Origin of the sequence: Psychrobacter sp. PL15 (genome assembly GCF_035984995.1) — a bacterium.
Taxonomy (GTDB): Bacteria; Pseudomonadota; Gammaproteobacteria; order Pseudomonadales; family Moraxellaceae; genus Psychrobacter.
The window spans coordinates 346,028-387,659 of the sequence record NZ_JAXCIB010000001.1 but is presented as its reverse complement, the minus strand read 5'-3'; the positions used below and the strand labels follow the sequence as shown (position 1 = coordinate 387,659).

General features: G+C 43.3%; 35 protein-coding genes and 1 tRNA gene (1 of these 36 only partly in view). 11 read left to right on the top strand and 25 right to left on the bottom strand.

Annotation, left to right across the window (positions count from 1 at the left end):
- Positions 1–121: 121 nt before the first annotated feature.
- Complete coding sequence (locus tag RCH20_RS01540) at positions 122–2,311, bottom strand: ATP-dependent helicase (protein WP_327192338.1); 2,190 nt, start codon at positions 2,309–2,311, stop codon at positions 122–124.
- A 508-nt stretch (positions 2,312–2,819) separates the two neighbouring features.
- Here RCH20_RS01540 and ychF point away from each other — a divergent pair.
- The 3 genes from ychF to RCH20_RS01525 all read left to right on the top strand — a co-directional run bounded on the left by ychF (position 2,820) and on the right by RCH20_RS01525 (position 6,494).
- Complete coding sequence (gene ychF, locus RCH20_RS01535) at positions 2,820–3,911, top strand: redox-regulated ATPase YchF (RefSeq protein ID WP_209956930.1); 1,092 nt, start codon at positions 2,820–2,822, stop codon at positions 3,909–3,911.
- 300 nt (positions 3,912–4,211) lie between these two features.
- Complete coding sequence (locus tag RCH20_RS01530) at positions 4,212–5,684, top strand: deoxyguanosinetriphosphate triphosphohydrolase (protein WP_327192337.1); 1,473 nt, start codon at positions 4,212–4,214, stop codon at positions 5,682–5,684.
- Positions 5,685–5,810: 126 nt separating this feature from the next.
- The gene (locus tag RCH20_RS01525) at positions 5,811–6,494 is read left to right on the top strand and encodes a TetR family transcriptional regulator (protein WP_209956928.1); all 684 of its coding nucleotides are present in this window, start codon (positions 5,811–5,813) and stop codon (positions 6,492–6,494) included.
- Positions 6,495–6,624: 130 nt separating this feature from the next.
- On the opposite strand, the gene gspK is transcribed toward RCH20_RS01525, so the two are convergent.
- The 7 genes from gspK to RCH20_RS01490 form a co-directional block, all read right to left on the bottom strand.
- Entirely contained in the window at positions 6,625–7,737 is a 1,113-nt protein-coding gene (gspK, locus tag RCH20_RS01520; protein WP_327192336.1) for a type II secretion system minor pseudopilin GspK, read from the bottom strand.
- A 72-nt stretch (positions 7,738–7,809) separates the two neighbouring features.
- Positions 7,810–8,562 (bottom strand): type II secretion system protein GspJ, encoded by a 753-nt coding sequence (locus tag RCH20_RS01515; RefSeq protein ID WP_327192335.1) that lies wholly within the window; start codon positions 8,560–8,562, stop codon positions 7,810–7,812.
- Entirely contained in the window at positions 8,559–9,137 is a 579-nt protein-coding gene (gene gspI / locus RCH20_RS01510; RefSeq protein WP_327192334.1) for a type II secretion system minor pseudopilin GspI, read from the bottom strand. The genes RCH20_RS01515 and gspI overlap by 4 nt, the downstream gene beginning before the upstream one ends.
- The gene (locus RCH20_RS01505) at positions 9,134–9,811 is read right to left on the bottom strand and encodes a prepilin-type N-terminal cleavage/methylation domain-containing protein (protein ID WP_327192348.1); all 678 of its coding nucleotides are present in this window, start codon (positions 9,809–9,811) and stop codon (positions 9,134–9,136) included. Before RCH20_RS01505 ends, gspI begins: the two co-directional genes overlap by 4 nt.
- 407 nt (positions 9,812–10,218) lie before the next feature.
- Positions 10,219–10,902, bottom strand: a complete 684-nt coding sequence (locus RCH20_RS01500; protein ID WP_327192333.1) for a TetR/AcrR family transcriptional regulator — start codon at positions 10,900–10,902, stop codon at positions 10,219–10,221.
- Positions 10,903–11,100: 198 nt separating this feature from the next.
- A complete protein-coding gene (locus tag RCH20_RS01495) occupies positions 11,101–11,889 on the bottom strand; it encodes a TatD family hydrolase (protein ID WP_209956924.1) in 789 nt (262 codons plus the stop codon).
- 178 nt (positions 11,890–12,067) lie between these two features.
- On the bottom strand, positions 12,068–12,931 hold the full coding sequence (locus RCH20_RS01490) for an SAM-dependent methyltransferase (protein ID WP_209956923.1): 864 nt from the start codon (positions 12,929–12,931) through the stop codon (positions 12,068–12,070).
- A 533-nt stretch (positions 12,932–13,464) separates the two neighbouring features.
- Here RCH20_RS01490 and RCH20_RS01485 point away from each other — a divergent pair.
- Positions 13,465–14,238 carry a ferredoxin--NADP reductase gene (locus RCH20_RS01485; protein WP_209956922.1) on the top strand — a complete coding sequence of 258 codons (774 nt, stop codon included), beginning with the start codon at positions 13,465–13,467 and terminating at the stop codon, positions 14,236–14,238.
- 160 nt (positions 14,239–14,398) lie between these two features.
- Positions 14,399–14,485, top strand: a tRNA-Leu gene (locus RCH20_RS01480).
- A gap of 247 nt (positions 14,486–14,732) precedes the next feature.
- Here RCH20_RS01480 and RCH20_RS01475 read toward each other — a convergent pair.
- The 3 genes from RCH20_RS01475 to RCH20_RS01465 form a co-directional block, all read right to left on the bottom strand.
- Positions 14,733–15,419 carry a hypothetical protein gene (locus RCH20_RS01475; protein WP_327192331.1) on the bottom strand — a complete coding sequence of 229 codons (687 nt, stop codon included), beginning with the start codon at positions 15,417–15,419 and terminating at the stop codon, positions 14,733–14,735.
- A 369-nt stretch (positions 15,420–15,788) separates the two neighbouring features.
- Positions 15,789–16,403 (bottom strand): YceI family protein, encoded by a 615-nt coding sequence (locus RCH20_RS01470; protein WP_327192330.1) that lies wholly within the window; start codon positions 16,401–16,403, stop codon positions 15,789–15,791.
- A gap of 430 nt (positions 16,404–16,833) precedes the next feature.
- A complete protein-coding gene (locus RCH20_RS01465) occupies positions 16,834–17,964 on the bottom strand; it encodes an S-(hydroxymethyl)glutathione dehydrogenase/class III alcohol dehydrogenase (RefSeq protein WP_327192329.1) in 1,131 nt (376 codons plus the stop codon).
- Between the two features lie 456 nt (positions 17,965–18,420).
- Here RCH20_RS01465 and RCH20_RS01460 point away from each other — a divergent pair, with 456 nt between their 5' ends.
- Together RCH20_RS01460 and RCH20_RS01455 are read left to right on the top strand one after the other, a co-directional pair.
- The gene (locus RCH20_RS01460; protein WP_327192328.1) at positions 18,421–19,293 is read left to right on the top strand and encodes a LysR family transcriptional regulator; all 873 of its coding nucleotides are present in this window, start codon (positions 18,421–18,423) and stop codon (positions 19,291–19,293) included.
- Between the two features lie 295 nt (positions 19,294–19,588).
- Positions 19,589–19,972 carry a VOC family protein gene (locus tag RCH20_RS01455; RefSeq protein ID WP_327192327.1) on the top strand — a complete coding sequence of 128 codons (384 nt, stop codon included), beginning with the start codon at positions 19,589–19,591 and terminating at the stop codon, positions 19,970–19,972.
- Positions 19,973–20,507: 535 nt separating this feature from the next.
- On the opposite strand, the gene RCH20_RS01450 is transcribed toward RCH20_RS01455, so the two are convergent.
- The 6 genes from RCH20_RS01450 to RCH20_RS01425 all read right to left on the bottom strand — a co-directional run bounded on the left by RCH20_RS01450 (position 20,508) and on the right by RCH20_RS01425 (position 30,295).
- Positions 20,508–22,196 (bottom strand): AMP-binding protein, encoded by a 1,689-nt coding sequence (locus RCH20_RS01450; protein WP_327192326.1) that lies wholly within the window; start codon positions 22,194–22,196, stop codon positions 20,508–20,510.
- A 146-nt stretch (positions 22,197–22,342) separates the two neighbouring features.
- Entirely contained in the window at positions 22,343–24,037 is a 1,695-nt protein-coding gene (locus RCH20_RS01445) for an AMP-binding protein (RefSeq protein ID WP_327192325.1), read from the bottom strand.
- A 238-nt stretch (positions 24,038–24,275) separates the two neighbouring features.
- Positions 24,276–25,379, bottom strand: coding sequence for a CaiB/BaiF CoA transferase family protein (locus tag RCH20_RS01440; protein ID WP_327192324.1), 1,104 nt, complete (start codon positions 25,377–25,379; stop codon positions 24,276–24,278).
- Entirely contained in the window at positions 25,372–27,573 is a 2,202-nt protein-coding gene (locus tag RCH20_RS01435) for a 3-hydroxyacyl-CoA dehydrogenase NAD-binding domain-containing protein (protein ID WP_442793076.1), read from the bottom strand. The genes RCH20_RS01440 and RCH20_RS01435 overlap by 8 nt, the downstream gene beginning before the upstream one ends.
- Before the next feature lie 225 nt (positions 27,574–27,798).
- Positions 27,799–29,007: an acetyl-CoA C-acetyltransferase gene (locus RCH20_RS01430; RefSeq protein ID WP_327192323.1), complete on the bottom strand. Its 1,209-nt coding sequence runs from the start codon at positions 29,005–29,007 to the stop codon at positions 27,799–27,801.
- A gap of 136 nt (positions 29,008–29,143) precedes the next feature.
- Positions 29,144–30,295: an acyl-CoA dehydrogenase family protein gene (locus RCH20_RS01425; protein WP_209956872.1), complete on the bottom strand. Its 1,152-nt coding sequence runs from the start codon at positions 30,293–30,295 to the stop codon at positions 29,144–29,146.
- Positions 30,296–30,602: 307 nt separating this feature from the next.
- Here RCH20_RS01425 and RCH20_RS01420 point away from each other — a divergent pair, with 307 nt between their 5' ends.
- Positions 30,603–31,337 (top strand): TetR/AcrR family transcriptional regulator, encoded by a 735-nt coding sequence (locus RCH20_RS01420; protein ID WP_327192322.1) that lies wholly within the window; start codon positions 30,603–30,605, stop codon positions 31,335–31,337.
- Between the two features lie 296 nt (positions 31,338–31,633).
- Here RCH20_RS01420 and betT read toward each other — a convergent pair whose 3' ends face one another.
- The 6 genes from betT to RCH20_RS12470 form a co-directional block, all read right to left on the bottom strand.
- Entirely contained in the window at positions 31,634–33,679 is a 2,046-nt protein-coding gene (gene betT, locus RCH20_RS01415) for a choline BCCT transporter BetT (RefSeq protein ID WP_327192321.1), read from the bottom strand.
- 175 nt (positions 33,680–33,854) lie between these two features.
- Positions 33,855–35,555: a choline dehydrogenase gene (gene betA, locus RCH20_RS01410; protein WP_327192320.1), complete on the bottom strand. Its 1,701-nt coding sequence runs from the start codon at positions 35,553–35,555 to the stop codon at positions 33,855–33,857.
- 77 nt (positions 35,556–35,632) lie between these two features.
- The gene (gene betB, locus RCH20_RS01405) at positions 35,633–37,117 is read right to left on the bottom strand and encodes a betaine-aldehyde dehydrogenase (protein WP_442793081.1); all 1,485 of its coding nucleotides are present in this window, start codon (positions 37,115–37,117) and stop codon (positions 35,633–35,635) included.
- Between the two features lie 153 nt (positions 37,118–37,270).
- The gene (locus RCH20_RS01400; protein ID WP_209956870.1) at positions 37,271–37,837 is read right to left on the bottom strand and encodes a TetR/AcrR family transcriptional regulator; all 567 of its coding nucleotides are present in this window, start codon (positions 37,835–37,837) and stop codon (positions 37,271–37,273) included.
- Between the two features lie 3 nt (positions 37,838–37,840).
- Complete coding sequence (locus RCH20_RS01395; protein ID WP_209956869.1) at positions 37,841–38,185, bottom strand: DMT family transporter; 345 nt, start codon at positions 38,183–38,185, stop codon at positions 37,841–37,843.
- A gap of 494 nt (positions 38,186–38,679) precedes the next feature.
- The gene (locus RCH20_RS12470) at positions 38,680–38,850 is read right to left on the bottom strand and encodes an IS1/IS1595 family N-terminal zinc-binding domain-containing protein (protein WP_442793080.1); all 171 of its coding nucleotides are present in this window, start codon (positions 38,848–38,850) and stop codon (positions 38,680–38,682) included.
- A gap of 115 nt (positions 38,851–38,965) precedes the next feature.
- Here RCH20_RS12470 and RCH20_RS01385 point away from each other — a divergent pair, with 115 nt between their 5' ends.
- The 3 genes from RCH20_RS01385 to idi all read left to right on the top strand — a co-directional run bounded on the left by RCH20_RS01385 (position 38,966) and on the right by idi (position 40,138).
- Complete coding sequence (locus RCH20_RS01385; protein WP_327192318.1) at positions 38,966–39,124, top strand: hypothetical protein; 159 nt, start codon at positions 38,966–38,968, stop codon at positions 39,122–39,124.
- Between the two features lie 92 nt (positions 39,125–39,216).
- Positions 39,217–39,393: a hypothetical protein gene (locus tag RCH20_RS01380; RefSeq protein ID WP_209956868.1), complete on the top strand. Its 177-nt coding sequence runs from the start codon at positions 39,217–39,219 to the stop codon at positions 39,391–39,393.
- A gap of 181 nt (positions 39,394–39,574) precedes the next feature.
- A complete protein-coding gene (idi, locus tag RCH20_RS01375; protein ID WP_327192317.1) occupies positions 39,575–40,138 on the top strand; it encodes an isopentenyl-diphosphate Delta-isomerase in 564 nt (187 codons plus the stop codon).
- On the opposite strand, the gene RCH20_RS01370 is transcribed toward idi, so the two are convergent.
- Positions 40,127–41,026 (bottom strand): Brp/Blh family beta-carotene 15,15'-dioxygenase, encoded by a 900-nt coding sequence (locus tag RCH20_RS01370; protein ID WP_209956866.1) that lies wholly within the window; start codon positions 41,024–41,026, stop codon positions 40,127–40,129. The two genes, idi and RCH20_RS01370, sit on opposite strands and share 12 nt — an antisense overlap.
- 2 nt (positions 41,027–41,028) lie before the next feature.
- A protein-coding gene (locus RCH20_RS01365) for a lycopene cyclase family protein (RefSeq protein WP_327192316.1) crosses the window boundary here: on the bottom strand, positions 41,029–41,632 show its 3' portion. The gene runs 599 nt beyond the window's last position; only the last 604 of its 1,203 coding nucleotides appear in the window; its start codon lies beyond the right edge, outside the window; its stop codon occupies positions 41,029–41,031.

The following is a 41,632-nucleotide window of genomic DNA, read 5'->3' as shown; positions in this document are numbered from 1 at the left end:
TGTTTGCGAAAATCTAGTGAATAAGTCATGAGTATTTATAATAGTAATAGGTTAGTTGGTTTAGTTTATAACATTTTTAAAGGAAATTGACTATACTAGCGATCACGCACAGACTAGTTACTCACCACCACACTGGATCATCACTTTCTTCCATGGAGTTTTTTGCTTTTTCGATCATCACTTTATCAGCAGGCAACTCAGCGATAAATCTAGATACTTTATCAAAATAACCTGAGTAGCTAGAAAAGTAATCAGGCGCGGTCAAATATAATCTAGTCTTAGCGCGGCTGCAAGCGACGTAAAACAACTTACGCTCCTCTTCTAACTCTTCAAAATTAGCTAAAGATCGGTAGTGCGGCGTCATGCCATCCACTAACGAGTTTACAAATACTATCGGCCACTCCAGTCCTTTGGCACTATGAATGGTCGAGATGGTTACTTTGTCCCTATCTTCACTACTGCCATCATCAGGCTGACCCATGGCACTGACCGAGTCATTAGGCGGATCAAGTGCCAGATTCTCTAAAAATTTATCCAGACTGTTATGTTCTTGTGCTAGATTTTTAAGTACCCGAAAGTCTTCTGTGCGCTCACGCCAATTGTCTTCAATAAGCTTCAAAATGGGGATATAAAACTCAAGAATCAGCTCGATGATTTCTTCAACAGATTCTACTTGATCAGCTTTACTGAGCAGGGTATATAGCGGCTCAAGTTGCGGACTCTTTTTGGTAAATGATGAGATAAGTAGCGGCTCAAACGAATTATTATCCGCATTGATTGCTTGGGTAAGTCTGGTCGCAGTTACCGCCCCCACCCCTTTAAACAAGGTTAAAATACGATGCCACGAAATCGTATCATTAGGGTTATACAGCACTTTGACAAATGCTAAGACATCCTTGATATGCCGTCTTTCAATAAATCTAATACCGCCAACCACGATAAAAGGAATATTACGTTCCATAAATTCTAGCTGTACATAGTTGGACTGAAACGAGGTACGGCACAGTACGGCAAAATCGTCATAATCGTACTCTGATTTGAGTTTGATAATGTTATCAGCAATATACTTAGCCTCTTTACTCTCGTCACTTAGACGGCAAAAGGTAGGTTTTTGTCCTTCAAACCCTCCTTTAGTAGCCGCTGCAGAATAGAGCTGCTTTTGATACCCCAAAGTAATTTGTTCTGACAAAGCATTGATATAGTCTAGGACTGCTGGGGTGCTACGGTAGTTTTGCTCCAACTTAATCAGCTTGGCTTCTGGATAGGTTTCGCCAAACAATAAAATATTCTCATAATTGGCCCCGCGAAAAGCATAGATACTTTGGTTGTCATCACCGACCACCATTAGCGATACCGTTGCAGGCGCGCAGATCAGATCAATCAGCTGCTTTTGTGGAATGTTGGTATCCTGATACTCATCGACCATGATGTAGCGATAGGTCTTTTGTAGCAGCTGACGAAATTTATCGTTGGTCTTTAGGTGACGCACTACTTGGCTGATAATATCGTCAAAATCATACAGATGATTGGCACGCTTATAGTCATGAAAGTCGATTGCCAATTGCTCAATAATAGGGATATGAATCGCGATATCAAGATAGTTGCTTTCAATTAGATCACGAATGGAAATACGTCTGTTTCTGGAAGTTGAGATAATATTTTGTAAGGTTTTTTTACGCGGAAAAGCCTGCTTATTGGTTTGAGTGGGATACTTCTTTTCTTTATTAATAAGATCGATGGCGTCTTCTGCATCCGCGGTATCTAAGATAGTAAACCGTGGATTAATACCGAGTAGGCCTGAATATTGGCGCAGCAGCATGTTACAGAACGAATGAAAAGTACCACTAGCAATATCATTTAGCGCTTTGCTATTGTTTGAACTGTCATCCGGTCGATTGTCATTAGGGAGGCTGCCTGCCAGCAAGGTTTTGGCACGACTTTTAATCTCATTGGCTGCCTTTCGGGTGAAGGTTAATAGTAAGATTTGACTGGGCGGCACACCATTTTCTACCAAATAACTGGTGCGGTAGGTTAAAGTTTTAGTCTTCCCTGACCCCGCTCCCGCTATAACCAGTACCTTGCCAGCAATCGTGGTAGCAGCTAATAGCTGATTGGGATTTAGCTCGCGGGCATAATCTACTGTCAAGCCTAGATCAGCACTGAGCCTTTGACTCAATAACTCAGAATCAGCATCAATCAAGTTTGCTTCTAACTTTTTAATCGCCTGCGATAAGCGCTCAAGCTTGGGTTTCATATCAACGAAGTTTTGTGGATAGCTATAATCGCGAGTATCAAAAATTGTGGTATTCATTGTTAAATATTGCCTTTCATATTATTTTTAGCGCGACTTATTATTATCACTGGTTTAAAAAAGTAACTAATTTAAAAGAGTAACTGGCGGTTCGTCATGATTTTGGATAATGCTGACTTTAATGTAGCTACCATCCGCAAGCACGCTCGATAATGACCTATAGATAGCTTACCACAATAATGTAAACACCTAGCTTGACTACTAAAATGTACAAGAACTTAATCACACAAAAACTATTAATTGTTGGTGTTAGTAAGTTCAAAATAGGACTGTTAAACAACATTACTGTTAAACCGCAGCGTTATAAAAAAACTAAGCACAAGCACGACATCAGGACGATTAACAAGGTTGATGGTTAATACCATGCTGATTTTATTGTTAGCAGGCTATTGTAGCAATCTATAACAACCTTCCCCATATTAGAGTAAAGTTTGCTACAATAGCGCCAATTTTTATTCCCTATTATATTAATTTATTTCACACTATACTAATTGATTGAGAGACTGTTATGGGTTTTAACTGCGGTATCGTCGGCCTACCAAATGTGGGTAAATCCACCTTATTTAATGCCTTGACCAAAGCGGGAATCGCCGCTGAAAACTTTCCGTTTTGTACCAAAGATCCCAATACCGGTATCGTGCCAGTACCCGATCTACGCCTAAAAAAGCTGGCGGATATCGTCAAGCCTGAGCGCGTATTGCCGACCACCATGGAGTTCGTTGATATTGCAGGCCTAGTCGCCGGTGCCTCAAAAGGTGAAGGCATGGGCAACCAGTTTCTAGCCAATATCCGTGAAACTGATGCTATTGCGCATGTCGTACGCTGCTTTGATGATGATAATGTCGTACACGTCGATGGCCGCATCAGCCCGATTGATGATATCGAAACTATCAATACCGAATTAGCCCTGGCTGATTTAGACGCCGTTGAGCGTGCTGTTTTTAACTTAACCAAAAAAGCCAAAGGCGGCGATAAAGACGCGGCAGCAATGCTTGATGTATTCAAAAAAATCGAACCATTACTTGCTGAAGGTCAGCCAGCGCGCGCCGCAAACCTTGATGCCGATGAGAAAAAGCTCATAAGAAGCTATGGTTTGATTACCCTAAAACCAACCATGTATATTGCCAACGTTAGTGAAGATGGTTTTGAGAATAACCCGTATCTTGACGCGGTACGTAACTATGCGACTGGCGACGAATCTATTGTCATTGCGCTATGCAATCAAATCGAATCTGAGATTTCCCTGCTTGATGAAGCCGATAAGCAAGACTTCTTAGAAGCTATGGATATGGAAGAAGCGGGTCTTGATCAAGTCATTCGTGGCGGTTATGACTTACTCGATATGCAGACTTACTTTACCGCTGGGGTTAAAGAAGTACGTGCTTGGACCGTTGCTATTGGCGCGACTGCTCCGCAAGCGGCTGGCGTGATTCATACTGACTTTGAGCGCGGTTTTATTCGTGCCGACGTTATCGCCTATGACGACTTTATTGAACATAACGGTGAAAAAGGCGCAGCTACTGCCGGTAAGTCACGTCTAGAAGGCAAGACTTATATCGTACAAGATGGCGATGTGATGCATTTCCGCTTTAACGTCTAAGCTCCCTGCTGATTTGACGACGCGTTTATTATTGCTTTTATTGACAGTACTTTTATTGACAGTCTTTTTATTTAAATAGCCTTAGAATCCAATTACTAACCAGCCAGCCTCGTTGCTGGCTTTTTTGTGCGCCTGATTTTAGTATAGCGTTAAGGCTAGATAAAAATCACTTCTAGCCACACGGTATCCATTTCAAAGTAAACCGCCTATAGTAGGTATGACAGCTGTATAAAAAACTCAGAAGAAAGAGTCAAAACCAGCGTGGCACTTTAACAAAACCACAATAATGGAATATGAATTATGGGCGCTCATTTTGATAAGCCGCATAACACTAGTGACCATTGGGCGCGATTATTTAGTGCCCAGCGCTTGGGTAGTAATAAAAAAATGCCCGCACAAGACACTGCTCGGAGCGCTTTTCATAAAGACTATGACCGCTTGGTATTTTCACACTCATTTCGCCAGCTCAATCAAAAAACTCAAGTTCATCCCCTAACCAATCAATTGGGCATTCATACGCGCTTGACTCATTCACTAGAAGTATCCTGTATTGGGCGCTCATTAGGGATGATGGCCGCAGAAAAGCTGCATGACAAATTACCCAATGGCTTGCCGGCGGGCGTCACGCCCGCTGATGTTGGCGTGATCGTGCAAGCGGCTTGCTTGGCGCATGATATCGGCAATCCTCCTTTTGGCCATGCTGGAGAATATGCGATTCGCGACTGGTTTATGCACCCTGAGCGCAAATCGGTATTACAGCACCTTAGTACCAATGAGCAGCTGGATCTCTTGGCGTATGAAGGCAATGCTCAAGGGTTTAGATTGTTAGTACGCAATGAGCATCATCCCGACGTGGGTGGTATGCGCCTAACCTGTGCGACCTTGGGCGCATTTATGAAGTACCCGTGGCTGGCCATTCATAGTAATGAGCTTGCTGTTGATACTAATATTAAAGACCCTATTGATACGTCCAATGGTAATAGTAATCACCAACAACCAGCGCCTAACGTACAAGAAAACCTACAAAAATTCGGCTGTTTTTATAGTGAAGCGGCGCAGTTAGAAAAGTTAGCCGCTTGTTTGCACTTGCCTCGTTCAGAGCAGCATGATGGCTTTGCGCGTCATCCGCTGGCTTATTTGCTGGAGGCGGCAGACGATATTTGCTATGCATTAATAGATTTAGAAGATGGTATTCACCTTAATATGCTCAGTTATACGGATGTGGCCAGTATCCTTTATGAGCTGATTGGTGAACGCCCTGCTACTATCACTCTGTCGCCACAGATGTCTGTTAGACAAAGTTTGGCATCGCTACGGGCGCGGGCAATGATGCGCCTAGTCAATACTGTCACCGATGCTTTTGTTGCTAATGCCGATGCCATGCTGGCAGGGACACTCGCCGGTAGCTTATTTACGCATTGTGAGCCTACTGTGCGACGCGGTATCAGCCAGGCCAAGCAACTGGCACGTGAGAAAATTTTCAATCATCCAAGTAAAGTACGGGTGGAGCTGATGGCCAATCAATGCTTGCATCGGCTGCTCGACGCCTTTATGCCACTGGCATGGACCGCCCTTACTACTACGCCAAAATCGTTTGAGCAACAACGTCTGCTAATCTTGCTACAGCCACATCTTGACGAACACCAGCGTGTGCTATCAGACAATATTTATCATAATATTTTAAATATTCTAGATTTTATTACAGGTATGAACGACCACGAGGCTTATAGATTGGCGCAAGAGTTGCAGGGCCATTGGGGTACAATGGTTTAGATGATGGGCGAAGCAAGGCTTAAGTCAGTTATAAAAACTATTCTACTTGCTACAGCTACGTATTTCATTCGTATTTTGGCAGCGAAATGAGTATGATAAACATCTACCGGGTAATGTTGAACTATTATGAGCAGTCGCGAACAAAAAAAACTTCAAACTCGGCATGCATTTTTTAATGCGGTGCTCGATTTGTGTATGACAGGCCAGTCTTTTAGCTCTATTAGTCTTCGACAAGTAACGCGCGAGGTTGGCGTTGTGCCGACCGCATTTTATCGTCATTTTGATGATATGGAGTCGCTTGGCAAGGCATTAGTGGTTGAAGAGTTGGGCAATACCCTAGCTATATTACGTGATAGCCTACAAATTGGCCGCAAACGTAGCTTTGATCGGCAAATTGCTAAGAGTATTCAGCTATTTTTGTACACAGTTAGCGAACAGCCATACTATTGGCAATTTTTGGTCAGCGAACGTTTTGGTGGTTCAGAAGCAGTGCGCAAAGCTATTAACGATCTGGTAAAGATGCATGGTCAGATTTTGGGGGAAGACCTAGCACTACAGCCAGCCTTTGCTCACATCAATACCTACGACCGTCGCCTACTCTCTGAGGCTGGGGTAAATATGTTCTTTTCTTGGATTATTGATTGGTTGGAGCTGACTTATTCTGAGGATCATGATGACGAAATCGACTTGGCAGAAATTGAAGACAAAAAACATGTGATGCTACACAACTGTACTCGCCAAGCGCAAATGCTATTTTATGGTGCTTATAACTGGAAATCGAGCGAAGAAACCCTACTGACTGATGAATAGCATTTATTTTTAGTCTTGTTGGCGTATGCAGTTGGTACATTGAAAAGGGGTTTCTAACAGCTGTAGCCTAAAAAATTAAGCCAGTACCACTCAAGCCAGTACCACTCAAGATAGTCACTGGGTAGGTCATTCAGAAGCTAGGTCGGAATGCCCATAAGCGCTGTGCGACCACTTTAACAACCTTAGGACTGTCACTTTGCTGACTGCTATCGTTAGCGCCGCTATTTGCATTACTATTATCGTTATTGCTACTGTTGTTAATATCGTTATTACTGTTGATAGCACCATTACCAACGTTATTTATGTTGTTGTCTGCACTGATCTTGCTAATCAATACAGTTGCGAAGCGCTGCCTCGCCTCGTCAATATTTGAGCCATCTGTAGCAGTAATAAGTGCCATGAATGCTTGGCTATCAACGGCTAGTAACGGCTTAAGCGCTTGACGCTGCTCATCCTCCAAACCGCTCAAGGGTGCCAGTTGCCATAAATCATCAATAGACCCTATGGCCTGCTTGACGCGCAAATCAGTAAGCGCTTGCATCTGATTCGCAGTAGTGCCATCCATTAATGCTGCCAGTAGCGTAGGACTTGCAGTATTGACATTAATAGGTAAATAATAGGGCACAGCGGTAATATAAGGGCGCAAGGTTGCTAACCCCTCAGCGCTGACCCCGCGAATCTCTTGTAGCTGCTCTACACTGACTAAGGGTTGGTTAGGTAGCGTTTCATTTGCAACACTACTTGTCTGCTGAGCATAAACCATACCCTCATCCCCACCATCTTTATAGATCTCGCTATCCGCGTCTTGCCAATCAAGCACAGCAATCGCAATATCAGCATCGAGGTTTAACTGGGTTAATAAGCGCTGAAATACGGCTAGAGCCGCAATATCAACTGCCCCATCATGATATAAATTATTGATATTAAAACGGCTGGCTTCATCACGCAGTTCAGTAGCAATAGTATGGTTACCTAAAGTGTAAGGCGGTAGCGGCTGCGCCCAAATATCTTGGGCGCTATCGGTATCATTGAGTTTATTATCAGCACGAATCACCGTTACCGCCAGCTGCTGTCCTGCATTAATGTCTTGTAGCAGTTGGTCTTGGTTAAATAATAAGCCACTACGACGGATAGCAATCTGTTGACTGGCCAGCATCGCCCCTGCGACCACTGTAATACTGACGACCAATAATAAAATAGTCAATAGCGCCACACCTCGTTGAGAGTTCGGTGTCATAGGCATAAGCGGCTCTTTTTATTAATCGGCTGGCGCATTTTAAACGCTACCTTTGGTGTTGTTGCTCATAATATTATTCTACGGTAACGATTGCGGAGCAAGTGCCCATCGCCACGTTATAGGCATATCCTGATAGGTAAAATTGAGCGCAATACCTTTAGGTAAAAGGATGGTCTCAGGTTTATCATTGGCTATTTGTCCTAGTGCTATACTAAAATTATTATTACCGCTGTCTATGCTAGGAAATTCGCTACTTATTTCTGGTAAGTAAGCTTGCCAGCGCCCTACAGTTACTCCGTCAAGCAATACGCTGTCGAGGCTGACACCATCACGACCACCTTGAATACTAGTGTATTGCCGGCGAATTAAACGCTGATCAGCAAAGATATATTCAACACGCTGAACACTGATGCTACTTTGATACCGCGGATCAGGATCAGCAAATCTTACAAAACTAACGTGCTCGCCATCAAGAGTCATCAGTGGCTTAGCCGCGATGGCCGCGCTTTGATTACTGCTAGCGTTGTTGTTGTTAGTATTATTAGAACTGTTATTACTGCTGTTATTACCGCTGTTATTACCACTATTATTAATAGTGTTATTACTCGCGTTTTGAGCATCAGGTGCTTGATAGGCAACAATCTGTCCCATATCTTGCTGTAGCTGTAGATAGGCGTATTGCAATACTGCCAAATTGTCAGCATGATATTGTGCGCGCTCACGGGCCCGATTAACGCTGTCAAATACCTGCCAACCAGCGACCGCTAGCATCGCAAATATCGACATTGCTACCATTAATTCAAGTAGAGTAAAGCCACGCTGCAATCTCACAGCTTGCCGCCATTTGCATTTGAGCGACCCAGATCCAAACTACCCACATCTTGTTCAGCGTTACTGAGCATCACATCAAGATCAGTAACAGTCGTGCGCGTCTGACCGTCCATCACAGGGGCGACCCTAATGTTTACTTTTTTTAGCGCTGGCGTCTGTGTATCCACAACGGTCATGGCCACCTGCCAGTCACGACCTTGAGCATTGACGGTTTGTGTGCTATCAGCAGTGAGCCAGGTTTCTTGAATGCGTAAATCAGCCGCAGCATTTTGCGCTACAAAGTGCGCCAGCGTTCGCGTTCTTAATACATCAACTGAATTTAAGTAAGCACTACTAGCACGGCTAGCAGCGACTGCGACCACGGCTAAGATAGCCAGCGCTACCATTACCTCAATCAGAGTAAACCCGCTCTCGCGCTTTGATGTCAATAAAGAAGGGGCTGCCAAATGATTGCTTGTTGGCTGAGTGATTAGATTAGCTTTCGGCCTAGTTTTAAAGTTAGTTTCGAGCTTAATATCACACTCAGATTCGTGCTTAGTTTCACGTTTAATTTTACATTTAAATAATAGCGTCATAACCCTTGCCCTATCACAGTACTGCCGTCAGGCATGATAGTAATCACCTCACCAACCAAGCGCGACTGATGCCGTACCTCTATAGTCACTGGCGCGGCTTGTCCCGTACCGAACCATAATACTTGTGGTACTGTTTGAGCGGTAAACCAAGGCTGCAATGCTCTAGTCTCTACTGCGCCATTTGTACTATTCATATTACTGCTGTTATTAACCGCTTCTAAGCTTTGAATGCTCAAGCTAACGCCAGCAGGCATTTCTGGTAAAGTGACTGCAGGCTCAAGATCCCAGCTGGGGGTTGGTGATTGCCTTTCATTGGCACCAGACATATCTGCCGATAGCTCCATCGCATTTTTGGGCGTATTGTCAGCGTTATTGGGATTACCAGTCGTTTGGTAAGCCATATAAGGGTTTGATAAGGTGACAATGACGGGGGTCACTTGACCTTGCTTATCTACCTGCAAACTGAGTCCCATCGGCTGCATACGTTCAGCAGATAATAGCCGGACATAGCTGAGCGAGTCAGTGAGGTGTTCATAAAACGCGCGATTTTTACGGGACTCGCTACTACCAACTGATAAGCTAATCATACCCGCGAATATAGATATAATAACCACTACCACCACAATTTCAACCAGTGTGAAACCAGCCTGCGAATGGCTGACTGTTGATCGTATTAGCCTTAAAGATGATGTCTGAGAAGATAATTTTTGAGAAGATGATGTTGAAGAGGGTAATGTTGGAGAAGGTAGTATTCGAGAAGGCGGTCGCTGAAAAAACAGTATTTGAGGAGGTAGTACGTAATAATGATTTACTGGAGAGTTATGGGGAAAATAAAAACGAAACTGAGATAAGCTAAGACTTATAGGCTTATTCTTATTGAGGTGAGACACCTCGCTGCTCACTAGACACGAAGGGCAAGCAGCCACTGAGCTGGACTGAGTCTTGGCAGTGACTGGCATGCTCCCCCTATTATTATATCGTAGTATGTAGAGCGATGAGTAGATACGGTCAGCCTTTAAACCTTTTGGGTGCTTAAACACTGCCGTTTTGCAACAGGCCTAAAGCACTCTAATGCATGCTATTAATAGCTAGCATTACGATGTTCTTCTGACTCCGTTTCGATCTGCTCTACCAACTCTTGCATGTCTTCATCCATGACCTCTTCATCAGCAGCAGGATAATGGCTAGGCAACGCTAGCATCTGTTGGACAAAAGCGTAACGCAGGGTGTCACGGCGACCTAAATAACGCTGATAAAAGCTAGAGTTCAATAGACCTGCACCGCCCTGACCCATAGCCCAAATAGAAGATAAATAATCTCGGGTACTCAGACTACTGCGCTCATCTTTTAAATAAACGCTAATGATTTCAATCAAGCGCTTCATGCGATGGCGACGAATATCATACAGCTCGCCGAACAAGCGATTAAGACCAGTTACCGATGCCGCGAGGCGCTCTTCGATTTGATTCAGGAGCATGGCTTTTTGCGGATTCAATAGCTGCTGAAAAATCACCCTTACGATTCCTGCCGATGGACTGTCATCAATACGATTGATCTCAAACAGTTGCTCTTCGTAACGAAGAATAATACGCAGATATAACTCATCTTTGCTGGAGAAATGCTTATATAATGTCCCTTTGGCCAAATCAAGCTGGTCTGCTAGACTGTCCAAAGTGATATCACCATCGCCCGATTCAAGTAATAGTTGCTCAGCCATCGCTAAGATATTCTCTTCTCGTGCTTTGAACTGGTGTTGACGACTCATGCTTTCTCCTAGAATCTGACAAAATTAAGCGTATGGCCATAGTACGATAGACAGTACAATAAATAGCGTTCTGGCGATGACTATGAAGCAATCATAAAATAACTATAACAAGTTACTGCACTCGCTTGTATCTTATGGATACTTAACAGCTTAATGAGTAATTTAAATAAATGACTGATTGGTCATAGCATAACGATTTTAGTGGTACTGTGCTAGTAAATTCTCGAAGTTTTTTGCAGTCAATGCCGCAACTTCTTCTACATTATAGCCGTACAAATCTGCTAGACAACTTGCGACGTACGGCACATAAGCAGGCTCATTAGATCTACCGCGTTTGGGAACGGGTGCTAAATAAGGGCTGTCTGTTTCAATCAGCAGTCTATCTCTAGGGACTTTTTGCGCCGCGTCGCGTATGGTTTGCGCGCTTTTAAAGCTGACAATCCCTGAGAATGAAATATAAAACCCCAAATCAAGTGCTTTTTTAGCGGTCTCCCAGTCCTCGGTAAAGCAGTGAATGATGCCATGCTCAGCGCCTTCCGCTTTTAGGATATCGATGGTGTCATGTTTGGCCTCACGAGTATGGACGATAATTGGCTTCTTTAGCTGTTGGCTGGCATGAATATGACGTGCAAGACTGGCCTGTTGCTCGTTCTTATTGTCAGTCGACCAATAATAATCCAACCCTGTTTCCCCTATTGCCCATACGTGATCGGCATTGGCGGTCGCCACCAAACGCTCTACAGTCGCTGATTGCAATACCGCGATATCTTCGCACGGATGAATGCCGACACTCATACCCAAATTTAAAGTTTCATCACCATAAGTGCTGACAATAGTAGCAATCTCATCATATTCAGCAAAATCACACATAATCGCCATCGCACGTGTGACATTAGCGTCTTTCATGGCGGCGATTGCCCCAGCTAAATCACCATCGTGACGAGTCAAATCTAAACGGTTAAGATGGCAATGGCTATCAGTAAACATAAATCATCTCTTCAATAGAAAATATATTAATAAAAAATATTCTTAGTTAATAGTTATTGCCTTAGTCGTAAGGTTTTTCAAGACCATTATGGCAATGAAGGCGCAAGCAAGGTTTTTAGACCACGTTTCTACTGCGTCCATTTAGGATCAATAGTCATTAATATGAAATAAGTACGATTCAATCCAACTCTTTAACCGCTATTATCTGTAGCTGTCCTTCTGCTATCTGTTGAAAACTCACATCAATAGATTTATAGCGCATGACAAACAGACTGTTTGGCTCATTGCGACGATAAGCGGGACGTGGGTCTTGCGCGATTAACGCTTTAATGTGTTCAAGATCAGAGTCTATCAGCTGCTGTTGTATTTGATTTATAACGGCAGCCACAGTCGTGCGTTTATCATTACTACTGTCATTAGCCTGCCCTGTGTTGATTAGTTGTCTACACTGCTGTTGGGCCAGCTCAGTCATTGTCACGGTTAATGGCGCTGGTGCTAGCGCTGCAAAGCCACTGTCTGCAGCAATATGAGCATCGCTGTAGGCGACATAAGGCTTGATATCAATAATCGGGGTGCCATCAATCATGTCAGCGCCACTAATCATTAATAGCACTCGCCTTTCTACTACCTCAATACGTTCCAACTTGACTACCGACAATCCTAAAGCGGATGGGCGATACATACTGCGACTGGCAAACACCCCTATCTTTTGATTACCACCCAACCTCGGCGGTCTCACTTGTGGGCGAAAGTTAGTCTCGCTTGGTGTGCTTACTTCAGCTATGGGGCTTGCTTTATCTAAATCGCTTGGTTTATTTATATGTTTGGTTGTTTGTTTGGTCATATGGTTTTGATGAAATTGCCAGCTGATCCAAATATGGCTAAAGGCTTCTAATCCTACAAATGCCACTGGCATATCATAAGGCGCAATCATTTCAATCACACTATTCAGGGCTACTAGATTCGGTTGCCTTGGTGCACCAAATTTCTGTGATAGTGGCGCACGATGATAGCCAATGATCGGTGCAACATGACAAGACATAAACCAACTCCTAGAACCGTAAACTGTCTATAAGAGACAGGCCAATCAAACCATACACAATTATCCGCTAACGATATTCCATATTATCATGCTACGAGAGCCTTGCTTGGCGGATTTTTATTTTAAAGTTTGTTATTATGAACGAAGATGTTTATTGAGAATAGCTTGCATCCATACTTTTAGTTAGCAACATGTAGTTAGCAGCATGATTGTAATTAGAGTCATAATGATTAGAACGGTACTTTGACTTTACAGACATCATTGCGACCTTATAAAGCCCCGTAGTCATGTTAAAATAGCTGGATTAAAATAATCAATTATAAAATACTGACTTAGCTCAATGCACTATTACTGTTGTTAGCGCCTTGTAAAATTTGAATACTGCCTTATAACCTTGCTCAAAGTCTTAGACCTAGCATGATAGGCCTTTAACTTAGTCTATTTAATTTAATATCTTTAACTCAATACAGATGCTCAATTTAATATTAACCCCAATTTATTGCCGCAGATAGCGACTAATCAACGAGGACTTTATGTCAAAACTTCGCACCGAAACGGTCACAGAGGTTCAACACTGGAACGACGCTCTATTTAGCATCAAAACCACACGTGACGATGGCTTACGCTTTCGCAACGGCGAGTTTGCGATGATTGGTATGGTTATTGATGGCAAACCTCTATTACGCGCTTACTCGATTGCCAGTCCTAACTATGAGGAACATTTAGAGTTCTTTTCTATCAAGGTTCCTGATGGCCCTTTGACCTCTCGTCTACAACATATCAAAGTTGGTGACGAGTTATTAGTCAGTAAAAAACCAACGGGCACTTTAGTATTAGATGATTTATTACCAGGTAAGAACCTATATATGCTGTCAACCGGCACCGGACTGGCACCGTTTTTGGCGCTAGCACGTGACCCAGAAGTGTATGAGCGTTTTGAAAAAATTATTTTGGTACACGGTGTCCGCCACGTTGATGATCTGGCTTATCGTAATATGTTCGAAAATGAGCTACCGAATGATGAAATATTTGGCGAAGACTTTCGCGAAAAGTTCATCTACTATCCTACCGTTACCCGCGAAGACTTTAGAAATACCGGTCGTATTACCGACTTGATGAAGTCGGGTAAATTCTTCGATGATATCGGTCTACCTCCTATGAATAAAGAAGATGATCGCGTTCTGATATGCGGTAGCATGCCCTTTAATGCTGAAGTATCAGAAATTTTAGATGGCTTTGGCCTGACAGTCTCGCCACGTATGGGCGTACAAGCAGACTATACTATTGAGCGTGCCTTCGTTGGTTAAGCTGAATACCTGTTTATTAAGCGGTCCCCGCAAAAATAATGCGATTATGATAAATAATTCTTGACCCTCAAAATTAGGCTGTTATAATATGCACCCTATACAGCTAACCCTGTAGCCCAATTCGATAATGTTTGGCAGCAAATACATTATCACCTAACACGCCGGTGTGATGGAATTGGTAGACATGACGGATTCAAAATCCGTTGCCTTTAAAAGCGTGTCGGTTCAAGTCCGACCACCGGTACCAATATGCAAAACCCTTACAGTCTACGGATTGCAAGGGTTTTTTGTTGCCTGCGATTTACCACTTTCTAGAAAAAAGTAATCCATTTCTAAGATTTGAGATGGATTTAAACCAACTTCGCAAGTTTTGTGACAACTCAAAAGTTAGACAAAAAAATAAAAAGCCCTACCGATTCGGTAGAGCTTTCTTTACTGGAACTAATTAACTACTAAATAGTTTAAATTAAGTCAGTTTGACCCTCTTTATAATACTATTCGGCATTATCTAGTAGCGTATTAAGCGCTTCTACCATGTCATCATCTATTATGCTGTCTTCTATATAGTCGACTAGTTCATATATGGTAGTTAAATCCATTTCTCGGATACCTGAGCTGGCTAACGCTTCGTTAATAGACTCTAAGCTTTCTTGATTGTCAGGATCACCTAGTAAATTCTCTTCAAATCCATCACTTACAAACCAGTATACTTTTTCTAGTAAAGACTCTTTTTTGGTTAAAGTAGAATAGCTATCGCCATGGACAAACAAATTAAACTGATAAGGCATCTCTACATCATTAATCAAAAAAGTACGCTTACATTCTAGGGTGTAGGCCTGTGCCCCCTTGACTTCATAGCCATCGCCCTCTGCAAGCTCTTCTGTTACTAAGCCCCCTAATATCTCATAATCCCCTACTTTTACCTTATGGTTATAGATGATGCAGGAATCAGCGACTGCATCAAAAACAACTGCACAAATATCTAAAGTATTATCATCAATATCATAAAAGCCTTTTAGAACTGATGGGAATTCTTTTAATTTTTCATCAGGCACTTGGGTCAAAAATTGTTGCTCATATATCTTAATCATATCTTCAGGAGAATAAGTATTGCCGCTATTAGTCTCGTTTCTACCTGTGGGCTTTAGAGGTATAAGGTTGTATGGGTTATTATTGGTCATTCGGTACTGCCTTTTCTTTAAGTTAAATTTGTTAGATGTCTGTTACTACAAAGTAGTAGATTATAGAGCTGTAGCAGCGTACTGAAATTGGAAATCGCTCAAGAGGTTATACTAACCTAAAAAAAGAACACCAGTACGGCCAACAGCTAGAAGCCGTTTAACTAAGAACACACACTCGAGACCATCATATCAACATAATAATCAAACGCAAAATAGCAGATGTTACTAAGTCGCTGGATATAGGGCACTCAATGTCAGATAATTGACCGCTCAAGTACCCTACAGAAAATTATGAAATATAGTGTAACATTCTAAAAAAGGCTGAGGCTTATTATAGCAAGTCTCAGCCTTTTTTATTCTCGCTGCTAGCTATTGCTTAGCAGCCTCAACTTGAATATTTAAAGTCAGATACTTGGTTATTCCTAATAAAGAGTACTTACTTAGGCCCCACTTAGTCCGATCAATCACAGTCGTAAAATCACCACCGCAGACTGATTTTCTGAGTATCGGGCTAAAATAACAGTTAAACTTGGTTGCGGTTAAGGTTATCGGATGAGTTTCACCATGTAGCGTTAGTTTGCCATCGACTCGCGCAACCTTTGGGCTGGCTTGGTCAGTCGCAAAATGCCACTTGGTCGACTCAAAATAAGCCAACGGAAATTGTTCCATATCAAAAAAGTCACTACTCTTTAGCGTAATGTCGAATTCTTTATTGCCAGTGTTTAATGAATTTATTGGTATAACTAGCGATACGTTGCCAGTCTTTGCTTTTGGATCGTATTGCAACTGTCCCGTGATATTATAAAAGCCACCGGTATTAGTAGAGGTTTTGAAGTGATCAATGGCAAAGCGGGCGTTGGTATGGGTAGGCTCAATATTATAGGTGGCGGCATGGCTGCTACCGACACAACCGACTATCAATAATAGCGCGCCTAGTGATTTACGCCAATCAAACAGTACTTGGTCAGATGAAAGCGGGGTCATAATTACATTCCTTTGTTAAATGATTTTACCTGCGGAACGCTTCCTTAGTGATAATAAACGCTTTCTTTACATCATGATGAAAAAGTAGCATCCAAGCAACTTATATCTCATTTCTTGATTTTAAATTAATACAGTTAATCCAATTTAAAAACGATACGGTGCTGTTGTTATGAATTTTTTGCAGCCTCTGTCTACGTAGGCACAGCAAGCAAGAAAACTTATGCCAGCAGTATGTTATGTATCGACATTACTTTTCATTGACTATACCAGTAGCACGCTGACACAAATACATCTATATTATTTTGAACTGGCTATAGAAGTGAGTCAGCCTTGTTCGTACTATCTGCCTGTCAAAATGTAAAATGCTGCCCTATAAAGGACAGCATTTTTACTAAAATTAATATCTAATAGTGACGGCTTATCTATTTAATTAAGCATCAAAGTGGATAACCGAGCGGATACTTTCGCCTTTATGCATCAGATCAAAGGCTTCGTTGATATCTTCAAGTGGCATAGTATGGGTAATGAAATCATTTAATGGGATCTCGCCTTCTAGATAACGCTCTACGTAACCTGGCAATTCTGTACGGCCTTTAACACCACCAAATGCTGAGCCTTTCCAGACTCGACCGGTCACTAGTTGGAATGGACGGGTTGAAATCTCTTTGCCCGCGCCAGCAACTCCAATGATAACCGACTCGCCCCAGCCTTTATGGCAGCACTCAAGCGCTGAACGCATGACATCGACGTTACCGATACATTCAAATGAATAGTCCACGCCGCCATCAGTCATTTCAACGATGACTTCTTGAATAGGCTTATCGTAGTCTTTAGAGTTGATGCAATCAGTTGCCCCTAACTTTTTGGCCAGCTCAAACTTATCTTCGTTAATATCAACACCGATAATACGGCTGGCTTTGGCCATGCTTGCACCGATAACGGCTGCTAGACCGATGCCGCCCAGACCAAAGATAGCCACGGTAGAGCCCTCTTCAACCTTGGCAGTGTTCATGACTGCGCCCATACCAGTAGTGACGCCACAACCAAGCAGACAAACTTTTTCTAACGGTGCCTCTTTGTTCACTTTTGCCAAAGAAATCTCTGGCAAAACGGTATATTCAGAGAAAGTTGAGCAGCCCATATAATGATAAATTGGCTGACCATCTTTATAAAAACGGGTGGTGCCATCTGGCATCAAACCTTTACCTTGAGTTTCACGTACAGCTGAACATAGATTGGTTTTACCTGAAGTACACATTTTGCACACGCCACATTCGGCGGTGTATAAAGGAATGACATGATCGCCGACTTGCACGCTAGTCACGCCTTCGCCGATTTGCTCAACGATACCGCCGCCTTCATGACCTAAAATAGCAGGGAAGACTCCTTCTGGATCTTCACCAGATAAAGTATAGGCATCAGTATGACAAACACCACTAGCAATGATTTTTACCAATACTTCGCCTTTGCGTGGCAGCATGACGTCCACTTCTTCAACTGAGAGTGGTTGATTTGGTCCCCAAGCAATGGCGGCTTTAGATTTAATAAATTTATCTGACATAATAATCCCTATTTTTTGGTAATTTGGCTGTTGTTAATTTGGTTTTTAATAACTGGAATTTTAATCTTTCTGTTTTAGATGACTGTTTTTTTAATGACTGTTTTTTTAGATGACTGTTTTTTTAGGTGACGGTCTTTCTAATTGGCTATTGATAACTAAGCCGTTAACAGCTGAGACTGACAGCCTATTTCAGGCAGGTATATAGTCAATCTAATTTATAAACGATACAGTAGTACGCTAATACAAATATATCTATTTTATTTTGGACTGGCTGTAGCTCCACTTTTAGCGATCTTGTTTTAGTTACTGTATATCAACGAGCGTTAGCCGTGCATCTATAATGACCGTCTGTAAGAGACTGTAGCATGTTTGAATTTATACTGCCATTTTATACTATTTCTGAACCAGTGATAATATGCTATATTTGAAAATATCTTTTACATAACGGTAATAATCATGAAATGGCAAGGCGTCAGTGAGTTCGTCTATGTTGCAGAATACGAAAGCTTTACTCAAGCTGCAAAAAAGATAGGTATCTCTACCGCACAAGTCAGCCGTCAAGTCAGCGCCTTAGAAAAGCGTCTCAATATTAAGTTACTTTATCGTACCACGCGCAAGGTGTCGTTAACCGAAGAAGGTCATATTTTTTATCAGCATTGCCGGGCAGTACTTGATGGCTTAGATGCTGCTGAACAAGCGGTGAGTAATTTGCAATCAAAACCGCAGGGTAAAATCAAACTCACTGCACCCGTCACTTATGGGGAGCAACAGCTATTGCCATTAGTGAATGATTTTATGTTGCAGTATAGTGATATTGAAGTGACCGCATTTTTAAGCAACCAAAAGATTGATTTGGTTGAGGGTGCTTATGACTTAGCCATTCGCATTGGCAAGCTGAACGACTCCACCATGATGGCCAAAAAGCTCAGTTGCCGCACCAATTTTGTCTGTGCGTCGCCCTCTTATGTTGATAAATATGGTCGACCCTATTCTTTGGCTGACCTTAATCAATATAATTGCTTACTGGGGACTCGAGATTACTGGCATTTCAAAGAAGCGGGTAAAGAGAAGAATATTCGAGTGACGGGTAACGTACATTATAACAGCGGTTATAGTTTGGTTGATGCCGCTTTAAAAGGTCTGGGCATCGTACAACTCCCTGACTACTACGTACAAAAACACTTAGAGTCAGGAGAGCTGATAAGCTTGCTAGATGATTATAGGGAGCCGGAAGAAGAAATATGGGCAGTTTATCCGCACAACCGTCATTTATCCCCAAAGATTAGGCTGTTAGTAGACTATCTAGTAGAATACTTACCAAGAGTATAGCTGGACCATAATAATGTTGACTGGCGCTACCTCCACCTACCTCATATTTCACTTTGCTAGATTGCAGACAGCGACTACTCTCTCTTGGGTGATTAAAAGTTACCTTAAGCGCCCAAAGAACGCGATTGTTACCAAGCTTTCTATTACCAAGCAGTAAAAGTTATTTACCATTTAGCGGGTTACCTTTGCGGCGGAACAATATATGATGTTTGCCATCGATGAACGAAGCAGTTAACCTGCTTTATTTCAATAAATAACTGTCAGTCAAAAACTATTCACATCTGGAGAGAAACATATGAGCATTTTTACTCATGTTACTGTTGGTACCAAGGATTTAAATAAAGCGCGTACCTTCTATGATAACGTGCTAGACACATTAGGACTTAAACGCATTGCTGATTTGGGCGAAGCTGGAGCAATATGGGGTAAAGATGCGCCTTCTTTCTTCGTAATGAGACCTATTGATGGCGAGCCAGCAACTATCGGTAATGGCGTTACAGTCAGCTTTGCTGCTTCTAGCCGCGCTGCTATTGATGCATTTCATGCCGCTGCATTAAGTGCTGGTGGCACGGACGCAGGACTACCAGGAACACGTGGTTGGGCGCCTAACGCTTATGCAGCTTATGTTCGTGATTTAGATGGCAACAAGCTGACCGCTTATTGCTTTGATGCTGAATAAAAGCGGTCATACCGTTCCGCTATTTATCGTTGAAATAGCGACCAGGTGAGTAATAAAAGAGTCACAAAAATCCCGCCATTGTGCGGGATTTTTTCGTATTGACTGGCATCAAATTTATTACAGCAAGCCTTGATCTCTATGACTGTTTTACCTAAGATATCTAGTCAGTTAATCGATATGGAACATTATGATGCTACGGTCAAACTATTAAAATAACAAGACAAACCCTGATTGCAGTAAATAATAAACGGATCATAATATAGTCGATACGTCTAACAGATATAGTCAATGAAAAGTAATATCGATACATAACCTACTGCTGGCATACGTTTTTCTTGCTTGCTGTGCCTACGCAGACAGAGGCTGCAAAAGCTTATACCAGCAGTACCCTAGCGTTTTTAAGGTATTTTAAGCCATCTGCTATCAACGAGCTATAAACGAGCTATAAACGAGCTATAAACGAGCTATAAACGACCAGAAATAGCCGTATATAACTCGTCAGAATAGAGTTTTATAAAGAACCATGGCCCATCAATTAAGAAGCGGCACTGGCTTTTTTTCGTAGCTCATGGCGTAGTATTTTACCAACAGTAGACTTAGGCAGCTCATCTATAAACTCAACATGACGAGGACGTTTATAGCCGGTCAAGCTCTCTTTGCAGAAGTCTTTAATATCTTGCTCAGTAAGACTGCTGTCAGATTTCACCACATAAGCTTTGACCGTTTGGCCCTGATCTTCGTCATCTACGCCAACTACTGAACACTCAGCAACTTTAGGATGCATACCAATGACGTTTTCTACTTCATTGGGAAATACGTTAAAGCCACTAACGATTAGCATATCTTTTTTGCGATCATATATCTGAATAAAGCCTTGCTCATTCATGGAAGCCACATCACCAGTCTTGAGATAACCATCGGCCGTGAAGAAGCCAGCATTATCGATGTTGTGATAACCTGAGACGATGTTATCTCCTTTAATACACATCTCTCCAACTTCACCCAGCGCTAGAATATTGCCCTCATCATCACGAATATCGATCTCGACCCCAGGCAAAGGTAAACCGATATTACCGTTGTAATCAGTATTGTCCAAGGGGTTGGCAGTACCGACACCTAAGCCCTCTGACATGCCCCAGCCTTCAAGAATCGGCAGACCCGTCGTGTCTTTCCACTTCTTGGCGGTGGCTGGGGTTGCTGCCATCCCACCTGAAAGTGATAGCTTTAAATTTGAAAAATCAAGGGTCTTGAATTTATCATTGTTCAGTAATGCCTGATACAGGGTATTGACCGCAGGCAAAATGTGGAACGGGCGCTGCCCTAGTATCTTAACAAAGCCATCAATATCACGCGGATTAGTTACTAAGGTTAGGTGTTGCCCGACACGAACACCGAGCAGCAGTAGAATGAAGGCATAAATATGATATAACGGTAGAGCAATGATGGTGTTGACCTGAGTATCTCGAGGCAGCTTCTTGTAAACAGGCTTAAACCACTCTTCGAACTGAGTGGTTGCTATCACTACGTTATAATTACTGACTAATAGCCCTTTCGCAACCCCTGTCGTCCCGCCTGTATATTGTAAAATAGCTAAATCGTCAGGTTGGATCACAGGGCGTGAATAAGGTAAAGCTTTACCTTGCTTCACTACAGATTTGAAGCTGAGTACTTTGTACTTAGAGTTCGACTTTAACCCATGACTCGGGATAGCCTTTTTAATATGTTTAGCCGCCAGATTCACAACGGTACCTTTTACGGTACCTAGCATGTCGCCAATCATACTAATGATTACCGTCTTGACCTCGGTATCATTAACAACTTTTTCTAAAGTCTCACAAAACGGCTCTAAAATGAAAATTGCCGAAGCATTTGAATCAGTTAATTGATGCTTAAGTTCACGTGCGGTGTATAGAGGATTAATCGAAGTCAAAACCAAACCAACACGGATGACACCAATAACTACTGGCAGATACTGATTGACGTTCGGCATCATGATGCCGATGGTAGCCCCTCTTGCTAGTCCTAGAGTCTGCAGCCAGGCGGCAATATCTCGAGATATGTTGTTGATCTCATCATAGCTATAAGTCACCCCCATGTTAGTACTGAATTCTTTTTGAGCATATTTAGCGAATACCTTGTCAAAAAAATCAGGTAGGGTTTTGTGCTCACAGGTCATTTCAGACCTTACACCTTCAGGATAACTGTCTGTCCAAATTTTATTCATAGTAAGCTTTCCTTAGCAGATATTAAGCCAGAAAATAGAACTCAGTTCAAGATTTTCTAGAGATACCTTTAGTATGAAATAAGTAGTATGAAATAAGGTCTTTTTAGCATAAATTTAAACTAATAAATTCAATTATAGCGTGAATATTAACCGCTTATAGAAGCTTTTTTACGCAATTCATTACGCAATATTTTGCCTACTGACGATTTAGGCAGCTCATCACAGAATTCAATATAACGTGGACGCTTATAGCCGGTTAAATTTTCTTTACAGTGCTCGATGATTTCATCTTCAGTTAAGCTCTTATCAGATTTAACCACAAACACTTTAATCGCCTGGCCACGCTTAAGATCATCAACCCCGACCACACCACATTCAGATACCTTAGGATGCATGCCGACTACCCCTTCTACTTCATTCGGAAAGACATTAAAACCGCTAACAATCAACATATCTTTTTTGCGGTCATATAAGGTGACATAACCGTCTTCACCGATTGCCCCGATGTCACCAGTCTTAAGGTAACCATCGTGAGTAAAGTATGCAGAGCTATCCATATTATTATAGCCTTGCGTGACGTTATCGCCTTTTAGGCATATCTCACCGATTTCACCGATTGGTAACTCATTTTCGTCGTCATCACGGATAGTCATGTCGACACCAGGTAGTGGCATACCGATTTTACCGTTAAAGTCAGCTTTGGCAACAATGGGGTTCAGTGTGCCAACAGCCACTGTTTCAGTCATTCCCCAGCCTTGGACTAAAGCCGTACCAGTCATATCAATCCATTTTTGTGACGTCGCTGGGGTCGCTGCCATGCCGCCTGATAATGAAATTATCAAGTTAGAAAAATCAAGATTTTCGATATCGGGATGTTGAATCAGTGCTTGGAACAGAGTGTTGACTGCTGGCAAGATATGGAAAGGCCTGGTTGCCAGAGTTTTAATAAAACCATCTATATCACGCGGATTCGTGATTAAGGTAAAATGGTGGCCGGCGCGAATACCTATCATCACTACCATAAATGCAAAGAAGTGATAGAGAGGCAAAGCGATTATAGAGTTAACGACGGTGCCTTCTTTAATATTTTTATAGGTCGGTGCTAACCAGGCATCAAACTGCATGGTGCCTGATATCAGGTTGCGATGGCTCAAGAGTACCCCCTTAGCCACACCTGTCGTACCGCCGGTATATTGCACAAATGCCAAGTCGTCAATATTTTGCTCAGGACGAACGTATGGCAGAGACTTACCTTTAGACATCACGGCTTTGAGGTCAATCAGCTGGTACTGACTGTTAGACTTTAGACCGTGCGCTGGCACCGCTTTTTTGACATGCTTAGCCATTAAATTGACTAATGTCCCTTTAGCCGTACCCAGCATGTCGCCAATTTTGCTGACGATTACCGTCTTGACCTGACTGTCACTAACGATTTTTTCTAATACCTGACAAAAAGGCTCTAGGATAAAGAGTATAGAGGCTTGGGTATCATCAAGCTGATGCTTAAGTTCGCGTGCGGTATACATCGGGTTGATTGAAGTGACCACATAACCTGCCCGCAGAATTCCAAGTACAATTGGCATATATTGGTTAACGTTGGGCATCATCAATGCCACTTTATCGCCTTTTTTTAGCCCTTGACTCTGTAACCAAGCACTGATGTTCTTAGAAATAACATCAATTTGTGCATAGGTATAGCTCACTTCCATATTGGTGCTGAATTCTCGATTGGCGTAATTGGCGAACATGTCGTCAAACAGATGGGTTAACGAAGGGTACTGATCGCTAGCAACCTCCTTTAATACCCCTGCAGGATATTTTTCAGTCCAAAATTTTTCCATAATTGGCTATCCTTAGCTCAAATTAAAAAAATGGGCAAATATATATGGCTTAAAGTGTCAGGGTAATAGAATTGAACAACGAAGCAAAGTAAAAAGACAATAACCGGCCTTAATGAACCTACTTTAGTGTCAACGCAACATTCACTAAACCAGCTAATAATTAAACAATATAGCCTACCTAAAGATCATACTAAAAGTCTTTAGATAGGCTAGTAATCATTCAGCAAATTTGATGGTCTCACTCAAATAACTGCCAGCCCGCTGTTGCTTGATGTTGATCTTGATGGGCGAATAGCGGGTGCGCTTTTGCTTCTTCCAAGGTCAACACCGGAGTCACACAGACGTCTGCAGATTCAAAGGCCTGTTGCCAATGCGCAAGTGGCTGACTGGCAAAAGTCTCAGCGACAGTCTTGGCAGCAGCTTTACTGTCCGGCATATTAGGCATTATCCCAAGTTGCCAGTGTTTTGTTTTGAGCTCAGGCAGCGCTAATACATCGCACAATCCTTGCCAAAACTTAAGCTCTAAAGAACCCACAGCCATATAGCGATCGTCAGCCGTCTTGTATAGACGGTAACAAGGCAGCAACCCACCCAAAAAGTCGTACTGTGGTGGCGGGGTCTGACCTGAAAAGCTCTTGACCAGGGTGCCTGTCGCTTTTGGCATGATCATATGCTGATATAAGCTGTGAGTCATACTGACTGAGACATGTCGACCTTTGCCCGTTCGCTCGGCGGCGAGCACTGAAGCTAATAGAGCTATCACTGCTGTATCGCTACCCCCAGCTAAATCTGCAAACTGGATGTTAGGCATAGCCTGTTCGCCCTCCGCGGTCTTTAACTGATCTAGAACGCCGCTCATAGCCATAAAATTGATGTCATGGCCCGCTTTATCCGCCCACTCGTGCTTAATTTCCTGCTTAGCGTCATCGCCCGTCGCTAAGCCATACCCAGTAATCGAGACCATGACCAGCTTTGGATTAATGGCGTGAAGGGTTTTGGCATCAAGGCCCATACCTTCTAGTACGCCAGGACGAAAACTGTCTAACATCACATCCGCATCTTTAAGATGGGTCTTGATTGACTCGATGCCTTCGGGATCACGGAAGTCATACTTCTCAATAGTCTTGCCGTGATTCAGAGCTTCAAATAGCCCGCCCAATGCTCGGGCAGGGTCACCGTTCATAGGCTCGATTTTGATAATCTCTGCCCCCAAATCTGCAAGCAAACGAGTCGCAAATGGCCCTGGTAGATTGCGAGTCAAATCGACAACTCGCAACCCTTGAAGACAATCAGTCATTTGAGCAATACCTGATGACGTATTTGAGGATATGTTGTTAGGCATCGACAAACTCCTCACCTTTTTCAGCCATTTCTACCAAGATTTGGGCAGGCTCAAAGCGCTCGCCGTATTGTTTGGCAAGTTCACGACTACGGGCAACGAACTTGTCTGCACCCATCGCGTTGACGAACTGTAAGGTACCACCATGTTGCGGTGCAAAGCCCCAACCAAAGATAGAACCAACGTTGGTATCTGCAACAGAGCGTACGACGTCTTCTTCATAACACTTGGCTGACTCGTTAACTTGAATAAACATCAAGCGATCGACTAGGTCTTGTTGTGATGGTTGCTCTGCAGTGGCTGGGAACAAGTTGGTTAGTTCAGGCCATAAGCGCTTTTCACTATTTTCTGGATAATCATAAAAACCCTTACCGAAGCGCTTACCTTCACGACCATGCTCTTCACCAACTGTTTTAATCACTTCGTAAGAAGGATGGACCACTACTGGCTTACCCTCTGCTTCCATATCACGGTTGTTTTGCTCAGTGATATGACGGACTAGGCTCAATGTCACTTCGTCTTGAAGCGCTAATGGTGCCATTGGCATACCCGCTTTTATACCCGCAACTTCGATACTGCGAGGATGGACTCCCTCGCCTAGCATGGCGATGCCTTCTGACACATAAGTGGCGAAGACACGTGAAGTATAGAAACCACGACTGTCATTAACCACAATCGGGGTCTTACCAATTTGCAATACATAGTCAAAGGCTTTGGCCAAGGTCTCATCATCAGTCTCTTTACCCATGATGATTTCAACCAATGGCATCTTATCTACCGGAGAGAAAAAGTGCAAACCAATGAACTGATTTGGACGCTTACTGGCGGTGGCTAAACCAGTGATTGGCAGTGTCGACGTATTTGAGGCATAGACCGCTGACTCAGCAATAACCGCTTCAGATTGCTGCGTACATTTTGCTTTGATTTCACGGTTTTCAAACACCGCTTCAATGATTAAATCACAACCTTCTAAGTCACTATAAGAGACAGTAGGTTTAATCTTATCCAGCAATGCTTGTTTTTTCTCTACCGTTGAGCGGCCACGGCTGATGGCTTTATCAAGAATTTTAGTTGAGTAGTCTTTACCTTTTTCAGCACCGGCTATCTCAGTATCCAGTAATACCACTTCCATACCTGCTTTGGCAGTCACATAAGCAATACCAGCACCCATCATACCCGCGCCAAGAATACCGACCTTTTTAGTCTTATATTTCTCAAAGCCGTTAGGACGTGACTGGCCTTTTTTGATACTGTTAAGCTGAGTCCAAAGCGTATTGATCATGTTGTTGGCTTCAGGAGACAGCACACATGCTACAAAATAACGAGACTCGACTTTTAAGCCAGTATCAATATCAACGATACAACCTTCAAACACACTAGACATAATATGGGTGATGGCAGGATAGTTACCATGCGACTTTTGATTGGCCATCGCGGGTGCTATAGCAAACATCTGCGCGACTTTTGGACTCATACTGTCGCCACCAGGAATTCTAAAACCTTTTTTATCCCACGGCTGCTGCGCTTTAGGATTGGCCTTGATCCATTCTTTGGCTTTTTGTAGCATGTCTGCTTGATCAGTAGCAGTGTCATCAATTAAACCGATGTCTTTTGCAGCGCCAGGACGTAACTCTGTGCCCTGAGTCATCAGCTCTAATGATTTTTGGATGCCGACTAAGCGTGGTAGACGTTGAGTACCACCGCCACCTGGTAGCAAGCCTAATTTCACTTCTGGCAGACCAAGCTTGGTCTTTGGCGAGTCAATAGCAATACGATAATGACAAGCTAAGGCAATCTCAAGACCACCACCTAAAGCAGTACCAGTCATGGCAGCGACTACCGGCTTACCAGATAACTCTAGTTTGCGTAGACTGCCTTTGAGATCTTCAACTAAGTCAAATGCTTGCTCAGCTGTTTTGATTTGTCCTAATGAATCAATATCTGCACCAACCACAAAGGTTTCTTTGGCTGAAGTTAAAATCAAGCCTTTAGCAGACTCATCAGTGGCAAAGCTGTCAGCCAGGGTGGCAAAGGATTCAGTGAACCCGGCGCCAATTACATTCATTTTACGATCGCTTTGATCAATAATTACTGTGACGATACCATCATCATCACGCTCGGCTGAAAAGTTTGCCAATGCATTAATGACGTTTATGCTATCCATGTTATCTGTGCTATCTATGTTGTTGATAGTCATCCTATATCCCTTTTATATTCTGTGGCTTCCAATCTAAATTGATAGTGCTAAATTGATAGTGCTAAATTAACAGTGTTTTATATTAATAATGCTGAGTTAACCGTGTCTTATATAACCAATGCACAATAATACGAATATTCAAAAACCAAAGGTGAGCTACGCTCTAATTAATAAAGCAGATATAGCAAATAAGGTCTAATAAACAGCCGTATCATCGTGGGCAGACTATACTCGTTCGATAATGGTCGCAATGCCCATACCGGCGCCAACGCACAACGTAACCATCGCTGTTTTAAGATCGCGGCGTTCTAGTTCGTCGAGTACGGTGGTCAGTAACATAGCACCAGTCGCACCAAGTGGATGACCCATGGCAATAGCACCACCGTTTACGTTAACGATATCAAGTGATACGCCAAAGTCTCTGGCGGTTTTAAGTGGTACAGCAGCGAAGGCTTCGTTGATTTCCCAAAGGTCGATGTCTGATGCTTTCATACCCGCTTTGTCGAGCACTTTTTGACAAGCAGGGGTCGGACCCGTCAGCATAATCATAGGTTCAGAACCAATCACGGCACCCATGGTTATTTTTGCCCGTGGTTTTAGACCGGCTTTTTTACCAGCAGCGGCACTACCCACTAAGCAAAGTGCTGCCCCATCAACGATACCTGAAGAGTTACCCGCATGATGGACATGATTGACGTTTTCAATCGTAGTATATTTATCTAAGATAACGCTATCAAAGCCCATTTTACCTGGCATGACAAACGAGGGATTAAGACCGGCTAAAGTTTCCACGTTGGTATTAGGACGGATAGTCTCATCCTTGGCTAATAATGTCATACCATTGAGGTCAGTGACAGGAACGACCGACTTGTCGTAATAGCCTTTGTCCCAAGCAGCAGCAGCGCGGCGATGTGACTCAGCAGCAAACTCATCGACGTCTGTACGGCTAAAGCCTTCTAGAGTCGCTGAAGTATCAGCGCCAACACCTTGTGGTACAAAACCAGTAGCGTCATTAACGCGCGGATCCATATACCAAGCGCCGCCATCAGAACCCATAGGTATGCGGCTCATAGACTCAACGCCACCTGCTACTACCATGTCTTCCATACCAGACATGATTTTAGCAGCTGCCAAATTAATAGACTCTAGGCCTGATGCACAATATCGTGACAAGGTTACGCCGGCAACGCTTTGATCCCAGCCCGCATCGAGCACAGCAACCCGCGCAATATCTGAGCCTTGTTCGCCAACTGGGGTCACACAACCCAGCACCACATCATCAACCAAGCTGGTATCAAGATTGTGGCGCTGTTGCATTTCTTTTAATAGGGTACGGACCAACCAGATTGGTGTCGCTTGATAAAGGGAACCCTCTTTTTTTCCTTTACCGCGAGGCGTTCGAATCGAATCATAGATATAAGCTGTCTGAGTCATAAAAAATCCCTTTTTTATCTTTGATTAATAATGAGGTAATAAATAATGAGGTATTGAGGAGAACAAGTCTCCTCAATTAAGTAATCAATAATAGTAGCAGGTGCTGCAGTTTTAATGAATGCCGTTAGATAAGCGATTACATAAAGCGTGACGCAAGCTCTTTCATGATTTCGTTAGTGCCGCCGTAGATTTTTTGCACTCGAGAATCAGCGTATATACGGGCAATTGGATACTCCGACATATAACCATAACCACCAAACAGCTGTACACACTCATCTAAAACTTCACACTGTTTTTCTGTGACCCAGTATTTGATCAATGAAGCATGCGGTACAGAAAGCTTGTTCTCTAACAGAGCATCAATAGCGGCGTCACACATACTGCGTGATGCTAGATAGTCTGCATAGCACTCAGCCATCTTAAAGCGCGTATTCTGGAATTTCCAGATTGGCTTACCAAATGCTTCGCGTTGCTTGACATAATCAAGGGTTAACTCGATACCCAACTTCATAGCACCCACACCAGTCAAGGCAATAATCAGACGCTCACGTGGTAACTCTTGCATAAGCTGCATGAAGCCCAGACCTTCCATAGTACCTAACAAGTTCTTTTGTGGTACCCGCATATCACTAAAGAATAACTCAGAGGTATCTTGTGATGCCAAACCAAGTTTTTTTAGCTTTTTACCGCGCTCAAAGCCTGGAGAATTCTCAGTTTCGACCACAATAAGCGATACACCTTGTGCCCCTTTTTCACGATCGGTTTTACAAGCCACAATAATAAGATTGGCATGCTGACCATTGGTAATAAAGGTTTTTGAACCATTGATAATATAGTCGTCGCCATCTTTTACTGCGAACGTTTTGATATTTTGTAGATCTGACCCTGTACCAGGCTCAGTCATAGCAATAGCACCGATTCGCTCGCCAGTGGCCATTTTAGGCAGCCATTCTTTTTTCTGCTCTTCAGTACCATGGTTCAAAATATAAGGCGCGATGATCCCTGAATGAACCAAACCACCAAACCCGGCTTGGTTGGCTTCAGCTTGAGCATAAATAAGCGCCGCTTCATGACCGAAATCACCACCGCCGCCACCGTACTCTTCTGGCATTGAGGCGCACAAAAAGCCATTTGCGCCAGCTTCTTCCCAAGCAGCGCGATCAATCTGGCCATTTTCACGCCACTGTTCGTCTTTTGGATCCCATGATTTAAACATTTTCAGGGCGCTATCGTGTACCATTTGATGTTCTTCGGTCATCCAGTTGGGGGTAAAGTGTTCAATACTCATGTGTCTATCCTTGACGAGGTTAACGTTCTAACGGTTAAATTAAAGTTGTGCAGTACGCACTAAACGAAACATATAAAGCTTAGTGTATATAAAATGGTAATTATAATTACCCTTTGCTATACTTGCTATATTCGTTGTATTTATTAATCTTTATGAGTCCTATAGTAGGAAATTAAAACGTAATCTGCAACTAAATAATTTATTATAGTAATATATATTACCGTTATACTATTTACTTATGTTTAGTAAATTAATAAATAACCTGTCAAATCGCATAAACCCTAGCCCTTTAAAGGAATAATGGCCCATGACCACTCTCACACCACCCCCTCAAGATGGCAGCAGTGATCCAGATTATTATGGACTCAATGAGATAAGCAATCAGAGTAAAAGCACAGACAACAAAATCAATAGCACTACCGAAACCCAAACTCTGACGCCGTTATCCGCTATGCGCCCTGCTACTTTGGATAAAATAGAAAAAGCAGTGCGTCAGTTATTTGCCGGTTACGATGCTCACGACGTCACCATGATCCAGATTGCCAACACTGCAAATGTGTCACTACAAACACTCTATAAGTATTTTGGTGACAAGCAAACAGTACTGTATGCCATTATGGATCAAGTATTGGGACGGCTAGCAGCTCGAATGTTAGATCATCTGCAGGGCATTGATAATGTGCAAGAACGCTTGCGCAAGACCCTGTGGGTCTGCTTAGACTTTGTGGATACGCAACCCGATGCCGTTATGGTGTTGTCTGCAGTGTCGGTATCACGCTATCGTAATATTGCTATCTATGAGAATAAAGAGCTGATAGATGCGTTTTTGACTGTGTTGGCAGATGGCCAGAATAGAGGGGTACTTAATGATACCGTACCGCTATATATACTGTTTGATGTGTTTATGGGATTCATAAGTCGTCTCGGCCTTATGCATATTATTCGTCAGACCCGCACACCGATGACTGCCGACTTTGACGCACTATTTGAGATCCTGTGGCGTAGCATGTCTAAGCCTGAGAAGCAGACTCAAACAGCTTGATAAATTATATATCAAGATAGATAAGAAGGTTAATGTAGTAGCTGTTCTATCGTAATCACTACTGTTTGGTGAATGAAGTTAGTAAGCCAAAAAGGGGTTTGGCAGTTATGACTTTTGAACAGCAACGACGAGAACAAGCCCGGTGTTATACCGCCCAATATCCTAAATGAACCTTAAAAAATAAACAAAAAAACTCCAGCTCGTGAGCTAGAGTTTTTTTGTTATACAACATTCATCACATACTATAACGACTAAATAATAACAACTTGCTAGCTGTAGTTGACGTTCAAGACTGACTAGCGTTCTAGATGTAGATACTGCATATGACGCTCATATTGATTGAGAATATCGACCAATACTTGTTCTTTAGTGTAGCCAACCAGATCATACTCTTGCGAACCATCACTTAAGAACACCTCGGCTCGGTAATAATACTCAGCCAACTTACTGGAAGTATTAAGCGTGAAATTGGGTCGCTCAGCTTTCACCAAATTGACTTCGTAAATAAAGTCATCTTGCTCGCCATGGCCGACCTGTAGTTTTAGACCTTCTATGTGAACGCTGTCCTGGCCCTTACCTTGATCTATATCTTGACCAATATGCTCAGGATTACGGACGATTAAAACGGTGTTCAATCCCCCTGCTTTTAGCTCGTTCTCAACGTCAGTCATAGCAGGTAATACGATAGTCTGTAAAAAATGCTCAACTTGGGCGTGACCTGGGAAGCTCACAATACGTTGCAAGCGCGCTTTCCAACTTTTGCCACTGTTAAGCACATTAGCCGTACCTATGGTACTGGCTTTGCGCTTATTGCCCTCTTCTTTTAATGATTTCCATAGGGCTATCATATAAAGCACTAGAATAATCGAGAACGGTAAGCCAGCAATGACAGATACTGATTGTAATGAGGCAAAGCCACCGGCAAATAGTAATCCAAGCGTGATAAGACCCGTCGCTACTGCCCAAAACAGACGTAACCAAATAGGCGCGTCAACATCATTGGTCATTCCTCTTGAGCTAAGGTTGGCCAATACTAAGGCACCTGAGTCAGCAGAAGTGATAAAGAATACGAGTCCAATAATAACTCCAGCAAGTGACAACACATCACTGTACGGATAATACTCAAACAACGCAAACATACCCATTGCGGCATCATTAATAGCAATTTCACCAAGCTCAGTTGCGCCATTGGCTACCAAGTCGAGCGCCGAATTGCCGAAGATAGAAAACCAGGCAAAGATGAAACCTAGTGGAATAAACATCACGCCAAAGACGAACTCACGCAAGGTACGGCCACGGCTGATGCGCGCGATAAACAAGCCCACAAACGGCGCCCATGCCACCCACCATGCCCAGAAAAATATCGTCCAGCCAGACTTCCATTCGGCACCAGCAGTGCCGTCATAAGCATAGACGTCAAAAGTCTTTGCAACGATGGTTTGGAAGTATTGACCTATATTCTGCGTAAAGGTGTTGAGCAGATAAACCGTATTGCCCATCACCAACATGGCAACCAACAATAATATAGCGGCTATCATATTAAACTCAGACAAACGGCGTACGCCTCTCTCAACACCAGTCATGGCTGAGATAGCCGCTGCCGCAACCACACCGACAATAATAAAAGTCTGCACCATTTTGCTCGATTCAATACCGAAGACATGGGTCAAGCCAGCGTTGGCCTGTAATATGCCAATCCCTAGACTGGTCGCAATCCCCATTAGGGTACATACGACGCCGAAGGTATCGATACCATCACCTAGCCAGCCCTTAATGAGACGCTCGCCAAAGATTGGGGTTAAGGGAGAACGCAGCGCCAGCGGCATGTTTTTGCGATAAGCAAAATAGGCCAACGCCATACCAATTAATGCATAAATACCCCAGCCATGCAGTCCCCAATGCAAGAAAGTCTGAGCGACTGCTTGGCGCATGGCCTCTTCACTGGCTGGTGTCAGACCAGCATGCGGCGTTAAATAATGCATCAAGGGCTCGGACGCGCCAAAAAACAGCAAGTCAATACCAATACCTGCTGAAAACAGCATCGCCGCCCATGCTAAAAAGGGAAACTGTGCCTTTTCGTGGTCTTGTCCCAGCTTGATATCGCCATAACGCGAAAAACCAATGAATAGAGCAAAAATACTATAGGCCGCAACCACCAGCATGTAATACCAGCCAAGACTCTCTGATACCCAAGTCATTCCTGAGCTGAGTAAGGCTTCGCTATAATCTGGAAAAGAAATAGTCCAAACAATTAATAAAATAGAAATAAGTGCTGAGCCTAAAAAAACCGTTTTATTTAGACTCAGGGTTTGCGTCGCATCCTTTGAGGGCGAGCTCGACATAAAAGACCTCAATAGGTAAAGTTAATCACAATCTGTGTATTACCTTGCCCGCCATACCATCATGACGTCATAAAAGTAGGTAATACCAATAAATAGAATACCAATCAATAGAATATTAATAGTTTTCATTATTTTAAATAAGTTAACAGTAATCGATCCATAAGGAATATAGCCGTTATTGAGCCGGGCTGTAATCTCGCATTGGCTCTGTTCTTAAGGGCGCGCCATTCGCAACGTAGTAATCTGCGTTCGACCGTGGCAGCTTCTTGCCTCTCATCTTATCGACTATTTTTTCTGCCATCATAATCGTGGTCGCGTTGAGATTGCCGCTGATAATATTGGGCATAATGGACGCATCAACCACCCGCAGTCCCTCAATACCATGTACTAGCCCCTCTCCGTTGACCACCGCATCTTTGTGTTCGCCCATCGCACAAGTGCACGACGGATGATAAGCGGTTTCACTATTCTCACGAACGTAGTCATCTAGCTGTTGGTCAGTGACCAAATCTTCAGTTGGTGAGATAGCACGGCCACGGAAAGCATCGAGTGCCGGCTGATGGATAATCTCTCGAGTGAGTCGCATCGCCGCACGGAACTCACGCCAATCCTGATCATGAGACATATAGTTAAATAAGATACTGGGATGCGCGCTTGGATCTGTTGAGACCAGCTTTACTCGGCCACGACTTGGTGACCGTAATGAACCAACGTGCGCTTGAAAGCTGTGAGAGTCACTGGCACTGCGGCCATCATAACGAACCGCAAGCGGTAAGAAATGGTACTGGATATTGGGATGAGTAAAGGTCTCATCAGTGCGGATAAAACCGCCGCCTTCAAATTGGTTAGAGGCGCCCAGCCCAGTGCCTTTAAATAACCATTCCGCCCCAATCGCTGGCTTGTTCCACCATTTGTTAGCAGGGGCAATTGAAACCGGTTGGGTGCATTCATACTGCATATAAAGTTCTAGATGATCTTGTAGATTATTGCCAACACCTGGCAAATCTAACACCACAGGCACACCCAATTCTTTAAGCCACTGGCCAGGGCCAATACCTGAACGCTGAAGTAATTGCGGCGTGGCAATTGCACCTGATGAGACAATGACTTCACGAGCAGCATAGAAACTCTTGGTCTCACCGTCGTGCTCTACCTTAACGCCAGTAGCACGCTTGCCATCGAACAAGATTACATCGGTCAGCGCGCCAGTCAAAATCGTAAGATTACTGCGCAGCTTGGCTTGATCAAGATAGCCTCTGGCAGTTGAAGCTCGGCGACCATTTGGCGTGACGAAACGATCCATCGGACCAAAGCCTTCTTGCTGATAGCCATTCAGGTCTTCGGTGCGGGGATAACCCGCTTGTACACCCGCCTCAATCATCGCTTGGAATAATGGATTAACCCCTGGCTTTGAGGTGGTCATCTCAACAGGACCACCCACGCCATGATAATCATTCGCGCCGGCATCACGATTTTCTAACTTTTTAAAATAAGGCAAGCAATCCGCGTAGCTCCAATCTTCTAAACCTTCTATTTTGGCCCAATCGTCAAAGTCCAATGCATTACCACGGATATAGCACATCCCATTAATTAAGGATGAGCCGCCAAGGCCTTTACCGCGACCACAATCCATGACCCGATTATTCATATAAGGCTCAGGATCAGTTTTATAGCCCCAGTTATAAGTCGTTCCCTGCAACGGCATCGCTAATGCAGCGGGCATTTGAGTACGAAAATCTAGTCGATGATCTGGACGGCCCGCTTCTAACAGCAACACCTTGATATCGGCATCTTCAGTCAAGCGCGCGGCCAATACATTTCCCGCTGACCCTGCACCGACAATGATATAGTCATATTCAGGTATGGTTGATGACATAAAAACCTCTTCAATATTAGTAGTTAGATAACAGACATTAAAAAATAATCGCGGAAACAAACCTTAAAGATTCGCCATCAAAATACCGATTCAAATGCACCTAGCTCTACTTGAATAGACTTGGTTTGAGTATAGTGCTCAAGGGTTTGCATGCCGTTCTCGCGGCCAATACCTGAATGTTTGTAGCCGCCGACTGGCATTTGCGCTGGCGACTCACCCCAAGTATTTAACCAGCAGATACCGGCTTCGATTTGAGCAATCACGCGATGGGCTCGTTTCAAATCAGCAGTCACAACCCCAGCGGCTAAACCATATTCGGTAGCATTGGCACGGCGAATGACTTCCTCTTCGGTCTCATAAGTCAATATCGACATGACCGGACCAAAGATTTCCTCGCGCACAATGCTCATGTCATCCGTGCAATCACTAAAAACAGTCGGTGCAACATAGGCGCCATCAGCAAGTGAACCTGCCGTTACTCGCTCGCCGCCACATAGCAAGCGCGCACCGCTCGCCTTGCCTTGTTCAATATAGCCGAGCACTCTTTCCATATGCGGAAAGCTTACCAATGGCCCCATGGTGACGCTCTCATCCATCGGATCGCCTAACTTGATACGCTGGACACGCTCTAGAATGGCCTGCTCAAATTTAGCTTGCAAAGTCTTGGGAACAAACACCCGCGTACCATTAGTACATACCTGACCAGTGCTATAAAAGTTTGCCATCATGGCAATATCAGCAGCCGTATCAAGGTCGGCATCGTCAAATATAATTAGCGGCGACTTACCACCGAGCTCAAGCGTGACGTCTTTAAGTGATGAGGTTGCCGCGCTAGACATGACTTTTTTACCAGTCGGTACGCCACCAGTAAACGATACTTTGGCGATATCAGGATGCTGAGTTAGCGCTTCACCAACCTCATAATTGCCCTGGACCACGTTGAAGACCCCATCCGGCAGACCAGCTTCCGTGAATATTTCTGCCAGTTTTAGGGCTGATAAAGGCGTCATCTCAGACGGTTTAAAAATCATCGCGTTACCCGCCGCTAACGCAGGAGCCGCTTTCCACATAGCGATTTGAATCGGATAGTTCCATGCGCCAATACCCGCGATAACGCCTAATGGCTCCTGACGGGTATAAACGAAACTGGTATCTCGCAATGGAATTTGACGGCCTTCAATAGTTGGTGCAAGCCCCGCATAGTATTCAATGACATCAGCACCAGTGACGATGTCGGCATATTTAGTCTCAGAGATTGCCTTGCCAGTATCCATAGTTTCAAGCATCGCAAGCTCGTCATTACGTTCGCGTAATAGTGCCACTGCTTGCAACAAGATGCGACTACGCTCAACAGGGGTCATTGCTGCCCAGACTTTCTGACCTTTTTGCGCTGCTATCACGGCTTGGTCAATTTGCTTAGTCGTCGTCTGTTGAATGGTCGTTAATACTTCACCCGTCACAGGATTAATGTTATCGAAAGTCGATGTCGACTCGTCTACCGCAAGATAACTGCCATTAATATAAGCAGTCTGTGTTTGGTTAAAATCAATAGTGTTTTTCATATTAGTTGAATCAGTCATGATTGCTCCTTATGACAACCGGCAAAAAAAGGGCTATAGCAAGCCCTTTACACCTAATAAATTATCGTTCTTTAATAAAGTTGTTTTTTAGTGGGGCTATATTTTAATGGGGCTATATTTTAATGAAGCTATATTTTACTGCTGCTCACTCTGAGTCATTCGTATTAAACGGTGACGCAATGACTTTTTATCAGAAATAACAATATCCGAAAAATCAGAGAGCCAAATGCCATCAGCGACCAAGCGCACCATACATAATGTTTCGGTATTATCCGTTGCTTCGTGCGTCTGTAATTGCTTATTAGACCAAGCAGCCCAAGCCTCACGAAGCTCGCTATCACCTAGCATCAGCACATATAAGGTGGCTTGGTGATTAAATTCATCCTGCCCTTTTTCGCCTAAGCTAATGGTCGCATCTATATATGCGCGCGTAAAAGAACCATAACTCACTGGGTCTTTGGCCATTGCGTCATTTACTTCTGACTCAAACTTTGCCATAGCATCATTGAATACGGCAAGAATAAGCGCGTCTTTGGTCGCAAAGTGATGCATCACACCACCCTTGGTCACCCCTACCGCATCAGCGACCGCCTGAAACGTGATATGCGATAACCCTTGTTCCAACGTAATTCGTGCTGCTTGGTCAAGCAAAGCACGGCGAACCAGCTCCGGCTGCTTTTTGCGTTTATGTGCATTATCCATAGTTCAATGTCCGACAGAATTAGAGAGTACGTTCATCACTACCACCCCACCGACGATCATAGCAATGCCGACCACCGCTGGAGTATCCAGATTTTGTTTAAATACGATGATGCCAATAATAGAGGTTAGAACGATACCCAGACCTCCCCACATGGCATAAGCAATACCCAACGGCAACGTTTTTAGCGTGTGCGTTAGCAGGTAGAACGACAGCACATACAGCACACCCATAATAAGGGTCGGACCTAAGCGAGTGAACTGTTCTGACTTGACCAAAAACGTCGTGCCGATCACCTCACAGATAATAGCCATGCCAAGATAAAAGTAAGCAATAGTGGTAGGACTCATAGTTGAGGTACTTATCGTTGAGGGGCTCACGTTAGTCGCAGCGCTACTACTTAAAGCGCTACTACTTAAGACGCTATTAACTAAAACAGTATTAATAGATTATTATAAAGAAACCATACGGAAGGTATCTTATAGCCTTTTGTGAAGAATTGGAAGGGCTAGTTTGTGCCTTTATCATTTAGGCCCCGCTATTCACTTCTTATCATTGTTGTTAGTTACAGGCTGAGTGTTTACCTGTGGCCGTATATTTTGGGTGGACTGTGCTCGTTATATGTAAGCATTATGAGAGATTTACGGTTATCTTAGAAGACATGCACAGTTTTAAGAAAGACTAAAATATTTGACGGTGCTTCAAACAATATGCTGACATCAGATATAGTCATAGTCATAGTCATAATTGATATAAAACAATACTATATTGAAGATTTTAAAGTGATTGTTGAGCTTGTTAAAAAAAGCACAGGTCTGCCTAACCGCTCGCCTTAATCGGTGTCTTAAACGGCAGTTATTGCCTTCATTTTAGAGTGATAGCCCTGATAGGTAATGGCATAGTTGCCAATCAACTGATGTTTACAGCCTGTGCATTGGTAATTTTGCTGACCATAGCTTTTTGTACCATTTTTCTTTAAACTGGGATTGTGGCAATCGGGGCAGTTGGTTGATATCTATTTGTGTCTTCATAACCTCAAATATAACATCTTGCTGCGGCTGTCACCCTTCTTCTAATTGCCTAGCATACTTTTGAAACATCACTCACCTGCTCATTTAATCGGTGATTTTTTGGCGGGGAAATCCAGTGCTGAAATCGGCGGCGTTCAACCTTCTTATACGCCTAGTGTTACTTTAGCGGATTTGAGTGAAGTGGTTCTTGACTGTGCTACACAGGCAATGTCACACGGGCAATTCGTGACGCAATTCCAGCCTTTAATCGTCAAATAAAAAAATTTGCCAAACCTAATGGTTTACTTATTAGCGTTGAAAATCAGAAATTAAAATAGCCGTTTAACTCTTTAAATTAAGGTACATCGCTCATGAAAAAATTAATCAAACTACTCACCATGTTAGGCGCATTTGCGGCGGTTGCGGCGCTGGTCTATGTGGCTGGCGAGACCGCTTTATCGGGTTCTCCGCTCATGGCATTAGTGCCTGTTACTATTATTCTTACTCTGACTATCCTGTATATCCGCCTAAGCGACAAGCGTGAGTAGTTTTTTTTAGCGCAAATAGGCTGTTCTTTAATGCTCATGGAGAACTTTTGCACAGCCATTCGGGAGGAATATCAGCAGCAGGCTTACAACCAAGCAGTGAACCATATTTTTAGTCTCGTTAATACAGACAAATACTGATACTCTAGGTAATCTTGTCTGTAGTTTGAGGTATTTTAATATAATGAATAAGACTGAAGGCATCGACCTCCTTACACTCGTCAACACCAAAGGCGAAATAACCGGCTATGCAGAAAAAATAGAAACGCACTTGCGTGGTGAACTTCATCTTGCTTTTTCCTTGATGATCATACGTTCTCGGGGTGCAGATACCGAGTATCTCTTACAACAGCGAGCATTACATAAGTACCACAGCGGCGGCTTATGGGCCAACACCTGTTGTTCTCATCCGCAGCCAAACGAAGGCATTAAGGATGCAGCGCAAAGACGTGTCGCTGAAGAATTGGGTATTACTAGTGCATTGAATCTTTCTACGATTGGTCAGATTCAATATAAGTACCCGCTAGATAACCAGATGATTGAACATGAATTAGACAATATTGTAATCGCTAATGTGGATGACATCGAATGGCAGCAAAATCCTGATGAAGTGATGGATGTTAAATGGTGGAAAGAGCGTGACCTAGTTAAACTCCTTCACTGCGAACCAACTGCGTTTGTGGCTTGGTTTCCAATGGTTTTTGACTTCATAAAGAAAAATCAGCTAAGCCTGTCATCAGCGCTGTGAACGATGCCACAGAGTAATCAGTAACATATGCGACATGGTCAGTCCAAAAAGACCGATGAATACCCATCTTAGTAAAGTAACGTTGAGCTCACTCGTACCAACTAATTTGAATAAGACTATCGCTAGTATTAGCGTGAGCAGGACGAAAGGTAAGCTAATGATGATCGCTTTACGCACGCTTATGTTCAGATTTTCGCTCGCATCATGCAAGTGTTTGGGCGAATGCAACAAGCAAAAGTAAAGCGCAAAATGCAGTAAAGGGCTCAAAATCAAGCTGCTTACTACCAAGGCTATCCATTCGGCATAAGTCCATTTGCCAATAGTCTGTTTATCTTGCTTTTTGTCTCGCCGTTTATTTTGTGCCGCACTAACGACAAAGTGTAAGAACATCACGATTCCGACACCAAAGACTAACTGCATGCTTTGAATAATCCATTTGGCGCTTTCAGGACTGAGCAGCAACGAGGTGAATAAGGTCAATAATGTTGCTGAATAGAAAATAGCGGGGCCACAAATAATCACAGCCGCCAGTCCTATGCCAGCATAACTAGGCATAGTATTTCGCCAATCAGCAGAAAAATGATAAATAGACACGGCTAGAAACAAGGCAAGACCCAAAGCAGGAAAGGCTATCCAAAAGATAATTGCGAGAGCGGAAACAGCGACATAGGCAGTAATAAAATACAAAGCAGCATTGAGCGAGTCAACCAGTCGTAGTGATTTAGCAACAGCAAAGTCGAGCGCGCCATGAGGTAAGCCCAATACAGTCACAGCCAGCGCTAAAGCAATAATCAGATAGCTTTGTGGTATGTCTGGATTTAGTAAGGTGATTAATATTGCGCACAAAAACACATATAGATAAATTTGGGTATAACGTAATTTTGTCACTACTAGCGCTCACGTTTTTTATTGGATGACGCTGTGCGGGTAAAAAAAGAGCCAAAAGCGGCGCACAAAAACGCCCATTTTGGCATTGCCCAAATCACACTTAAGATATCAAGTAAGGTTGCCTGCTCGGTCATAAAACGCGCGAATCGCTCTGCTTTTACTCGCTCAAACATGCGTTCAAAAATAGTCACACCTGTCTTCATGTCAGTGCGTAGTACTCTCAGCATAATGACATCCATTTTCTGGTATAGGCTATTGATAGGAGCAAGGGCTGCAGCGTTTAGTTTGGTTCGCTGTGTTAATGCACTGGCGCATTTTTTTGCCCATCGCTGGGAGCTGAGAAAGCTATATCCTGTGGCCGTTCGCATGGCACCTCCTGCAATGCCGCCATAAATAAGATCGCTATGAGGCTCGTGCCTATTTTGATTAATTGAATACATTGGTAACACCGCATGTTCGGTTCGCACTACTTTATAATCATGCTGTTTGACTATATTTTTGATTATTTGAGCGAAGCGTTTTTTAAGTGTTTCTTTATCGATAATATCGATACTAAAGCAAGTGAACTCTACCAGTGCATGGTTGACGCTGAAGGGTAATATATAG

Excerpts from the sequence above, each read along its gene's own strand:
- RCH20_RS01540 (WP_327192338.1), bottom strand. The coding sequence starts at position 2,311 with ATGAATACCACAATTTTTGATACTCGCGATTATAGCTATCCACAAAAC.
- ychF (WP_209956930.1), top strand. The coding sequence starts at position 2,820 with ATGGGTTTTAACTGCGGTATCGTCGGCCTACCAAATGTGGGTAAATCC.
- RCH20_RS01530 (WP_327192337.1), top strand. The coding sequence starts at position 4,212 with ATGGGCGCTCATTTTGATAAGCCGCATAACACTAGTGACCATTGGGCG.
- RCH20_RS01525 (WP_209956928.1), top strand. The coding sequence starts at position 5,811 with ATGAGCAGTCGCGAACAAAAAAAACTTCAAACTCGGCATGCATTTTTT.
- gspK (WP_327192336.1), bottom strand. The coding sequence starts at position 7,737 with ATGCCTATGACACCGAACTCTCAACGAGGTGTGGCGCTATTGACTATT.
- gspI (WP_327192334.1), bottom strand. The coding sequence starts at position 9,137 with ATGACGCTATTATTTAAATGTAAAATTAAACGTGAAACTAAGCACGAA.
- RCH20_RS01500 (WP_327192333.1), bottom strand. The coding sequence starts at position 10,902 with ATGAGTCGTCAACACCAGTTCAAAGCACGAGAAGAGAATATCTTAGCG.
- RCH20_RS01495 (WP_209956924.1), bottom strand. The coding sequence starts at position 11,889 with ATGTTTACTGATAGCCATTGCCATCTTAACCGTTTAGATTTGACTCGT.
- RCH20_RS01490 (WP_209956923.1), bottom strand. The coding sequence starts at position 12,931 with ATGTCTTGTCATGTTGCACCGATCATTGGCTATCATCGTGCGCCACTA.
- RCH20_RS01485 (WP_209956922.1), top strand. The coding sequence starts at position 13,465 with ATGTCAAAACTTCGCACCGAAACGGTCACAGAGGTTCAACACTGGAAC.
- RCH20_RS01475 (WP_327192331.1), bottom strand. The coding sequence starts at position 15,419 with ATGACCAATAATAACCCATACAACCTTATACCTCTAAAGCCCACAGGT.
- RCH20_RS01470 (WP_327192330.1), bottom strand. The coding sequence starts at position 16,403 with ATGACCCCGCTTTCATCTGACCAAGTACTGTTTGATTGGCGTAAATCA.
- RCH20_RS01465 (WP_327192329.1), bottom strand. The coding sequence starts at position 17,964 with ATGTCAGATAAATTTATTAAATCTAAAGCCGCCATTGCTTGGGGACCA.
- RCH20_RS01460 (WP_327192328.1), top strand. The coding sequence starts at position 18,421 with ATGAAATGGCAAGGCGTCAGTGAGTTCGTCTATGTTGCAGAATACGAA.
- RCH20_RS01455 (WP_327192327.1), top strand. The coding sequence starts at position 19,589 with ATGAGCATTTTTACTCATGTTACTGTTGGTACCAAGGATTTAAATAAA.
- RCH20_RS01450 (WP_327192326.1), bottom strand. The coding sequence starts at position 22,196 with ATGAATAAAATTTGGACAGACAGTTATCCTGAAGGTGTAAGGTCTGAA.
- RCH20_RS01445 (WP_327192325.1), bottom strand. The coding sequence starts at position 24,037 with ATGGAAAAATTTTGGACTGAAAAATATCCTGCAGGGGTATTAAAGGAG.
- RCH20_RS01440 (WP_327192324.1), bottom strand. The coding sequence starts at position 25,379 with ATGCCTAACAACATATCCTCAAATACGTCATCAGGTATTGCTCAAATG.
- RCH20_RS01435 (WP_442793076.1), bottom strand. The coding sequence starts at position 27,573 with ATGACTATCAACAACATAGATAGCACAGATAACATGGATAGCATAAAC.
- RCH20_RS01430 (WP_327192323.1), bottom strand. The coding sequence starts at position 29,007 with ATGACTCAGACAGCTTATATCTATGATTCGATTCGAACGCCTCGCGGT.
- RCH20_RS01425 (WP_209956872.1), bottom strand. The coding sequence starts at position 30,295 with ATGAGTATTGAACACTTTACCCCCAACTGGATGACCGAAGAACATCAA.
- RCH20_RS01420 (WP_327192322.1), top strand. The coding sequence starts at position 30,603 with ATGACCACTCTCACACCACCCCCTCAAGATGGCAGCAGTGATCCAGAT.
- betT (WP_327192321.1), bottom strand. The coding sequence starts at position 33,679 with ATGTCGAGCTCGCCCTCAAAGGATGCGACGCAAACCCTGAGTCTAAAT.
- betA (WP_327192320.1), bottom strand. The coding sequence starts at position 35,555 with ATGTCATCAACCATACCTGAATATGACTATATCATTGTCGGTGCAGGG.
- betB (WP_442793081.1), bottom strand. The coding sequence starts at position 37,117 with ATGAAAAACACTATTGATTTTAACCAAACACAGACTGCTTATATTAAT.
- RCH20_RS01400 (WP_209956870.1), bottom strand. The coding sequence starts at position 37,837 with ATGGATAATGCACATAAACGCAAAAAGCAGCCGGAGCTGGTTCGCCGT.
- RCH20_RS01395 (WP_209956869.1), bottom strand. The coding sequence starts at position 38,185 with ATGAGTCCTACCACTATTGCTTACTTTTATCTTGGCATGGCTATTATC.
- RCH20_RS01380 (WP_209956868.1), top strand. The coding sequence starts at position 39,217 with ATGAAAAAATTAATCAAACTACTCACCATGTTAGGCGCATTTGCGGCG.
- idi (WP_327192317.1), top strand. The coding sequence starts at position 39,575 with ATGAATAAGACTGAAGGCATCGACCTCCTTACACTCGTCAACACCAAA.